78 protein-coding genes (2 of these 78 running past the window's edge) are annotated in these 55,026 nt (G+C 43.9%); 76 read left to right on the plus strand and 2 right to left on the minus strand.

Annotated elements, in window-relative coordinates; genetic code table 11:
- The 69 genes from ACESON_RS11290 to ACESON_RS11630 all read left to right on the plus strand — a co-directional run.
- Positions 1-1,003, plus strand: the 3' portion of a protein-coding gene (locus ACESON_RS11290; RefSeq protein ID WP_373109901.1) for a DUF2213 domain-containing protein. It extends 314 nt beyond the left edge of the window; 1,003 of the gene's 1,317 nt are visible here — the last part of the coding sequence; its start codon lies off the left edge, out of view; its stop codon occupies positions 1,001-1,003.
- Complete coding sequence (locus ACESON_RS11295) at positions 1,003-1,494, plus strand: hypothetical protein (RefSeq protein WP_373109903.1); 492 nt, start codon at positions 1,003-1,005, stop codon at positions 1,492-1,494. Before ACESON_RS11290 ends, ACESON_RS11295 begins: the two co-directional genes overlap by 1 nt.
- A gap of 15 nt (positions 1,495-1,509) precedes the next feature.
- A complete protein-coding gene (locus tag ACESON_RS11300; RefSeq protein WP_373109905.1) occupies positions 1,510-2,541 on the plus strand; it encodes a DUF2184 domain-containing protein in 1,032 nt (343 codons plus the stop codon).
- 18 nt (positions 2,542-2,559) lie between these two features.
- Positions 2,560-2,889: a hypothetical protein gene (locus ACESON_RS11305; protein WP_373109907.1), complete on the plus strand. Its 330-nt coding sequence runs from the start codon at positions 2,560-2,562 to the stop codon at positions 2,887-2,889.
- Positions 2,890-2,898: 9 nt separating this feature from the next.
- The gene (locus ACESON_RS11310) at positions 2,899-3,324 is read left to right on the plus strand and encodes a DUF4054 domain-containing protein (protein WP_373109909.1); all 426 of its coding nucleotides are present in this window, start codon (positions 2,899-2,901) and stop codon (positions 3,322-3,324) included.
- Complete coding sequence (locus ACESON_RS11315; protein WP_373109911.1) at positions 3,312-3,782, plus strand: hypothetical protein; 471 nt, start codon at positions 3,312-3,314, stop codon at positions 3,780-3,782. Before ACESON_RS11310 ends, ACESON_RS11315 begins: the two co-directional genes overlap by 13 nt.
- Positions 3,782-4,153 (plus strand): hypothetical protein, encoded by a 372-nt coding sequence (locus tag ACESON_RS11320; RefSeq protein WP_373109913.1) that lies wholly within the window; start codon positions 3,782-3,784, stop codon positions 4,151-4,153. The genes ACESON_RS11315 and ACESON_RS11320 overlap by 1 nt, the downstream gene beginning before the upstream one ends.
- Positions 4,150-4,794, plus strand: a complete 645-nt coding sequence (locus tag ACESON_RS11325; RefSeq protein ID WP_373109914.1) for a hypothetical protein — start codon at positions 4,150-4,152, stop codon at positions 4,792-4,794. The genes ACESON_RS11320 and ACESON_RS11325 overlap by 4 nt, the downstream gene beginning before the upstream one ends.
- Entirely contained in the window at positions 4,787-5,830 is a 1,044-nt protein-coding gene (locus ACESON_RS11330; RefSeq protein ID WP_373109915.1) for a DUF3383 family protein, read from the plus strand. The genes ACESON_RS11325 and ACESON_RS11330 overlap by 8 nt, the downstream gene beginning before the upstream one ends.
- A gap of 15 nt (positions 5,831-5,845) precedes the next feature.
- The gene (locus tag ACESON_RS11335) at positions 5,846-6,253 is read left to right on the plus strand and encodes a phage protein (protein WP_373109917.1); all 408 of its coding nucleotides are present in this window, start codon (positions 5,846-5,848) and stop codon (positions 6,251-6,253) included.
- A gap of 17 nt (positions 6,254-6,270) precedes the next feature.
- A complete protein-coding gene (locus tag ACESON_RS11340; protein ID WP_373109919.1) occupies positions 6,271-6,843 on the plus strand; it encodes a phage tail assembly chaperone in 573 nt (190 codons plus the stop codon).
- Between the two features lie 145 nt (positions 6,844-6,988).
- On the plus strand, positions 6,989-11,299 hold the full coding sequence (locus ACESON_RS11345; RefSeq protein WP_373109921.1) for a tape measure protein: 4,311 nt from the start codon (positions 6,989-6,991) through the stop codon (positions 11,297-11,299).
- Positions 11,299-11,928: a phage baseplate protein gene (locus ACESON_RS11350; protein WP_373109922.1), complete on the plus strand. Its 630-nt coding sequence runs from the start codon at positions 11,299-11,301 to the stop codon at positions 11,926-11,928. Before ACESON_RS11345 ends, ACESON_RS11350 begins: the two co-directional genes overlap by 1 nt.
- A gap of 16 nt (positions 11,929-11,944) precedes the next feature.
- Entirely contained in the window at positions 11,945-12,274 is a 330-nt protein-coding gene (locus ACESON_RS11355; protein WP_373109924.1) for a hypothetical protein, read from the plus strand.
- Positions 12,271-13,155: a hypothetical protein gene (locus ACESON_RS11360; protein ID WP_373109925.1), complete on the plus strand. Its 885-nt coding sequence runs from the start codon at positions 12,271-12,273 to the stop codon at positions 13,153-13,155. Before ACESON_RS11355 ends, ACESON_RS11360 begins: the two co-directional genes overlap by 4 nt.
- Entirely contained in the window at positions 13,152-13,664 is a 513-nt protein-coding gene (locus tag ACESON_RS11365) for a Gp138 family membrane-puncturing spike protein (RefSeq protein ID WP_373109927.1), read from the plus strand. Before ACESON_RS11360 ends, ACESON_RS11365 begins: the two co-directional genes overlap by 4 nt.
- A 14-nt stretch (positions 13,665-13,678) precedes the next feature.
- A complete protein-coding gene (locus tag ACESON_RS11370) occupies positions 13,679-14,068 on the plus strand; it encodes a hypothetical protein (RefSeq protein WP_373109929.1) in 390 nt (129 codons plus the stop codon).
- Positions 14,029-15,480 carry a hypothetical protein gene (locus ACESON_RS11375; RefSeq protein ID WP_373109930.1) on the plus strand — a complete coding sequence of 484 codons (1,452 nt, stop codon included), beginning with the start codon at positions 14,029-14,031 and terminating at the stop codon, positions 15,478-15,480. The genes ACESON_RS11370 and ACESON_RS11375 overlap by 40 nt, the downstream gene beginning before the upstream one ends.
- Positions 15,477-16,418 carry a DUF2612 domain-containing protein gene (locus tag ACESON_RS11380; protein WP_373109932.1) on the plus strand — a complete coding sequence of 314 codons (942 nt, stop codon included), beginning with the start codon at positions 15,477-15,479 and terminating at the stop codon, positions 16,416-16,418. Before ACESON_RS11375 ends, ACESON_RS11380 begins: the two co-directional genes overlap by 4 nt.
- Before the next feature lie 14 nt (positions 16,419-16,432).
- A complete protein-coding gene (locus tag ACESON_RS11385) occupies positions 16,433-16,810 on the plus strand; it encodes a hypothetical protein (protein WP_373109933.1) in 378 nt (125 codons plus the stop codon).
- Between the two features lie 13 nt (positions 16,811-16,823).
- On the plus strand, positions 16,824-17,219 hold the full coding sequence (locus ACESON_RS11390) for a hypothetical protein (RefSeq protein WP_373109935.1): 396 nt from the start codon (positions 16,824-16,826) through the stop codon (positions 17,217-17,219).
- Positions 17,209-18,462: a hypothetical protein gene (locus tag ACESON_RS11395; protein WP_373109937.1), complete on the plus strand. Its 1,254-nt coding sequence runs from the start codon at positions 17,209-17,211 to the stop codon at positions 18,460-18,462. The genes ACESON_RS11390 and ACESON_RS11395 overlap by 11 nt, the downstream gene beginning before the upstream one ends.
- An 83-nt stretch (positions 18,463-18,545) precedes the next feature.
- The gene (locus tag ACESON_RS11400) at positions 18,546-18,845 is read left to right on the plus strand and encodes a hypothetical protein (protein WP_373109938.1); all 300 of its coding nucleotides are present in this window, start codon (positions 18,546-18,548) and stop codon (positions 18,843-18,845) included.
- A 4-nt stretch (positions 18,846-18,849) separates the two neighbouring features.
- A complete protein-coding gene (locus tag ACESON_RS11405) occupies positions 18,850-19,077 on the plus strand; it encodes a hypothetical protein (RefSeq protein ID WP_373109940.1) in 228 nt (75 codons plus the stop codon).
- A 16-nt stretch (positions 19,078-19,093) separates the two neighbouring features.
- Entirely contained in the window at positions 19,094-20,986 is a 1,893-nt protein-coding gene (locus ACESON_RS11410; RefSeq protein ID WP_373109942.1) for a hypothetical protein, read from the plus strand.
- Positions 20,987-21,273: 287 nt separating this feature from the next.
- A complete protein-coding gene (locus ACESON_RS11415; protein WP_373109944.1) occupies positions 21,274-22,740 on the plus strand; it encodes an RNA-directed DNA polymerase in 1,467 nt (488 codons plus the stop codon).
- Positions 22,741-22,768: 28 nt separating this feature from the next.
- A complete protein-coding gene (locus ACESON_RS11420; protein WP_373109945.1) occupies positions 22,769-23,056 on the plus strand; it encodes a hypothetical protein in 288 nt (95 codons plus the stop codon).
- Position 23,057: 1 nt separating this feature from the next.
- Complete coding sequence (locus ACESON_RS11425; RefSeq protein WP_373109947.1) at positions 23,058-23,186, plus strand: hypothetical protein; 129 nt, start codon at positions 23,058-23,060, stop codon at positions 23,184-23,186.
- 15 nt (positions 23,187-23,201) lie between these two features.
- On the plus strand, positions 23,202-23,339 hold the full coding sequence (locus ACESON_RS11430; RefSeq protein WP_373109949.1) for a hypothetical protein: 138 nt from the start codon (positions 23,202-23,204) through the stop codon (positions 23,337-23,339).
- Positions 23,336-23,575: a hypothetical protein gene (locus ACESON_RS11435; protein WP_373109950.1), complete on the plus strand. Its 240-nt coding sequence runs from the start codon at positions 23,336-23,338 to the stop codon at positions 23,573-23,575. Before ACESON_RS11430 ends, ACESON_RS11435 begins: the two co-directional genes overlap by 4 nt.
- Positions 23,576-23,636: 61 nt before the next feature.
- Entirely contained in the window at positions 23,637-24,146 is a 510-nt protein-coding gene (locus tag ACESON_RS11440; protein ID WP_177968331.1) for a hypothetical protein, read from the plus strand.
- A 26-nt stretch (positions 24,147-24,172) separates the two neighbouring features.
- On the plus strand, positions 24,173-24,466 hold the full coding sequence (locus ACESON_RS11445) for a hypothetical protein (RefSeq protein WP_373109952.1): 294 nt from the start codon (positions 24,173-24,175) through the stop codon (positions 24,464-24,466).
- A 4-nt stretch (positions 24,467-24,470) separates the two neighbouring features.
- Positions 24,471-24,830: an aminopeptidase gene (locus ACESON_RS11450; protein WP_373109954.1), complete on the plus strand. Its 360-nt coding sequence runs from the start codon at positions 24,471-24,473 to the stop codon at positions 24,828-24,830.
- Positions 24,821-25,624, plus strand: a complete 804-nt coding sequence (locus tag ACESON_RS11455; RefSeq protein WP_373109955.1) for an SH3 domain-containing protein — start codon at positions 24,821-24,823, stop codon at positions 25,622-25,624. The genes ACESON_RS11450 and ACESON_RS11455 overlap by 10 nt, the downstream gene beginning before the upstream one ends.
- A gap of 848 nt (positions 25,625-26,472) precedes the next feature.
- Entirely contained in the window at positions 26,473-26,739 is a 267-nt protein-coding gene (locus ACESON_RS11460) for a hypothetical protein (protein ID WP_373109957.1), read from the plus strand.
- A gap of 2 nt (positions 26,740-26,741) precedes the next feature.
- Positions 26,742-26,942: a hypothetical protein gene (locus tag ACESON_RS11465; RefSeq protein ID WP_373109958.1), complete on the plus strand. Its 201-nt coding sequence runs from the start codon at positions 26,742-26,744 to the stop codon at positions 26,940-26,942.
- Positions 26,935-27,312: a hypothetical protein gene (locus tag ACESON_RS11470; protein WP_373109959.1), complete on the plus strand. Its 378-nt coding sequence runs from the start codon at positions 26,935-26,937 to the stop codon at positions 27,310-27,312. Before ACESON_RS11465 ends, ACESON_RS11470 begins: the two co-directional genes overlap by 8 nt.
- 18 nt (positions 27,313-27,330) lie before the next feature.
- Positions 27,331-27,708 (plus strand): hypothetical protein, encoded by a 378-nt coding sequence (locus tag ACESON_RS11475; RefSeq protein ID WP_373109961.1) that lies wholly within the window; start codon positions 27,331-27,333, stop codon positions 27,706-27,708.
- On the plus strand, positions 27,702-28,010 hold the full coding sequence (locus ACESON_RS11480) for a hypothetical protein (protein ID WP_373109962.1): 309 nt from the start codon (positions 27,702-27,704) through the stop codon (positions 28,008-28,010). The genes ACESON_RS11475 and ACESON_RS11480 overlap by 7 nt, the downstream gene beginning before the upstream one ends.
- A gap of 115 nt (positions 28,011-28,125) precedes the next feature.
- Positions 28,126-28,287: a hypothetical protein gene (locus ACESON_RS11485; RefSeq protein ID WP_373109964.1), complete on the plus strand. Its 162-nt coding sequence runs from the start codon at positions 28,126-28,128 to the stop codon at positions 28,285-28,287.
- Between the two features lie 73 nt (positions 28,288-28,360).
- Entirely contained in the window at positions 28,361-28,534 is a 174-nt protein-coding gene (locus ACESON_RS11490) for a hypothetical protein (RefSeq protein WP_373109965.1), read from the plus strand.
- Positions 28,503-28,724, plus strand: a complete 222-nt coding sequence (locus ACESON_RS11495) for a hypothetical protein (RefSeq protein WP_373109968.1) — start codon at positions 28,503-28,505, stop codon at positions 28,722-28,724. The genes ACESON_RS11490 and ACESON_RS11495 overlap by 32 nt, the downstream gene beginning before the upstream one ends.
- Positions 28,725-28,827: 103 nt before the next feature.
- Positions 28,828-29,541: a DUF5688 family protein gene (locus ACESON_RS11500; protein WP_373110111.1), complete on the plus strand. Its 714-nt coding sequence runs from the start codon at positions 28,828-28,830 to the stop codon at positions 29,539-29,541.
- 32 nt (positions 29,542-29,573) lie between these two features.
- A complete protein-coding gene (locus ACESON_RS11505; RefSeq protein WP_373109969.1) occupies positions 29,574-29,960 on the plus strand; it encodes a hypothetical protein in 387 nt (128 codons plus the stop codon).
- A gap of 267 nt (positions 29,961-30,227) precedes the next feature.
- On the plus strand, positions 30,228-30,761 hold the full coding sequence (locus ACESON_RS11510) for a hypothetical protein (protein ID WP_373109971.1): 534 nt from the start codon (positions 30,228-30,230) through the stop codon (positions 30,759-30,761).
- Positions 30,762-30,991: 230 nt separating this feature from the next.
- A complete protein-coding gene (locus ACESON_RS11515; protein WP_373109973.1) occupies positions 30,992-31,198 on the plus strand; it encodes a hypothetical protein in 207 nt (68 codons plus the stop codon).
- Positions 31,195-31,701 (plus strand): Bro-N domain-containing protein, encoded by a 507-nt coding sequence (locus ACESON_RS11520; protein ID WP_373109975.1) that lies wholly within the window; start codon positions 31,195-31,197, stop codon positions 31,699-31,701. Before ACESON_RS11515 ends, ACESON_RS11520 begins: the two co-directional genes overlap by 4 nt.
- Before the next feature lie 168 nt (positions 31,702-31,869).
- A complete protein-coding gene (locus ACESON_RS11525) occupies positions 31,870-32,307 on the plus strand; it encodes a hypothetical protein (protein WP_373109976.1) in 438 nt (145 codons plus the stop codon).
- Positions 32,308-32,481, plus strand: a complete 174-nt coding sequence (locus ACESON_RS11530; RefSeq protein WP_373109978.1) for a hypothetical protein — start codon at positions 32,308-32,310, stop codon at positions 32,479-32,481.
- A gap of 1 nt (position 32,482) precedes the next feature.
- Positions 32,483-33,406, plus strand: coding sequence for a hypothetical protein (locus tag ACESON_RS11535; RefSeq protein WP_373109980.1), 924 nt, complete (start codon positions 32,483-32,485; stop codon positions 33,404-33,406).
- Between the two features lies 1 nt (position 33,407).
- A complete protein-coding gene (locus tag ACESON_RS11540) occupies positions 33,408-33,794 on the plus strand; it encodes a hypothetical protein (RefSeq protein ID WP_373109981.1) in 387 nt (128 codons plus the stop codon).
- Entirely contained in the window at positions 33,794-34,198 is a 405-nt protein-coding gene (locus ACESON_RS11545) for a hypothetical protein (protein WP_373109982.1), read from the plus strand. The genes ACESON_RS11540 and ACESON_RS11545 overlap by 1 nt, the downstream gene beginning before the upstream one ends.
- Position 34,199: 1 nt before the next feature.
- A complete protein-coding gene (locus ACESON_RS11550) occupies positions 34,200-34,523 on the plus strand; it encodes a hypothetical protein (protein WP_373109983.1) in 324 nt (107 codons plus the stop codon).
- 11 nt (positions 34,524-34,534) lie between these two features.
- On the plus strand, positions 34,535-34,681 hold the full coding sequence (locus tag ACESON_RS11555; RefSeq protein WP_373109985.1) for a hypothetical protein: 147 nt from the start codon (positions 34,535-34,537) through the stop codon (positions 34,679-34,681).
- 89 nt (positions 34,682-34,770) lie between these two features.
- A complete protein-coding gene (locus tag ACESON_RS11560; protein ID WP_373109987.1) occupies positions 34,771-35,298 on the plus strand; it encodes a hypothetical protein in 528 nt (175 codons plus the stop codon).
- Positions 35,299-35,424: 126 nt separating this feature from the next.
- A complete protein-coding gene (locus tag ACESON_RS11565; protein WP_373109988.1) occupies positions 35,425-36,471 on the plus strand; it encodes a hypothetical protein in 1,047 nt (348 codons plus the stop codon).
- 47 nt (positions 36,472-36,518) lie between these two features.
- A complete protein-coding gene (locus tag ACESON_RS11570; RefSeq protein ID WP_373109989.1) occupies positions 36,519-36,863 on the plus strand; it encodes a hypothetical protein in 345 nt (114 codons plus the stop codon).
- A 16-nt stretch (positions 36,864-36,879) separates the two neighbouring features.
- Positions 36,880-37,152, plus strand: coding sequence for a glutathione peroxidase (locus tag ACESON_RS11575; RefSeq protein ID WP_373109991.1), 273 nt, complete (start codon positions 36,880-36,882; stop codon positions 37,150-37,152).
- A gap of 24 nt (positions 37,153-37,176) precedes the next feature.
- Entirely contained in the window at positions 37,177-37,533 is a 357-nt protein-coding gene (locus tag ACESON_RS11580; RefSeq protein WP_373109994.1) for a hypothetical protein, read from the plus strand.
- A 2-nt stretch (positions 37,534-37,535) separates the two neighbouring features.
- The gene (locus ACESON_RS11585) at positions 37,536-38,390 is read left to right on the plus strand and encodes a hypothetical protein (RefSeq protein WP_373109995.1); all 855 of its coding nucleotides are present in this window, start codon (positions 37,536-37,538) and stop codon (positions 38,388-38,390) included.
- 183 nt (positions 38,391-38,573) lie between these two features.
- The gene (locus ACESON_RS11590) at positions 38,574-39,068 is read left to right on the plus strand and encodes a Panacea domain-containing protein (RefSeq protein ID WP_373109998.1); all 495 of its coding nucleotides are present in this window, start codon (positions 38,574-38,576) and stop codon (positions 39,066-39,068) included.
- Positions 39,065-39,436, plus strand: coding sequence for a hypothetical protein (locus ACESON_RS11595; RefSeq protein ID WP_373110000.1), 372 nt, complete (start codon positions 39,065-39,067; stop codon positions 39,434-39,436). Before ACESON_RS11590 ends, ACESON_RS11595 begins: the two co-directional genes overlap by 4 nt.
- Before the next feature lie 171 nt (positions 39,437-39,607).
- Entirely contained in the window at positions 39,608-39,784 is a 177-nt protein-coding gene (locus ACESON_RS11600) for a hypothetical protein (protein WP_373110002.1), read from the plus strand.
- A 116-nt stretch (positions 39,785-39,900) separates the two neighbouring features.
- Entirely contained in the window at positions 39,901-40,770 is an 870-nt protein-coding gene (locus ACESON_RS11605; protein WP_373110003.1) for a hypothetical protein, read from the plus strand.
- A gap of 481 nt (positions 40,771-41,251) precedes the next feature.
- A complete protein-coding gene (locus ACESON_RS11610) occupies positions 41,252-42,007 on the plus strand; it encodes a pseudouridine synthase (RefSeq protein ID WP_373110005.1) in 756 nt (251 codons plus the stop codon).
- Positions 42,008-42,010: 3 nt separating this feature from the next.
- Positions 42,011-43,996 carry an NAD-dependent DNA ligase LigA gene (gene ligA, locus ACESON_RS11615; RefSeq protein ID WP_373110007.1) on the plus strand — a complete coding sequence of 662 codons (1,986 nt, stop codon included), beginning with the start codon at positions 42,011-42,013 and terminating at the stop codon, positions 43,994-43,996.
- Positions 43,986-44,903: a homoserine O-succinyltransferase gene (gene metA, locus ACESON_RS11620; protein ID WP_177959361.1), complete on the plus strand. Its 918-nt coding sequence runs from the start codon at positions 43,986-43,988 to the stop codon at positions 44,901-44,903. Before ligA ends, metA begins: the two co-directional genes overlap by 11 nt.
- A 14-nt stretch (positions 44,904-44,917) precedes the next feature.
- The gene (locus ACESON_RS11625) at positions 44,918-46,879 is read left to right on the plus strand and encodes a fructose-1,6-bisphosphatase (protein ID WP_373110009.1); all 1,962 of its coding nucleotides are present in this window, start codon (positions 44,918-44,920) and stop codon (positions 46,877-46,879) included.
- 23 nt (positions 46,880-46,902) lie between these two features.
- Positions 46,903-47,496: a nucleoside triphosphate pyrophosphatase gene (locus ACESON_RS11630; RefSeq protein ID WP_373110010.1), complete on the plus strand. Its 594-nt coding sequence runs from the start codon at positions 46,903-46,905 to the stop codon at positions 47,494-47,496.
- Between the two features lie 35 nt (positions 47,497-47,531).
- On the opposite strand, the gene ACESON_RS11635 is transcribed toward ACESON_RS11630, so the two are convergent.
- Positions 47,532-48,539, minus strand: coding sequence for an ABC transporter substrate-binding protein (locus ACESON_RS11635; protein WP_177959380.1), 1,008 nt, complete (start codon positions 48,537-48,539; stop codon positions 47,532-47,534).
- A 274-nt stretch (positions 48,540-48,813) separates the two neighbouring features.
- Between ACESON_RS11635 and ACESON_RS11640 the strand changes: the two genes are divergently transcribed.
- From ACESON_RS11640 to ACESON_RS11655, 4 genes are all read left to right on the plus strand, one after another.
- A complete protein-coding gene (locus ACESON_RS11640; RefSeq protein ID WP_373110013.1) occupies positions 48,814-50,520 on the plus strand; it encodes a Na/Pi cotransporter family protein in 1,707 nt (568 codons plus the stop codon).
- Between the two features lie 131 nt (positions 50,521-50,651).
- Complete coding sequence (gene fsa, locus ACESON_RS11645) at positions 50,652-51,305, plus strand: fructose-6-phosphate aldolase (RefSeq protein WP_177959365.1); 654 nt, start codon at positions 50,652-50,654, stop codon at positions 51,303-51,305.
- 18 nt (positions 51,306-51,323) lie between these two features.
- Entirely contained in the window at positions 51,324-52,133 is an 810-nt protein-coding gene (locus ACESON_RS11650) for a Cof-type HAD-IIB family hydrolase (RefSeq protein ID WP_177959366.1), read from the plus strand.
- A gap of 87 nt (positions 52,134-52,220) precedes the next feature.
- Positions 52,221-52,523: a YerC/YecD family TrpR-related protein gene (locus ACESON_RS11655; RefSeq protein WP_177959367.1), complete on the plus strand. Its 303-nt coding sequence runs from the start codon at positions 52,221-52,223 to the stop codon at positions 52,521-52,523.
- Positions 52,524-52,570: 47 nt separating this feature from the next.
- On the opposite strand, the gene ACESON_RS11660 is transcribed toward ACESON_RS11655, so the two are convergent.
- The gene (locus ACESON_RS11660) at positions 52,571-53,194 is read right to left on the minus strand and encodes a DUF1836 domain-containing protein (RefSeq protein ID WP_177959368.1); all 624 of its coding nucleotides are present in this window, start codon (positions 53,192-53,194) and stop codon (positions 52,571-52,573) included.
- Positions 53,195-53,315: 121 nt separating this feature from the next.
- Between ACESON_RS11660 and ACESON_RS11665 the strand changes: the two genes are divergently transcribed.
- From ACESON_RS11665 to pcrA, 3 genes are all read left to right on the plus strand, one after another.
- A complete protein-coding gene (locus ACESON_RS11665; protein WP_373110017.1) occupies positions 53,316-53,564 on the plus strand; it encodes a hypothetical protein in 249 nt (82 codons plus the stop codon).
- A gap of 110 nt (positions 53,565-53,674) precedes the next feature.
- Positions 53,675-54,055 (plus strand): Rid family detoxifying hydrolase, encoded by a 381-nt coding sequence (locus tag ACESON_RS11670; protein ID WP_177959370.1) that lies wholly within the window; start codon positions 53,675-53,677, stop codon positions 54,053-54,055.
- A 113-nt stretch (positions 54,056-54,168) separates the two neighbouring features.
- Positions 54,169-55,026, plus strand: partial view of a DNA helicase PcrA gene (gene pcrA, locus ACESON_RS11675; RefSeq protein ID WP_373110019.1) — the beginning only. 1,494 nt of this gene lie beyond the right edge of the window; the window shows 858 of its 2,352 coding nt (coding positions 1-858); its start codon is at positions 54,169-54,171; its stop codon lies off the right edge, out of view.

Raw genomic sequence — 55,026 nt, forward strand, 5'->3', positions numbered from 1 at the left:
TGATATTGTAATTCACGATTCAGATCAGCTCAAAAGTGGATTGCGTGAGCTTTCCCTTGGATATGAGTGTGAACTGGAAGAAAAGCCGGGAACATGGGAAGGAAAGCCCTATGATGCAATTCAGCATAACATACGCATCAATCATCTGGCTCTTGTGGAAGAAGCGAGAGCGGGGCACGAGGCCAGATTGAATTTAGATGGCAAAACAAAAAAAGGAGGAAAAAGCAACATGAAGAAGTTTAATTTTGACAGCGTGGCCGGCGCCCTGACACCTGAGCAGCTGCAGGCAGCAGTGGAAATGTACATGGCCGCTAACCCTGGAATCGCAGAGGTTCTGGATTCTGAAGGGGAAGCTCAGGAGGATCCGATTGATAAGATTCGAGCCAATGCAGATCGTAGAGATGCCGATATGTCTACTGTAGGAGCCGAGGAAATCCCGACCATGCATGAGGAAATTAAAACGCTGCTGTCCGAGATTGATAAGCTGAATGGCGCCAATGACATGACTGCTGATGGCGAGGGGGCTGAAGGAATCGAGGAAGCCAAAACGGACAGTGAGGAAACGGAGGAGACAGAAACCAAAGCGGACGAAGAGGAGGAGGCAAAAGCGGATGGCGATGAGACAACTGCTCCAGCAGAGGATACATCAGTAAAGATGGATTCTGTAGAGCGCAACTGGGCAGAAATGTACTCAATCTGCCAGATGGCTTCCAAACTTGGTCTTGGTGATGGATTCGTTCCCAAGAGCGTAGTTGATGGTAAGAAACAGATCATCCGCGCAGTAAACCCGAAAATGAAACTGGATGGAAAATCCCGTGACTATGTGAACGGTGCATACCAGATCGCCGTACAGCAGGCCATGAATCGCAAGACGGTAGCTGCCAATATCCGGAAAGTAGTTGGAGATACAAACCAATTACATGCAGATTCCGCAGTTACAAGCAGCGCAGAGGATGCAAGAAATAAAATGATGTCCCGCATGATGAGAAAGGAGAATAAATAATGGTACAGAGAGATTATGGCTACAATCAGCCGCTTGGCCTGCCCGGTGGCATCTATGATTTATCCCCGAAGAAAATTGTAACAAGGACCACAGACCCGAATGTGAGCGTCAAGCCGGGAATGGGGCTGGTAAGAGGCGCTTCTGAAGGTGAAACAGTTAAGCTGCCTGTTACCGGAACTGCAGCCGATAAGTTTGAGGGAATCCTGGTTCATGGCTCTAAGCAGCTGGAACAGACTATGAATGGAGCTGTCGCAACTGCCGGAAGTGATACTGTAGGTCTGATGCAGCGTGGACGCATTTGGGGACTTGTTGCATCTACGGCAACGATTGCCTATGGAAAAGGCGTTGCGCTTATCCTTTCTGGAGAGAACGTAGGTCGCTTTACTGATGCTTCCGATGGATCTGAATCTCAGAAGGTTGCTCTTCCGGATGTAATTTTTACAGGTAGAGCGGACAAAGACAATGAAATTGCTGTAATTGAGATGAAATAAGGAGGAGATAACAACATGAAAAATGCAAAGAGATATGATGCTGCAGATGCTCGCAGACTGCGAGAGAGTGCGGTAGTAATGGAAGTTGCAAGAAGCGAACGACCGTCCGTAAACCATTTTGATGGGGTGGATGATGCGAGTGCTTTCTTCGCAAGAGAGCTTGATTATGTAAAGACCAAGGCTTACGACAAGCAGTATCCAGAATTGTCTGCTCTGAATTACCTTCCGATCACGTCAGAGGTTGATGAAGGAGCTGAAAGCGCGACATGGTACGGCTACGAAATGACCGGTATTGCGGATATCATCAACAACTACGCTGACGACCTGCCGAGAGCTGATGTTAAAGGAGAACCGACCACAGTAAATATCAAGTCCATTGGTGTATCCTATGGCTACAACGCCCAGGAAATGAGAGCCAGTGCATTTACAGGTAAGAACCTGGATGCCAGAAAGGCTACAGCGGCCAGAAGAGCCCACGACATGAAGATCAACCAGATTGCCTTCATTGGTTCTGATAAGGACAAGATGATTGGAATTTTCTCCGACAATAATGGAATTCCGGAGTTTACTCTGTCCGAAGTGCAGACTTCTGGCGGAAATAAAACAGAGTTCCGGTACAAAACGGCAGACCAGATTCTCGCAGATCTCAACGGTATGCAGCAGTACATTGACGAGCTGACAAATTCCATTGAGAGGCCGGATACTCTGGCGCTTCCGTCTCATATCTACATGGATCTGTCCACCAGACGGATTCCGGATACCGAAACAACTGTGCTGAGTTTCCTGAAGGAGCATTCCCCGTACATTAAGAATTTCGAGAGCTGGAATGAACTGGGAGCAAATGCAAAGTTGTTCAACCCGACTGGAAAGAATGTCATGTTCCTTTACACGAAGGATACTGAGAAGTTCTCTCTTGAACTGCCAATGCCGTTCCGCCAGTATCCGGTACAGGTTAAGAATCTGGAAACCGAGATTCCCTGCGAGTCTCGCTGCGCCGGATTAATGATTTACTATCCATTTTCCATGCTACTTGCAAAGGGAGTTTAAGAAAGAAGGAGAAAAAACATGAAGGTAAAAAACGTAGGTATGAAGATTATTGGGAATCAGTCTTTTCGGCTGCTTCCCGGCGGAACAATGGAAGTGACAGGAAAAGAGTTGTGGGTAACGGATTATTTGGACGAGGGAAAGCTGAAAGTTATCGAGGACGATAAGAGGGAAGAACCGATCCCAGAAGCCAATGTAGGAGAAATATCCGAAGAACCGATTCTGGAAGCCAGTGTAGAAGAAATATCCGAAGAAAAGAAAAATGAACCGGATATGGAAAGTGATTCCCGGGATACCGAAGAACCAGAAAAAAAGACTGCCGGTAGAAGAAAAAACCAAAAGGCAGAGTAAGGAGGAATCATGCCGACGAAATTGACAGCACTGGAAATCATTCGTCTTACAATGCCTGAATTTAATGAAATCCAGGACGAAATAATTAAAAAATGGATTACTCTGTATTGTCCGCTTGTCGATGATGTAAAGTTTAAGGATATGTATGAACAGGCCGTCGCTCTGGTAGTTGCTCATAAAATGAAACTGGCCGGATATGGAGAAAAGATTGCAGGAACCAATATATCCATGAATCAGGTGGCTGGAGTAACAAGTGTTTCTGAGGGCGAAACCAGCTTGACTTTTGATTCGTCGGCAAATTCTTTGATTGCATCAAGCCCAACTGATGCAGAGTATGCAAAAACGGTATATGGGCTGCAATTCCTGTCGTTACGAAACCAGATGATCATGTCTATTGTAATAGATGGGAGCGGTGTCAGACCATGGCAAAAGTAAAGATTACAGATGAATACACTGCCGAAGGGCTTAGGTTAAAAAAGGCTCTCAAGGAACTTGATAAGCTGGAATGTTTTATCGGTTTCCAGCGCGGGGAAGCGAAAGAGAAAGATGGAACAGATATCACAGATATTGCAGCATGGAATGAGCTAGGAACAAGTAGAGGGATTCCGTCCAGACCATTTATCCGGAATACTGTCGATCTCCATGAAGATGAAATCAATGATACGTTAGATCAGATGGTTACTGAAATTATGAATGGGGCAACAGCAGAACAGGTATTAAGGGAAACTGGAGCTTACCTCAAGGGCAAGATGCAAACAGAAATTACAGATGGTTCCTATGCTCCAAATGATCCAGCCACGATAAAGAGAAAAAGATCAGACAAGCCTTTGATTGATACAGGGGATATGAGAAGAAACGTGAATTATCAAATCGGAAAAAGGGGGAGACTGTAATGGTTTTATTTGGAAAAAACTATATTGTCCGCCGCTTTGAGGTGAAAGTAGAGAGAGGTCGCGAGGTAGCGACATTTTTTGATGCTGTTTATAACCTCGATGTCCAGAATCCCATGGATACATCACAGGTATATGCGGAAGGAGCAAGACGGGAACCGATGTTAAAGGTATGGTCTGATATTAAATTTTGCGTGTCAGATCAGCTGGAACAAACACATGCAGACTGGATCTGGGTAGATGGGCAATGGTGGCAGTGTAAAAGCTGCAGATATGCCAAAAACACAATCCTGTCACATTTTATTTCGGAGTTTGTGCGGGTTCCGGAAAATGAGCCGAAGGAATATACATCAAAGCCGGAGGTGGCAGAATGAGGCTATACGATTTAAAAGAATATCTGTTCGATCTGGTGTCCAATTATTTTACTCATACCAATGTGGTATGGGCGAACGAAGTAAGTAAGAAGCCGGCACTTCCGGCAGTGATGTTGACTCTTCGGAACCCCAGAAAAGAATCCTTTCCCATGATTGTCGATGGACGCAATGATGAAATCAGAGCATATCAATGCTCGGCCACACTGGAAATTAACATATTTTCGAAGGGGGGAAAGGTTGGGGGAGGATACAGCGATGACACCATGGCTGACATGATGGATTTTTTGCTGTATCTGTCAAGCCCGGAGATTTTGGATGAGCTGTGCGCAGCGAACATCTGTATTGATGAAGGGAATGTGCAGCCTATTCCGACATTATTAGGAGAATCAAAAACAGAATTTCGAACTATGGCAGAGCTGGATGTACATTATATCCAGCTGGCATCCGGTGCATACGGAGTAAAGGTGCCGCCGGAAGAAAAAGTATATGCCGGAAATGGAATATGGAAACCGGCATCGCCTGTTGAGGATGAATCAGAATGGAAGCCTACATCTGCAGGTGGAGGTGCTTATGATTATGTATCAACCAGCACAGAAATTATTGAAGAAGCTGAAACAGAGGAGGTAAAAAACAATGGCTAATACAATTAATGGAATTGTGAATTGCGATATCAGTTTGGAAAGTCCAGCTACATCGGTGGTATCTACATCAGGATTGCTTCTGGTAGTAAAAGGAGCCGAAAGCAGTAAAGGAGAAATCAAATATTATACGGATTTGCAGACCCTTGCGACTGATGGATACACAGAAGATACAGCAGCATATAAGGCCGCACAGACAGCATTCGCGCAGTATCCGAAGCCGGAAGGGGTGTATCTTGCCCCCGTCATCAAAGAAGAGGATCCGGTAGAGGCGGTGAAAAGAGCACTTACAGTAGATGGATGGTATCATATTTTACCAGCTGGAATCTCTTTAGAGAAATACAATGCACTGGCCGTGTTTACGGAGACCCAGGAAAAAATGCTCGGTCTTACTTTGGGCGCGGAAGAGGAATCTCCTATCCTGCAGACCGGATTAATGAGAACACATGTTTGGAGACTCGCAAGCAACCAGACTGGGGATTATGATAAATTCCTGGCTATCGCGGTAGCGGCAGCAACCAGTAGCACTGCACCCGGATCTGAGACCTGGGCCTATAAGACCCTATCTATTATCAATCCAGGAGTATTTACATCAACAGAAGTAAGCACAATGGATGGCAAGTGTGAGAACTACTATGTTCAGATTGCAAAAAAAAACGTAACACAGGTCGGAAAAGTAATCGGAGACGAGTGGTGTGATATCATTCGGTTCCGTGACTGGCTGAAGAACCAGATCCAGATGAATGTGTTCAACATTCTTGTGACAAACGATAAGGTTCCGTTCACCGACGGGGGCATCACATTGGTAGAGAATGCACTGAAAGCAGCGCTGAAAGCCGGTCAGAATGCAGGCGGAATTGATACAGACAGCATTGACGAGAATGGAAACCTGATTCCGGGGTACACCACATATGCCCCTCTGGCAAGCAGCTTTACGGCAGCACAGAAAAAGTCACGTAAGCTGACTGGTCTTAAATGGAATGCACGCCTCTCTGGAGCGATCCATCTTACAGAGCTCGGCGGAAAACTTGGATATTAAAAGAGGAGGTTAAATATGGCTACGAGAACATACAACAGTAAGAAAGTAACTATGGCGGTAGGAAATCATATCGTATCTGGATATGCTGCTGATTCTTTTGTGACGATTGAGGAGACTGGAGATGGCATCACATCAGAAGCAGGAGCTGACGGGGAAGTGGTAAGAAGCATTTCCCCGGATCCTCGTCATACGGTCAAGATTTCCCTTATGCAGAATAGTCCGACAAATAAATTCCTTTTGGAGCAGTACAAGAAAGATAAGACTGACGCAACGGGCTCTTTTCCTCTCCTGATTAAGGATTTAACATCAGAAGAGGTGTTTTCTGCAGATGAAAGCTGGGTGGTAAAAAAGCCCCCATTTTCAAGAGGTAAGGCGGCTGGAACCCGCGAGTGGGAGCTGTGTGCCGTAGGAGAATTTGAATAAATAGGAGGTACGATTGAATGTATAATGCAATGTTAAAGCAGACGGAAGTGCAGATTGATGGCACTTCCTTTTTCATTTCCCCGTTTCCGGTATTTACGGCAGCCAGAATTACCGCACAGCTGTCCAAAACTCTGTCTCCGGTACTTGGCGCCCTGGTAGCTCTTGCTGGAGATGACTTTGGTGACAATGAAAATGCGGAAGAAGTATCTGATCTTTCCAATGATGATATCGTTTCCAGTATCCCGGCGTTTACAGCGGCTCTGGAAGGCATCAAGCCTATGGAGTTCGAGAAGATGCTCAGGGAGTTGCTTGTAAACTCCAGAAATATCGCTTATAAAAACGGTGATTATCCAAGTGGAGAAATCCTGACAGAAGATGCCATTAATGCTTTGTTTGCTGGAAAAAACCAGAACATGTACATTTTGGCATACCATGTGATTAAAAATAATTTCTCTGGTTTTTTCGAGAAATTCAGAGCCCGATCTGGCAATGCACTGATGAAGACTCTGAAGGAGAAGTACGGCTACGAAAGTACGGAAAGTTCGACACCAGCAGTTACACCGATCTCGAATTACGGTGCTATACGTTAATTAAATCGGGTATGTGTACGAAAACAGAATTGTCTGACGGTACATATACCCTGGATGAGTTTCTGAAATTGTATGCTCTGTATGCCATGGATCGGGATATAGAGCGGATGCAAGCAAGGGAACTCGAGAAGGAAGAGAGGTAAATATGGCTGGAGGAGGAATACTCAGACGAATTGGCATTGCTCTTGGAGTTGATGTTGAGGACAAGGAAGCAAAATCCAACATAGAATCTCTAAAAAACTTCGCCAAAAATGCGTTAGGGACGATAGCGGTCGGCGTATCCATCGTAAAGGTAAATGCGCTGGCAGAAGAGTTCGGAGCAGTCAATCAGATGATTAAGACTGCCACAAAAGAAATGCTGAATCAGACGGATGCTCAAAGCAAGATCCTTGCCGCAGCAAACGCTACCAGATCTTCTTATGCGGATACAGCTAAGGTTATGTCCGCATTGGTGCAGGAAAATAAAGATCTCTTTGGGACATTGGATGAGGCTATTAAATTCAACAATGCTGCCACTCAGTTGTTTAAAACTGCTGGAAAGACAGATGAAGAGATTGCTGAAATTATGGAAAGTATCAATGTTTCATTTGCCAGGGGAGCTGTTGATAGCGAAACAATAGGGCAGCTATTAGAAAAATCCCCGGAAGCTGCAGCATTGCTTGAAAAAAAGCTGGGCGCATCGAAGGAAGCATTTGAGCAGATGGCTTCAGATGGTCAGATTAGCCTCCAGCAGTTAAAAGAAGCGTTTACCGATTCAGCAGACGAAATCGAAAAATCCTATATGGAATCTGGAGCGAACATTACGGATGCCATAAAAAGCATCAGGAATCAGTGGGGGCTGTATGTATCTCAGGTTTGGGAAGGAGCTGGCATATCTCAGCAGGTAGCAAAACTGATGATTCGTGCATTCAGTGGCTTCATGGCTGTGCTGAATAAGGCGCAGCCGGCTATTACCAGCGCATTAAAGACTGCTATGAACTGGATGACGAGAATAGCGGATTGGATTTCGCGAGTCGGATCTGTTCTTGGCAGATTGATTGAGCATATAGGCGGAGTTGAGAATGCCATAAAATTAGTGCTCATTGTATCAAGTGCGTTGTGGCTTGCATTAAATTTTGGCAAGATCATCGCGGGAATTAACATGATTAAAAATGGGCTTAGAGGGTTGCCTGGATTATTTAATCCGAAAAACCTTAAAATAGCTGGATTTGTGGCAGCTGTAACATTGATAGTCCTTGCATTAGAGGACTTTTTTAATTTCCTGAAAGGGAATGACTCTGTTATAGGGATATTCTTTGATAAAATCGGCGTAGGCGCCGATAAAGCAAGGCAGACTATATTTTCTGTATTTAGGCGTATAAAAACGTTCCTAGAGGGAATATGGGAATTTCTTGGGCAAGCTGTTACTATATTTCTGGATACAGTAAATGGATTTGTTGATAAACATGGAGAATCTATAAGAGCTACGTTTGAACGTGCATGGGGAATTGTGAAAACATTTTTGCATGGCGTTTGGACGGTGATATCCAATATTGCCAGAGTTATATTTGGGAGTACTGAGGATTCTATCAGCAACTCTACTCAGGACACGAGAGAGGCACTTTTATCAATATGGAGAGATATTCTTAATGCATTATCTGTTATATTTGGCGCAGTGTTAAATGTAGCAATCGCAGCATTTAACCGCCTTTTGAGTGTCGCTAAATTTGTATTTGGTCTGGTTCAAAAGTTCTGGGAAGCATGGGGATCGGATATTCTTTCATGGTTTCGCGTTTTGTGGGATTCTTTGTCAGGAGCTATTTCTGGATTCCTTGATGTATTGCAAGGAGTTGCCAGCTTTATATCGTCTGTTTTCGCAGGAGATTGGAGCGGAGCATGGGAGGCAATCAAACAGATTTTTTCCGGCGTATGGGAATCAATTAAAAACATAGCATCAGGAGTTTTAAAAACCTTACAACTCATTCTTAAAATGGCGCTCAGTGCCATAAAATCCGTCATTACAGCGGTATTAACGTTTATCCTATCTTTTATCAGTGGGATTTTAAAAGGCATCCTGGGTGTAATAAAGGGGATTCTCGGACTTATAAGAACAGCGTGGTCATCTGCGTGGAGTGCAGTACAGACGGTTGTTGTAGGAATTCTCAGAAGGATAGTTGCCTCAATCACAGATGCGCTTAATTCCGTAAAACAGACTGTTTCAAATAACCTTCAGGCGACAAAAGCTATTTGGACAGCATCATGGGATGCCATTATAACATTTTTTACTTCGTTGTGGAATGGGGCTGTTTCGTTCCTGCAAGGCATATGGTCTGGCATTACGGGGATTATATCAGGCGCAATTAATAAAGTACATAGTATTATTGCAACGGTGCTTACGGCCATCTGGGACTTTTTGACAGGTATATTTGGAAACATTGTCAATGCAAGTAAGAGCACATTTGAAAATGTACTTAACAGCATCCATGCCAGCGTATCTAAGGTAGGGCACACTGTGAAGGATGGATTCCAGTCAGCGATAGATTTCATTACCTCGCTCCCATCACAGGCATTACAGTGGGGGAAAGATTTTATCGCTGGTCTGAAAGATGGAATCCTTTCGGGAATCTCCGGAATTACAGAAGCGGTGTCTGGGATAGCAGGAAAAGTTAAGTCTTTCCTGCACTTTTCACGTCCAGATGAAGGACCTCTGGCTGACTATGAATCATGGATGCCTGATTTTGTGGATGGGCTTGCTAAGACGTTACGTTCCAGCAAGGATGTATTGCGTGATGCTATTCGAGGGCTTAGTGAAACATTTGAAGAAATGGATGCTGAAAAAGCCTGGAAAAAAATCACTGATACATTTAGAACTGGAATCAGAAATGTAAAAAATATTGCCTCCAAAGTCAAAATCAAAGTAGGCAGCGAACAATTACCTACAGAGACCATAGGTGATGGCAAGTCAATTATCCAGCAGGTATCAAAGAAAGCGAAGGAAGTTGCCGATGGTATAAAATCATCTATGTCCATGGTAAAACAGGTCATTGGCGACATAAACGGTTCGTTATCAGGAACAGACATCTCTGAAAACATTGAAAAAATGTCAAAGGCGTTTTCCGATGGAATGAAAGAGGTAAAAACATCCGCGACAGGCGTTATGTCTTATGTGAGAGGCAACTGGCAACTTCTCGGCAATATCCTTGTAAATCCAGTATCCGGTGGGTTTAATCTTATATATAATCATTGCTCCATATTCCGGAATTATGTAGATGGATTTTTGAATGGCATTGAGGAAAAATGGAAGAATGGATGGAATTCTGCAAAAGAGATTTCGTTAAGCTGTTGGACTTCGATGGTAGGCGGCTCAAGGCAGGAACTCAGCTTACTAAAGGCAACGATTCGAACAGGCTTCCAGTCGGCGATAGAGTTCATTACCTCGCTGCCATCACAGGCATTACAGCATGGAAAGAATTTTGCCGTTGCTTTGAAAAAAGGCATTTTTTCAGGAATTTCCGGAATCAAAGACACAATTTCAGCCGCAATCAAAGAGCCCGAAAAGATACGCGCAAGGACATTTACCATGCTGAAAGACGTTGCTTCCGTCACCCGTAGGACAGTTGCAGAAATAAATAATTCACTGAATGTTGATGCAGAGCCAGTAGTATCCAGACTTGTCAATGCGTTTCGGGTAGGAGCAAATGGAATAAAGGATTCAGCAAGTGTTGTCATATATTATTTCCGAGATAATTGGAAGCAGATTGGAGATTTGCTTGAAAATCCGATTTCCAAAGGATTTGAATTGGTTTATAACCATTGCTCGGGATTCCGTAATTTTATAAACGGATTTATCGGAGATACGCAGATTGACTGGAGCGGCGGATGGACCATGATAAAGGAAATTGCAGATTCCGCCTGGGCAGCAATGACTGGAGGGGCAAGACAGGGGCTTATATCGCTCAAATCAGCAATCCGAAGCGGAATGATTGATGCAACGTCATTTATCAAGGACCTGCCAAACGATGCACTAAAATGGGGATCAGATATCATCGATGGAATTGCCTCAGGCATTCGCAATGCCGCAGGAAAGGTGACAAACGCTGTTAAGGGTGTGGCGGATAGGATTCGTTCCTTCCTGCACTTCTCACGTCCGGATGAAGGGCCGCTTGTAGATTACGAGACATGGATGCCTGATTTTGTGGGAGGACTTGCCCGGACCCTCAAGGAAAATAAGGGACTGCTGACATCGGCTGCACTGGATGTAAGCAGAGCACTAAATATTACGCCTACCGTAAATACTACCGCCAAAGCGGTGGGAAATGTAAGCAGAGGAAACACAATTAATCAGAAAGTGGAGATTAACAACACGGTTAAGACCACAGATGCAAAAGCCGGAAGAGAGGCTTCCAAGCAGCTTGACCGGAGCAGTAACGATGTAACCAAGAAGATTGCAGATGGACTTGCTTATGGGAGGGCATAATGAAAAGAAAAAAATTGACACGTCCGGCAACATTGGATGGAATTGAATTCGATGCCTTGATCTCGCAGGAAGAGCAGTATTCTGCATCCGCACCTGATTATCCGGTAGAAAGCGGATATAAAGTGCACGATTCGATTGCACCAAATCCGCTTGTTATCCGGACAACACTGTATCTTACCAACACGCCTGTAACGTGGGCTGAAAGAATTGGAAGAAGCAGAACGAGAGTTCAGGATGTGGAAGAACGGCTCCGGGAAATATTCTGGAGCCGGGAACCGGTCACATTTGAGACAAGCGACAATACATGGGACAATATGTGCATAACGTCTATGACGATATCCAAAACTGCTGACGATGGTTATTCTCGGCGCATTCCGATAGAACTGAAGCAGATTGATGTTACATCCACAAAGACCGGAACAGTACCGGATAGCTATGTGAGAGGAGGTGCAAGTGAAGCTAGTGCGGGAACGGCATCGACTAGGGCAGCAACATCGGAAGCAACTCCTGTAAGCTCTGGAACAGGTTCTGGAGGTGCAGGATCAAAACAAAACCAGCAAAAGGCAGTATCCCAGGAGAAAGCATCCATGCTGTATAAAGCAGGAAAGGGCCTGGGGCTTATAAAATAGAGGAGGGAGTAAAGAGGTGACTATTTATATCGACGTGCCGGCCATGAATGACAGTAAAAGCAGAATTACGCTGTCCGGAAAAGAATATATCATCCGGTTTACTTATGCTTCCCTGCATGATAATTGGTTTTTCAGTATATATTCTTCTTCAGACGAGCTGATTCTTGGGATGATCAAGATTCTTCCGCTCTTTCCACTGACAGAATATTACACAGATGTTCGGCTTCCGGATGGAAAATTTGGATGTATCACAGACCTGGCTCACGTCGGCAAGAATGCATTTCAGAACGGAGAAGCATTGTTTGCGTATATTCCAAATGCGGATTTGGAGGGATGGACACCATGAGAAACTGGAACCGAAGATACAGGCTGGTTGCCGGTGTTGCAGGACAGCCTGGAATGGAAATTGGAGAGGAAACGGATGCCGGAAGAGCGCTGCATATAAAATTTGAACTGGAAAAGACGGATGTGTCATCCAACAATACAGGGACAATCTCAATCTGGAACCTGAATGATGCTCATGTATCTATTCTGGAGCAGAAAGATTGCATGATTGCGCTATATGCAGGTTACGGAAATACGAAACCTCTGATATTTTCCGGTAACGTTATCCAGCCATCTACTACCATGGAGCAGGCAGATCGAAAGACAGACATCGATGTAGTAGACGGCAGGGTTGCGATAAGAGATACCTATGTATCGCTTTCCTATGTTGGAGATGTTCCATTGCAGATGATAATTCAAGATTGCATTACGCAGATGGGGATTACCTGTATATACGGGGCTGCTGCGGCTGCTATCATTGCGGCCGCAAGGTTACCACTGGGATATGCTTATATAGGCGCTGCAGCTGATTGCCTTACACAGCTATGCAGCGCCTATAATATTAGATGGTGCATCCAGAATGGTGTATGTCAGGTACATGCGCCGAACGAAGCTGTATCGCAAAGGGCATATATCCTGTCCGAAGAGACCGGGCTTGTTGGAGTTCCGAAGCGAATAGCAATAGGAGCCGAAAGCACAACCACAGATACGGCCAGTCAGGCAACAATCTATGGCTACGAAGTCGAATATTTTCTGAATGGTGCAATAGGTGTCAATGATCTTGTACAGCTAAGGTCAAAAAAGGCATCCGGAATATTTCGGGTGAAAAATATCAAGATATCCGGCGATAACCTGGAAGGCGATTGGCTGTGTACAGCACAAATAGTGGAGGTGGGAACATGACAAGTGAAATGGTGGAAGCCATAAGAAATGCAATAAGAGATCAGATAGGGAATCTGCATGTTGCAATGCCAGCTACTATCATGGCGTACAACAGCAGCAACGGGTTATGCGAGGTGAAACCGATTGGAAAGCTGAGGAAACCGGATGGCACAATGATGGAGTATCCGGTAATTGCAGGAGTACCAATTTGTATGCCTGCCAACATTGCTGTTCCGGTGAAACCAAATCAGACTTGCTTGCTTATAATCTGTGATGCGGATATATCTGGGTGGATATCTGGAAAAACAGCAGTGCAGTCCATGTCACACAGTCTTCAGAATACTGTGTGCATCCCGGAACTTCGGAAAACGCCTGCAAGTCTTCAGAATTATGCAAATGCAAATAACGGTATGGCTATTGAAGGAAATCTTTATATTTCCGGAAACCTAAAAGTGCAGAACAATGTGCATGTGTCTGGAGGGATTACGAGCGTAGGAGATTGCAATGCTCCCAACATACGGTACGATTAAAAGGAGGCATCTGGATGACATACAACGATGTATTGCTTGACAGCGGTGGAGACCTCTACATTAACCAGTATGGAGATGCTGTTCTCGGAAATTCTATTGTGCAGGATATTAATGTACACTTGCGCTGGTTTTTGGGTGAGTGGCCGTTTGATACCACAAAAGGGATGAATTGGTATGGAGAAGTTTTTGTGAAAAATCCGGATACAGATAGAATTGCAAGAATGGTTCGAAAGGAGATTGAAAAGATAGATGGAATCGTCCGCGTGATTGATGTACGGATAACAGTTGATGGGAGTACAAGAAGCGCTGTTATCAACTGGGAGGCGAAAACGTCCAAAGAAATTATCGAAAGCGAGGTGAGCATATGGGAGAATACGGCGTCACAAAACAGGGCTACGTCCTGAAACGGCAAGATACAATTTATAATGATATAGCGGACAGGGTGCAGCGTTATGCCGGCATCGATATTACAAAAAAGTCAGACTCAGTTTTGAATCTGGCTATTTTTATGCCAATATCAGATCTGATAGCACAGCTGCATGAAGAATGCTTGGACGTGTATAACAGCCTGCATCCCAGCACAGCGGAGGGAGTTGCCCTGGATGATGCCTGTCAATTCGGAAACGTCAGGCGAGAGGCAGCTAGAAAAACAGTGTATCAGATATCATGCAATATGACGGATGGAAACACACTGCTTGCAGGCACTATTATAGCAGCCGATACAAACCCGAGACATGATCTTCTGTGTGACGCAGATACTGTGGTGAGCAGAGATGCGTTCAATGAAGCATATATCAGACTGGTGGTGGCTGCTTCTGGTGTTACCTATGAAGTGCAAATTGACGATGAAAAATATACCTATATTTCTGACGGGACGGATGCAGAAGCAATACTGCAAGGAATATCTGATGTAATTAAGACGGATTGCATAAATAAGTCAATCCAGGATGGAATCTTGGTATTGCGGTGTAAAAAGCCAGAGGAGCTGCATTCCATGAAGCTGTCCGAAAGTCTTACAACGGAATCTGTTACCGGATTGGTTAAATTCTCAACGGCAGAATACGGCGCCATTATCCTGCCAGACAATACGATTACCAATATTATCAGCAATTCGTCTACAGGATTCAACTGGTGCGACAATCGGATTGATCCTATTGCTGGATGTCTTGCGACTCCGGATTACGAGTACCGGCAGGATTATATCGCACAGATATATAGCAATGCGAGCAACATGAAGGAATCGATACGATCTTACCTGTTGCAGCACGTAGAAAACATTATTTCGGTTAATGTATACGAGAATTATACGGATACCGTAGATTCTGAAGGACGGCTGCCACATTCCATCGAGGTTATTGCCGAAGGTGGAAAGGATGATGATATCGCATATGGTATATTAGCCCGCAGGGCCGGAGGAATCCAGACCAACGGAGATGTTTCTGTCCAGTGCGAGGGAGAGAACGGGACAATCATTGAAATCCGGTTTAATCGCCCTGTATCTGTCTATGCGTGGTTGTCGGTCACACTGTCTGGAGATAAGGCAAGCATCCCGTCAAACTATGTGCGTCTTGTTACAGACCTTGCCATAGAGCGGTACGGGAGCCTGACTGCTGGCGAATCCCTATATAACCAGACATTGATTGGTGCGATATATAGTAAGATTCCAGGGCTGTCCAGAGTAGAGGTAAAGCAGTATCATAGCTCCAATTCTGGAGCAGTTCCGCAGGATCATGAGTATACCGACGACAATATCATTGCAAAAAAAAGAGAGAAGATTGTTATAGCAGAGAACCGGATTAAGGTGGTGATCGCGTGATTGTCTACGATGAGCTGATAGCTACTACACTTAGCCAGTTTTGGGACAAGCCTGTTATCACTGGGATACTGCGGGCTATTGCGGATGAATTGCAAGAAGTTTACACGATCCAACAGCAGCTGAGGAAACTAACAGACATTGATAGCCAGGAAGGAGTGAATCTGGATAACATCGGAGATATTGTCGGGATATCAAGAGCAGATGCCCAAGGCATTATCCTGCGTGATGATGCTTATGAAATGACAGATGATCTCTATCGGAAGATGCTTAAATATAAGATTTTGCTGAATAACTCGGCGGCCACATACTACGACATCATCAATGGAATCAAATTAATTTGGAATGTTAATAATGTGACCTACATCGAGGACCGAGAAAAACCTGCAACGTATATTATAAGCCTTGGAGAGCATGATATATCAGAATACGATGCGTTGTCTGCACGGACCCTTACCATTCGAGCAGCGGGCGTGAAAGTAAGGTATATGATCGCATGGGCTATTCGTGTCCGGCATATCTGGGAGACAAAGATAGCTGATGTAATCCATACGAATACAATCCCGTTCTTTGGCAGCGTTCGCAGGATTGATGGTACATTGCAGCTTAATGGCACATACCAGCTGGATGCTGCTGTTGAGGGATCTGGTCAGATTATTTATGATATGCATCCAATTAAACATAGGTGGAATTCCAGAATTCAGGATATATACGATGTTCCAGAACGGCTGATGATAACCCCCAATGACAATACTGCGTGGGTCACAATGGAGAAACCCACTGGCGCCGGTTCGGTTCCGCCGCAGGATTTCCCTGTGGACAATGGAAATTACATTGAATCAAACAGCAACCTGTCGGCTGAATTTGAAAATGATGGGTTGATTATATCGTATATATCTGACATATCGTTTGAAATCGAGTATCAGCCAACGAAAATATAGGAGGGATAAAGACTATGGCAAAAGTAGCAGTACCTAATATTGCGAAAGAAAAAATGGCAGGAGCAAGGGCGGGAAAAAGAACTCTTCCGGCCATTGTTCAGATTGCTTTTGGAGATGGAGGGGTGGATGAAGCTGGGGTTGTACAGATGCCGCTGCCAACTATGACTGAGTTAAATCACGAACTGTTTCGGAAGAATGTTGACAGCATTGAACCTGTTGGACGGCTTGGATATAAATACGGTTATACAATCGCTGAAGGAGAGCTGCAGGGAAAGAGCATCAGCGAAGTAGCGCTGATCGATGCTGAGGGAGATCTTGCATCCATTGAGATGTTTAAGCCCCGTGCTGATGATTTGGATAGCACATACTACATTATCGATGATTTTTCATAGGGAGGGGTTGTAAATGGCAGATTATGATGTATCAAATCCAACATATGGACCCGTGCGGCGCCTGGAACCGACTGACTGGAACCATGCAGATGTATTTAACGCCACGATTGGTCAGGCGGTAGAGAATGCTGCGGCCATATATAACGCATCTAAAATTATGCGTAATATCCGAATACGGCCTGGAGACTGGAATTCTAAGCAATATCAGATTAATGATGTATCCATTACAGAGGATAGCATTGTTAATGTATATTTTAACAATGCAAGTCACACTGCCGTCCAAGAAGCGGAAATGACCGGAAAAACGGAGCAAGGAGCCCTTGTACTCACATGCGTAACGGTTCCTGTACGGGAAATATCCATCGACTGCATTGAGATAAGGAATGAGGTGAAAGTGAATGCCGGTTAGATTTAACATTGGTGGCGGAATTTCTGCCGGGAAAGACACAGCTACGGAAGATGATGTAAGATATCCGAAGACTTTTCATTCTGGGAATAGCGTAGCAGCAAAGGTTGGCCGAATTAAGGATTGCGTGATAAAAAAGATTGCTCCGGGCAAAAACAAGCAGACCATACCTGCAGGCAGCTATATTGCAGAAGACATTATTATTGATGGTGATGACAATTTGATTCCGGGCAATATCCGAAATGAAGCGGTTATTTTTGGCGTAAGGGGAGATTCCAACGTTGTAGATACGTCAGCAGGAGACATTACTTCGGACAGTGTTTTGTCTGGACACACCGGATTTTCAAAGGGAAAATCGGTTCCTGGAGGGATAGAGGTAATATCGGGGGATAAATTTTCTCCATCCGACCAAAGCGCATACAACGACAGCAAGATCGTGGCTGCAACAGAAAATGGATATGCTGGGCTGTTTACATACGCAGGCGTAAAAGGATATATAGCCGACAGAATAACAATCCCTATTGCAAACCTGTTATCCCAAAATATACGGAATGGAGCAAGAATAGGAGGCATAGGTGGATACATTGAAGGCAGATTTACCGGAGATGCTACTGCAAAGGCATCGTATATATTAGAGGGAAAGACAGCTGGAATAGCTGGAAAGATGGAGACCGGAACAATGCCAAATATTCCAGCGATCGATCCATGCAAATCAGCTGTATTGAACAATGGATATCTATATCTGCGGATATCCTATGGGGCCCATGTTATAGCAGCCACAGCCGGCTACCCAGAAGCGAGAATTGGGGAAAAAATGCTTGCCAACGTGATTGGTTTAACAGCTCAGAAACTGGCCCCTGGTGAATCGTGCCTCGGAATTACTGGAAGCGGAAGTGGCAGAGGAAGATTTGCGTTATTGTCTGCATTTTCTGTAAGAGGATACGGAATGTCATCTGTAGACTATATACCATCTGACGAGAAGGTCATGATTATGCCTGCAGACGGGATAGTGACCTACACAGGCGTTGCTGCATCCTATTTATCATCTGGCGTTGCAGTGTGCGAGATTTATAAAAACGGTTCCCTGATGGATTCCCTCAATATCAACGCGGAAAATAATTATGCATGGAGAACAACAGAGGGAAAATATTTTACCGCTAAATCTGGAGATAGGATTAAAGTGCTGGCCCAATGCTTGTCTGGCGCTGATACTATTTCTGCATTATTTGCGACAGTAATATACTAATCCGGTATAACACTGTACGTTATAATATAACATATTTGCACAAATTGAAATGAAAGATATATTATAGGGAGGTGCTGAAAAATTTGAATCCGATTAGAAAACCTACTAATGCAGGAGATACTACGAAGTTCGAATTTGAGCTGGATGTATCTAAATTCCTCGTAAAAAATATGTCAGGAGGGGATATTACTGTTACTCTTGATCCGCCGGAAGGAGCGGAAAATTCCTGGTTGATACCAGATGAAGCGTGGCAGATGATACCTGGATCTGATACGCAAGAGTATCACAAAGCTCTGTACGTTACCGCTACATCAACGTCAGCGACAAGCAGAGGTGTGGAAGTAGAAGCAATTGATTACATACTCCCAAAGAGAAGGTCGTGATTGTATGATATGCATCATTGGACAGGGATTATATGGATTAATGAGAAAAGGCGGCGATGGAAAAGTGCAAGTCACGATTCCTGGTCGCCTTATTGTGACATCGAAAGATATTGAAGTTATCGATGCTACATTGGTCTCTGCGCAGCCCATCAGTGCGATCTGGCGTGATGATGGACTGGAAATCAGCTATACAGGAGACACAACATTTGCTTTGGAGTTCGTAATTTTATGAAAATATGGAGGATAATATGCCGGAAACAAAAACCTATTATGTAAAAGTAAGACCGACAAATGGCGGCAAATGGAGCCGCAATAAGTCATATGAATTCTGGACTACTGTTTTTGATGAAAGTTCAGGAAACAGTTATATTTCGATCCGGGATGTGCCAGGTGGTACTGATATTGCCGACAGTAGCTACTGGACGCTGTATTCTGTCAACGATGCCAGATATCTTGATTTAAAAAAGAGATTGGATGAAATTATCGCAGGTTCGACCCCGGATGAGGCAGAAATCAAAGATGTGAGATTGGGCGCTGATGGTGTGACATATCCCACTGCCGGAGAAGCTGTTCGCGGCCAAATGGCTCAGAAAATAAATAAAGACGATGCTATGTCATGGTCACAGTGGTTTGACCTGCATCGGGCCGGCTGGCGGGGCGGAGTAACTTTTCCGCGATTTTCACAGAGCCAGTCCACACTCGGGACCAAGACTGGGGATAATGCAGACGTTGTTGTTGAAACATCCACAAATGAGGCTAAAGGCAGGAATGACTTCGCCGATAAACCGAATACAAATCTGATGTTTAACGGAATCGATGTGAACGGATATGTGGATGAAAATGGAGAGCCGCACATTACGGCCGTTGAAGGTTCTCCGGAGTTTGACCGATATGGAGGAAATGGAGATGTTTATAGAGCATTCCTGACTCCGTTTTATCGGAGATTCTGCACAGATACGGAGGAAGGATGGGAGTTCGCTGACAAGCCCCAGGATGATATGAAGCCGTGGGCCGCTGCAGTACGACCGGACGGAACATACCGGTCATTTTATTTTGTAGCAAAGTACATTGGTGTTCGTGATGACAATGGGGTGATATCATCCATTTCTGGTCGCATTCCTGCCCGACAAACTATATCATACAATACCCAGATAACTGAATTTAAGAAAAAAGGAACTCAGTATTGTGGTTTTACATCTACCGATATGGCATGGGTTCAGTGGATGAATGATATGAAATTTGCAAACAAAAACAGTCAGGCTACTATGACGGGATGCACGAGCTACGGCACTCAGGCGCCTGCGACTGTCGAGGAATCTGCTGCAAAAAGAATTATCATTGAAAAAAGTAAGGCAAACAGTCTGCTTGTCGGCTCCTATGTATCGATTGGACATGGAAAACTCAATGGCAGTACGGTAAGCATTGATCGTTCGGCTGCTGAGATTCATAAGTATGCTGACAGTGTAAAAATTCTCAAAATCGAAAGTTATGACGATAATAACAGCGCTGTCTATGTGGATGTTGATACCGATTTTTCGACAGAAACGGTAACACTATCTGAAACACTGGCATCTCCGGTTTACCTCAGTACGATGCATTGGCGATCTGGGTCATGTGATAATGTCCTCGGACCGGATGGCTCTCCCGGAAATCCGAAAAATAGTAAGGAGCCGTTTGTTATTTCTGGGGTGGAAATGGGTAATGGGGGATATATCATTGTTTCTGATATCATTATGGATGGTGTGTACGATGCAGAAAGTGATACATACAAGCAGACGCCATACATTGTCAATGACAGCCGCAAGATATCAACCAAAATTACTGATGATTATACTGCTCTTTCTTACGATGTGCCCGACACTGGAAATGCATGGAAGTATATATCAGATGTTGGATATGATGAGCGGTATCCATACATTGGGCTGCCAACAGGATTACTGGCTACAACAAGTACTGGCTATTCGGATGGTGTACACACAGGAAGTAGAATTACTGCGGTGCGAGAAGTCCTCTGGTTCGGCCATCTGGGCGGTGGGGCTTATGCCGGCGCGCGGTACCTGGATCTGTACGGTGGGCTGGGTAACGCCTGGTGGTACCTCCTGCCCCGCCTTTCATCCCTCCGTCGCGGCGTAGCCGCATAGGGGTGAATCCGCTTTAGCGGAGAGGGGGCTTCCCCTATAAAAGAATTTGATTTTAATGCAAAATATTGGGTTGCATGATGCGTTGGCTGGTTGTTCCTCTGCGCGCCTCTGGTTCGGCAATCTGAACAATGGGGCTAATGCCGGCGCGCGGTACCTGAATCTGAACAATGGGCTGGGTAACACCAGGTGGAACATCCTGCCCCGCCTTGTGGTCACAAAATGAATCATAGCATCATGCAGCGCATCCGAAAGGAGCCTGTAAAAGCAGCCATGGAGAAATCCTAAAATTGACCGAGACGGCACCAGAACACTTAAGTGTCGAGATAATAATCGGCATTGTGGCATCTGGGCTGCTGGTGGAGTCCAGCAGCGGGGTTAGTAGAAAACCGAAAGCCCCTGAGGTTAGAAAGGAAAATATGAAACGTTACTGTAAAAACGTAGACATAAAAGATGTGCAATTCATTGAAGGCTGCATCTTGAAATGGATTAAAGGCAAAACGAAGAGGGAGGATGTTCGTAAATTGCTCGCGAATTATTCATCCTACAGCAAACGCCAGATAGAAGCCATTGTAGAAGACACAATCAATATGTATACATGGATAAATCCGATTATCCACGACATAGCAGTAGATGTCAGTAATCGCATTCAGAATCGGAAACTGGATTTGCCACCTATTCGGTATAAAATGAAATATGATGATGGATCGCGAAAATGGAGACGAATTGGAATTCAGAAGCCAATGCACCAGATTATGGATTATATTGCTGTCGGGGCTTGCGAAGAATTATTTTTAGCGAAAATAGGCAGATATCAGATGGCATCTCTTCCAGGAAGAGGCCAGGAGAAAGGAGCTGCAACAATACAACGGTGGATTCAAACAGATGAATCCCACACCCGGTATTATGCACAGGCAGATATCAAAAAATGTTATCCATCCATAGATCATTGCAAACTGAAATCTGTGTTTGCGCGGGATATAAAAAATCCGGAATTGATATGGCTGATTAATGAATTGATAGATTGTTTTGATGATGGATTATCTATCGGATCTTATTTTTCGCAGTGGGCTTGTAATTACTATCTGTCTTCTGCTTATCATTATGCAACGGAAAATTTGTATAAGATAAAAAGCAGGAGAGGAAAAACGGAGAGAACCAGACTGGTGTATCATGTGATGTTTTACATGGATGACATCCTGTTTCTTGGAAGCTCAAAAAAGGACGTTGAAGCTGCAATGAATCTGTTCGCAATGTATATTCAGGATTCTCTTGGTCTAAGCATTAAGCCAGGATGGATTCTCAGAAATGTTGACTACATTAAAAATGGGACACGCCGTGGAAGTTATATCGATATGATGGGATACCGTATATACCGAGACCATATAACAATCCGGCGGCGAACGTACAAAAGAATACGCAGAACGATGATTAGGGTATATCAAAAGATTACATCCGGAATGGTGTTGCTGATTGAGACTGCCTATAGAGCTTTGTCTTATTGCGCGAAAGTCCAACATACGGATTGTGCGAAAATATGGAAGAAATACAGCATCGGGAAAATCAAGAGTTTTGCCTGCAAAGCTATATCAAACCATGACAAGATGGTTGCAGAAAAAAGAAGGAGGAGATTGCATGAGAACAGAAATAGTTCATTCGCCGGTGCGGCCGGACGAGATTACTTACAGCCAGCATCCCAGCAAGACAGCGGAATGCTGGATCCGAAAGAACATCAGGGAGGAAGTTGTCCCTTCTGAGAGCATTCCAGATACTACAGAGGAAGACATGGCAGACATCCCAGGAGAGTCTATTCAATATGTCTATGAGGAAGTCTATTTCCGGACAGACGTACCAGAACAGGAGATCCGAGATAATGCAGACAAATATTGGGATATTGCTGCGGAATGGGAGCCTGATGTGCCTGTGTCGATGAGCCAGGAGCAGCGCATTAATAACCTGGAAATCCAGCTAAAAGATGCAAATGCTGCACTGGTAGAGACGCAAATGAATAACGACATGGCCATAGCTGAGCTGACCATGATTATGGCCACTATGATGGGAGGAGGTGTATAAAGTGTTCAACAAAGATAGTCAGCTTGTAAAAACCTGGGTACGTCTTGTAAAAGAAGGCGTATATACGAAAGAACAGGTCCCACGATTGGGGAACCTGCAGGAAGTGGTTTGGTCAATTTTAGAAGAATAATAGGAGGAAAAGACGATGGTATTCACAAAGAATAGTGCATTGGTAAAAACATGGGTAGGACTGGTAATTTGCGGAGTTTATACAAAGGATCAGGTTCCGAAGTTGTTCAATCTGCGTGACGTGGTAAGCAGTGTCGTGGATTCTCTGGCATGAGCGGGGAAATAAAAGAAGGCCGCCTGCTGGAACTGCTGGAACTGTATATGGACTTGGTTGCACAGCAGGACACAATCATCTACCACTTAGGGAATATCATAAAAAAGCAGGAAACAGTTATCCAGAACTGTAAAAATGCAGGATGGTATATTGATGACAGCGAGCCATCATATGATGATTTGGCGACTGAAGAAGAACTGAAAAATTACGAAAGTACAAAAATTAAACTGGAGTGAGCGATAAAGAGAGACGTACAGATGTGCGCCTCTCTTTTTAAATGAGAAGAGGAGGAGAAGGTTGGAAACGGTAATTAATGCATTTGGAGATGTAACCATTGGGAGAGCGGCTTTGATTGTAGCGGCTCTTATTTTTTTGGCCGGATGCTATCGTAAGGTTTCAAAGTATTTCGGCGATAAGGCAATCAATGACTTAAAAAGAGATCAGGAAATAAAAGAAGTCATAGAACAGTCAAAAAATTATCCGAAATGGAGACAGCAGAGCATCAATATCCAGCAGAGTATGAATGGTCAGATCCATGACCTGAGTAAGAAAATGGATAAACTGTCGAAGTCAAGTGATGAGGGTATGGCTTACACATGGCGATACCGGATTCTGCGATTTGATGATGAAATCAGACATAAGATCCGGCACTCGAAAGAGCACTTTGATCAGATACTGGAAGATATTGATAAATATGAGAAGTATTGTAGGGAAAATCCTGATTTTCCGAACAACAAGGCTGTATTCGCTATCCGGAATATCCGGGAGACATACGATAAGTGCGGAGACGAGGGAACGTTCCTGTGAAGCTGTAGCAGCCGCAAGGAGGCGTTATGAATAGTAAGAACAATATAATTAGAAGCCGAAGAAAAAAGACGGCCACAGAGCGAATAAAGGCTTTCTTCGGGCGTATCGGGACACTAAACATAGTCCTGATATGTGTGTTTGGTTACATGATCTACATCAATTACACGATGATAGGAATGTTTAATGCGACCGGATCCGCTCCGGAAACAGCATGGTGTGCGCTGATAGCTGCTTTGCTTGGTGAATGCGGAATCTGCGGCTGGATTAAGACCAGCAAAGAAAAGAATAAAAGAAAATCAAACGGAGAATCGGAGGGATAAGATTATGAGTTTAGAAATGTTTTTGATTGCATTGTTGGCAGTATCAGTTATGACTGGATTGTTTACGGAAGCCATTAAAAAGACATTGGACGAGATGGGATGGAGCTATAAGTCAAATCTGTTGGCTGGATGCGTAGCTGTCATCTTGTCCTGTTTGGTAGCATCTGGATATATGATCCTGACAGAAACAATTCTCAACGAGAAAATGGCAGTATATTTGATTGCTTTGGTATTGCTGTCTTGGTTGTGCGCTATGGTTGGATATGACAAGGTAATCCAGGCAATTACCCAGATCAGGGGCGGACAAGCCAAGGATGATGAAAAATCCATTGAAAAAAAGGAGGCGAATAGAAAATGGCAGTAAGAGTAGGAAGTGCAAGAAGCAACGAAAATGGCGGAATCAACGGCGGGAAACCCGGAGACCAGAAGGGCGGAGCAGAGGTCAACACCCAGAACTGGTATCTACATAGCAAGGGCTGGATTGTAGTCAGGGCAAAGGATGATACGGTCCGGGAAAAGATTGCCTGGAATATGGACGCTGCCTGTAAGAATGACAATATCGGATATTGTCAAAGCCACAGAACGAGTGCCACGGCAACTGCGAAGCCCTACGGATACGATCTGTCCAAGGTTTCAGTTCCGGTTGAGGTGGACTGTTCAGAACTGGTTCGGATCTGCTGTCTGTATGCTGGAATCCAGGTCGGGACGTTTTCCACCAGCTCCGAGGTTGCCGTTTTGCAAGGGACTGGAAAGTTTACTGTTCTTAGAGATGCTGCACATTGCACAAGTCCAGATCAACTACTGAGAGGAGACATTCTGGTAACGCGTACAAAGGGACATACGGTCGTTGCGCTGGACAATGGATCTAAGGCCAATGCATCCGGAACAACGTCCACATCAAAGCCGGATAAAGTGGACGCAGCGAGAAGCCGCGATAATGCCATTGCCGGTACATATCGAACTACGGCAAACCTTAATCTGCGGGCAGGGGCCGGAACATCTAAAAAATCCCTTGCAGTAATGCCAAAAGGAACATCTGTTCAGTGTTATGGATATTATACGCTGCATCAGGGCGCGAGATGGTATTATGTAACTGCAACGGTATCCGGAAAAAAACATACCGGTTTTTGCAACTGCAAATATCTTGAGAAAAGATAGAAGGAGGTGATCCAATTATCTCCCAAGCCGGGCTGGGTGATGCCTGGTATCAGTTTATGAAAAAATGTATGGAATAACAGAAACGGTCGTGATATAATTTTAGTGTTGTCCTACCGAAACCCGGCAACGGGAGGAGGTGATTGTCATCGAATTATTGTTTACCTTTATCGTTTCTGTCGGATCAGGTGTGGCTTGCCACCTCATCTGTAAATGGCTAGACAGAAAGGACAAGGACGACAAATAGCCTGGTGGGTGCTTTGCCACCATAAAAGAAAAGAAGAAACCCCCAACTGTGGTGCAACACGGTTGGGGGTTTCACTCTTTTGCCATCGAAATAATGTTTACCTTTTGCCTACTGGCATTATAGCATATGCAATTCTTAAATGCAATATTCTTAAAAAATCTTTTTCGTCCTATGGACTGTCCGCGTGACAATCCGAGGACTGTCACTAGGAAAATCCACTGTAACCAGTACCAGTACCATCACCAGTATCAGTACCAGAATAATAAAGAGGATATACGCAAAACCGCCGTATGCGGTCTTGCTTTCGCACACACATCTAAAATGTACAAATTGCACAAAAAATGAAAGTGATTTTTGACGTATCAAGTCCCAGTCGATTCCAAAGAAATTTTCAATATCTCCTTCGGCAAAAAGACAAAATCAATCCAGAAGCATTTCAGAGGCTTTTAAGGCATATCTCAAAAATTAGATTCTTCCTTATATAAGGCATATAGTTTATTTCTAAAATATTTCCGTAAATATAAATTTAATGATTGACACTTACTGATTGGTAAGTTAAGATGATATCAAGATAAAAATTACCAGATGGTAAGGAGGATAAACCATGAAGAAAAAATATAAAGAAATCAGACAAATCAATGCAGATTCCCTTCGGAGACTTTGTATTTCAAAACGCTGGTATACCGGCGGAGACAATGCAGCATATAACCATTTACTGTATGATCTGGCAGATGATAAAGAAAATATTACCACAGAAGACATCGTAGAAATCGCTCAGGACATTATGGAACACAGCAATACAGATCAGGAGCTGACAAGCATCTGCTTTGATGTGGCGAGAATAGCGACTACATTTTTTGAGGAGGTGTAATTTTGAGCGCACAGAGAATATTTTATCAGGATCGGTGGAATCCGGATAAAACATGGGAGGTAGTAAAGCTAGTCGGCGGCTATTACCTCCGGCAGTACATTAAAGGAAAACAGTTTGGGCGTGGGATTCGGACCACAAAGAAATATATTCAGAGTATTGGGATATTTGATTTTGAGAAGATGGAGGTAAAACAGAATGTATAGATATTACAGTACCCAGAGACCAGTTATGCCGGGAACCTATCCGATAGAAAAGAAAGTCAGCGAGATTGTTAATTTTTCTGAAAGAAAATATGTCGTAAACATAAGCAGGGAAGCGTGGGGATGGATTGAGTTTGAAGAACTTCTGACGGAAAAAGAAGAAAAAGATTACGAACTGGTTCGTGAGTTTTCAGAGTTGGAAAGGTTAAGAACCCTCTTAGGAAATGCAGTAGATATTATTGTTGAACATGAAAGTGCTGATTCTGGAAGATTCGACAGCATGGAAAAATTTTGGCGGTATCTCTTTGATGAACTTGGAACTGATAGAGAGGAACTCCGGAAGGTCGGAATAGACTTGGAAGGTTATTTCTAAAGAGAGGAAGGGTACGATATGGAAATTGTTAGACCGGCACATACAGAATATCACGAGGAATTGAACTTAGAATACAGATTCCGGAATGATCCGGAGGCGGGGTTCGCTTTTCCGTGGAAGGATGGAAAGGTAGTTCTTAATAATCTATCCGAAAAGAATTTCATGTGGTGCTTAGAGCATCCAGAAGAAGTAGAAAGTCTTGGAGTTGTTACGAGAAAATCATCATGCAGCGTTCCGGCGCTTGCAAGATGTGAATGTGGAGAAGAGTTTTTCTTGGAAGATAGATATTATGGATGCTGTCAGTGTCCAGGATGCGGAAGATGGTATGCTATTGGTGGGTACGAGGTAAAACCGCCGGAAGAGTGGGAAGAAGACTTGGAGGAGGACGAATGGTAACGTGGACTATGAGAGATACGACAGGCTGTATCCAGAGAGGGGAAATGCCTGTATCGCAGATTCAAAAAGAATTGCTGTGGTTTGAGAGACAGGCAGTGAAAAAAATGAAAGAGACAGGAGCAGATCACGTTTTGTATGGCACGAAAATCTATGATAATAACGATCGCTTGGTTACGGTTCAGTTCTGTATGCAGCCAATGACGGACGAAGAATTTTATCGTCTGACCGGAAAGGCAAGAAATGTCATGATTTATGCACTTCATAATCATCGTAAAAGCAGATATTTCCTGCAAAAATTATGAAAACCGCAAAGTTTCCGATTGACACCAGAGGTGGGTAAGTTAAGATAAGATTATACAAAAACTTACCAGTTGGCAAGTTTGGGAAGGAGGGCGATACGTTGGGAACCGGAAGAAGTTGAAGAAGCTGAAGCGGAAGGTCAAGGAACTGGAAGCGAAGGTAGAACAGCTTGAAAAAAGGACCAATGAAAGCCGTGCATTTCAAGTAGCTAGTTGGCTGCTGGTCTTACTTGAAATTGCAGTCGCATTGCTTGCCATAATTGGCAGCTTGTGTGGCTAACATCAGTCCGGGGAGGAGGAGTTCATACCCTCCTCTCGTTTGAAAAGCATACCACAGAAGGAGATGATTGTAAATGAGAATTTTGAAGATGGTGATTAGATTGCTGGCTCTTTTGAGTCTGGCGGCATTGGCGACAACGAGAGAAATTGTATCAGCGGTATTCTTGCTGGCATTTGGTTCAATGTCTCTCGGCATCATGGTTGGAGAAAAAATGAATGGAGGAAGTAGAGAAAATGAGAAAATATAATGTATCGATGAGAAAAAATCACACAGAATGTTTTGATAATTGGATTGGTGATTACACTGAGGCAGAGACGCAGGAAGAGGCAATCGAACTGGCAAAACAATGGTTGATTGATAACGGTACAGATTTGGATGTGGAAGAAATCGAGTACGAGGTGACAGAATTTCAATCAATCATCTCAGTAGAAAGCTAAGAAGTAAAGAGGGATAATGGAATTCAGCTGTAAGCAGTGGTTGTAAGACAGCCGGGCCAGGTAATTTAGTCTACCATTTTAGGCAGACAGAATTGTAGAAAAAATAGAAAGCGGGGATATAACAATCATGCAAGTGGAGCAAAAAGCATTTAATATTTATCAGGAGTATAAGAACCCAGAGCTGGAGAGATATGCTAAGAAACTGACAGAAAAAGAGTATATCTTAGCAAATGTAGAGTATCAGCTTGTAAATGCTGAAAGAAATATTGAGAGATTACAAGATGTACCGGGAAAAAAGATCGCTGACCTTGTAGCAATCTACATAACGGTGGTTAATAATGGCGAAAAAGGATTTACAAGCTATGTATTAAGCAATAAGTGTTTAGAAGCGGTAGGAATTAGCATTGAGGAGCTTGACGCTGCGGCTTCGAGAAACACACAGAGAGTAGGCTTTGTAGTAAAGACTATGAGTGAAGTAATATTAGAACTGATAGAAATGAGCGATGAGATTGCGGCAGAGATGAATGGTGGTCCCCAGACATACGTATTAACGAACAGTAGAGGAATAAACGGTGCTAATATCCTTCTTTACAAAGAGCAGTTGGAAAAGGTAGCAGAAAGAATAATGGGCGATTTTTATATCTTGCCTTCAAGTATTCACGAGTTGATCGCAATCCCTGAAGAGGATATAGACGTCAAGTATTTAAGAGAAATGGTAAAAACAGTAAACGATAATGAAGTGCTTCCTGAAGAAATTCTTGGATATAAAATTTATAAGTATAGTAGAAAAACTGGTGAGATTGAGGTAGCTGTGTAAGCAGCTCTTTGGATCAAAAAGGAGTCAGTAAGATGGAAAATATAAGATTAAAAATAGAAATGAATTTAGATATATCACAAGAAAATATTGATGATATTGTGTGTGGAGCGTTGGAAGGCGGCATCATATACTGGTGTGACGAGGCAAAGGTCGTAGGTGACTATCTTGGAGAGTATGCACATGAGCAAATTTCCAGGGGAGGAAAATTAAAATTACATGATTGCGATGAAGATGAAGTATATACTTTAGATCTTGATAAATTGATAAACGGCATTAAGTTGTACGCACAGAAACCGACTGGATGCAACTGTCTGGAGCAGGTGAATGGGCACTTGGAAATTGATTGCTGCAATGCAGACGCAATGGTGTGTGACGCAATTATTCAGTATGCATTATTTGGAGAGGTATTGTATGGATAAGAGCAAAAGTGGAATATTGGTACTGGAGGTACGATGTTGATAATTAGACAAAGAAAAAATAGTGATCGTGGCGGAATTATTATAATGCCATTAAAAGTTAATGTGCCGGATCCGAATGATAATTCGTGGGAGGAAACAAACTGTCCAGAATGTGGAGCTGTATGTTGGAAACGCCCTCTCCCCAGAGGGTTCAGCGAAGATATGTTTGACGGAAGAATGTGTACTATGTGTGCATTGAAAAGAGGATTAAGGTAAAAGGAGAACATTATGGTTAATTTAGAGATAGGAACAGTTGATAACGGCAAAAGTATGTCAGAAATCCTAAAAGATGCCTTAGATGCAAAAGGGTATTCTCAGAGGGAGTTTGCAAAAAAGATGGGATGGACGCCGCAGAATTTTTCTCAGAGATTAAAGAAGAACTCTTTCACAGCCGAAGAGTGGAGGAACATGGCGTATAAGCTGGGATATGAAGTAAGACTTGTTGAGCTGGAGAGTGGAATTGAATTTGAAAGCAGAAGAAAAGGGCATGGTCGCCGTGCGCGACAGGTGATAAACGGCGTGCTGTATGATACTCATAAGGCAGATATGCTTTGTGGTAATTTTTACCGTGATGGAATCAATGAGTATATTGATGGAATGGCATTTGAGCTGTACGTAGATTGTTTTGGGCGATTTTTTGTAGCGAGGTACACTGACTGGGAAAATGGTTCGGATAGTATTACGACAATCGGAAAAGAAGACGCGTACAAACTGTACAGGAAATATGGAGATGGTACATTGAAAGATAGTATCTTTATTTAGTTTTGCTCTGTTCTTACCATTTGGTAAGATGGTCTTGTATTTTGGGTAACATCATGAAATATGATTGAAATTACCAGATGGTAAGTTAGAATGATGATGTAACAAAAAACAACCCTTCCTAACGGGCATCGGGAAGGGCTGCAAAACTAGCTGGAAGCTACGGTTTAAATAATAGCATTTAAAGTATATCATAGCCGCAGCTCCAGCGCAATAAGCAAAGGAGTGAAAATATGCAGAGTTTAGAGAGCTACATCATCAAAATGAGTGAAGTATCAGCGCTGATCCGTATGATTGATGATACGTTTGTGAATGGACGAATTGGATTCTCTGATGACGAAGATGGTGTCCAACTGGAACAGTCCTTGAATTTGCTGAGAGAACAGTTTGGGCGAAGCCTGGAAGGATTAAGAACAGCGTATTATGGAGGTGCGGTATGAGCAGATATGAATTTGAAGATAAGAAATGCGTAGTATACGCAGATGAACGGTTCGGAGAAATCAGGACAGTTATAGATGAAAACGGGGAGCGGCGGTATGTTGGTATTGATATTGCTGGATGCATGGGGTTCGAAGCTCCAAACAAAGCGGTTTCGAGAAGCAAGATTCCCGGAAAAATGATAAAGGTTCCGTGGGTATCCGGAAACCGGCGTGGTGAGACAAATGCAAGATGTTTCAACAAAAAAGAGGCAGAGAGGTTCATTAAAAATGGTATGTTGCCACCAAAAGGATTCAAAGATTGGTTTACAAAAGAAGTAGCTATAGAGGGACGTGAAGAAGGAATTGCGGTTCATATTCCGGACGTATCTTTTCAGGAACAAAAAATGAAGGAAGAAAATGATAATTTAACATTATCTGGTGTGTTTGCGAGATTGGATGAAATCGTATTGGAAATTATGGTTCTGAAGAAGGAACTGGCAGGTACATTAGAAAAGACTACATAGATTTGTCCGGAGGTTTTATTCCTCCGGATTTTCTATTGCGTAAATTTACAAGTTTATTTCTAAAATATTTCCGTAAATATAAATTTAATGATTGACACTTACTGATTGGTAAGTTAAGATGATATCAAGATAAAAATTACCAGATGGTAAGGAAAGAGGTAAACATATATGATGATGTCAGAATTTATTGAGCGAGTTGAATTTGAACCGACAGCAGCAGAGTATCAGGAAATCGAAAGAGAGTATATGGGATGTGATATTGACAAAGATCAGTTCTGTAAAGAATGGAAAAAGAATGGCGGTATTCAGAGACTGATGCGTTTAAGGGTGAGGAGGATTGAAGAACTGGAAGCTGAAGTTACCATGAAAGATCGTCAGTATGATGAAATGGATGCCCGGTATTGCAGAAAAATCAATCAGATTCAGGAAGATATGAAGAATAAGCTGGATGAGGCTTTCGCAGCGAGCGACAAACAGAAGGAAGAACTGATTAGAGTGAACAGACTTTATCAGGAAGCTATGATAGAAAAAGCTGAAGCCGAGAAAAAGCTGGAAACAATCCGGGCAGCTTTTGCAATCCTTATACCAGGAAAGGAGGTGGTGTAGATGGCAGACAGAAGTAATCATCGTTTAAATGAAGAGATTGAAAGCCATATCAGACAGTGGGATGGCACGATTCATGGTCAGATGGTGAAGAATATGTATGAAAATGGTACAAGCTATGAAGGAATCTGCGAGGCTATGCAGATTGATTATGACGATTACGAGGAGGAGAATTGAGATGAATACAGAAAGAAAATATTTCTCTATAAATGAAGGGAACGCAAGAACAGCACACAACATGATGTCAATGCGTGATTACGCAGAGGGTAGCACGACAGCAGGTTACCGAAGCGAGGTTGACAAGGCTTACGATATTGCTGATAAGGTGGCAGAGAAAAAGCCAGAGGAGGCAGAGAGGGCTTACCGACTGGCAGAACGGTATTCAAGGAAAATGGCAGAATATTATAACAAAGAGAGCAGCATTGGCATGATATGTCCATCGGTGCTGATCAGCGGCGCCGGGAATTTCCCAGTTAAGAAAAAAGAGCGACAGGTGGCAGCATGGGAGAGAAATCGCGAGTTTTACAATTATGTACAAGGGATTATCGGAAAGATTGAAAATATCCTTTATGGCAAGGAAATTATTAAGTCCAATGATGAAAGAGCAATCGAAAAGCTTGAGGAAAAGCTGGAAGATATGAAAAAACTGCAAGAGGATATGAAAGCAGCCAACAAAGCCTTGCAGCTGAAAGACAAAGAAGCAGGCAATGATAGGTTGAGAGAAATGGGGTACAGTGAGGAGGCAATAGAAGAGCTTCGGAAACCGGATTACCTCGGCAGGGTAGGATACCCGAATTTCCAGCTTTCCAACAACAACGCAAATGTACACAGAGTGGAAGAACGGTTAAAGCGTTTGAAAGCAGTTAAAGAAAGAGGAAGTTCAGAACAGGAATACAAGACATTTAAGGTGGTCAAGAATACGGAGGCCATGCGATATCAGATTATTTTTGATGGAAAACCAGATGCAGAGATTAGAACGCTTCTAAAAAGCAATGGATTTAAGTGGGCGCCGTCACAGGGAGCATGGCAGAGGCAGATTACAACTAATGGAAAATATGCGCTTGAGAGCGTGGTGAACAAACTTAAAGAAATGGAGAGGTAATATGATTGACTATTCAAAGATTGTTTCAGAGCTTGAAAAAGAGCTTTCCGAGGTAATGTACAGGTATTCCGGTCAGGGATTTGAACCGTTATATTACGAGAGAGAAATCGGCCAGGCGATTGCGGCAGTCAATAGATGCGCAGACAGTCTCAAGGGAATACAGCAGAGGCACAGAAAGGAACTGCACGCAGATCCTTATAAAGTGCAGCAGCTTTGCAAAATGCTTTCTCGCGAAACCGACAAGGCAGAGGAGCATTACGGCGCACGGCTTCACCATGAGGCAAGCGGCGCAAAGGTTCTTACGATAGATGCAGGAGGTTTACGGGCACTCATTACGTACTATGCAACACACAGGACAGACCTCGAAGACGGAGAGGAGGAAATGTGATGACATTGGGAAGAGCAGCCGCTGGAGTAGTCGCAACCGGCGGCGGAACATACAATATAGGATTCAACGAAGATGACGAGACGCAGTTTGATGCTTACGACCTGGCCGAACTGCTGGATCTGTGGATTGAATTTTGCGCAGAAAATAATTTCAATACATCAAGTGTTGATTATGTAGAAAAGGTGATGGGGGTAATGGAGTTACTTTCCAGAACCATAGCTAAAGAATATCAGAGAGCGGCCAGTGTGCTTGCAGATGAAGGACTTCAGGATATAGGCCAGAGAAGAACATTAAGAATTGAACTTCAGAAAAGGTGCGGGCTGACCGAATTGGAGGCAGTCAATGTCATAAACGGACATCATGTGCAGGACTATATCGCAAAATATGAGAGGAGACAGGAATAGGATGAAAGAGAATATAAAGATTAAGACTATGGAAGGATGGACAAAAGCGGCGGACGAGAGCGAGAATCCGATGAATTTCAGTTGGGATGATTATGCAAAACCTGGCGATTTGGTGGATGAAGGAGTTTACGAAAACTTCATGAATGTTCTTCCTCCGAGAAGTTTGCAATTTGGCTATCTCCAGGTGGGAGAACCATATAGCAGTAAATTAAATCAAAAAACCGGAAAATGTGAAATGACATACCTGACATTTAGTCGGGTCGAAAAGGAAATTTATCGGTATTGCGGGCATTGCTTTGCGGGACAGACAGACCACATTGAATAGGAGGATAAACGATGAATAGACAGAGAAGAAAGAGACTTACTGAGGCGTTTGAAAAGGTAGCTGAAGCAATAGGAATCCTGGAAGAAGTAAAGAGTGAAGAGGAAGAGAGCTATGATAACCTTCCGGATAACTTCAGAGACGGAGACAGGGGTGAGTAGATGCAGAACTACATTGAGATGTTAGATGAGGCATACGGGTACTTGGATGATGCCAATTCTGTAATCGAACAGATTTAAGGGAGGAAGTTGTGAAAAAAACGGCGAGAGTGATTGTAACGCTTAAATGCAATCGGAATTGTCTGGGGTACTGCAATACGAATCTTCCAGAATACCGGGAAGTACATACAGATGAAGAATTGCTGGATTACGAGGAAATTGTAATTACCGGCGGCGAGCCGATGTTGATTCCGGGCAAGGTACTGGAGTTTATCAATCGAATGTGGGACAAAGGGTACAGAGGAAAGATGTACTTGCATACCTCTTATTGGAATAGCAAGGGGATCAGTAAAGAAATCTTGAAGGAGCTGGACGGATTCACATTTACGATTCATGCGGAATGTACGGATGAGGATATTATAGCGCTAAAGAATCTGTCAAACAGCGGCGTGCTTCAGAATAAAGGATATAGTAGCCGCCTGGTTATTGACAAAAGAGTGTATGAAAGATATGACCTGTCGAATATCAATTTCTCCAGATGGAGCGTTATCCGAAAGCTGGAGTGGAAAGAGAAGTGTGATCCAGCAGATAATGAGGAACTGATAATATATGAGTTGTAAATCGGCTCAAATAAGGCTGATTTTTCTTTAGCCTATAAACTTACCGATCGGTAATACGAATTGCAACCAGAGGGCAATCAGAAAGCCCTATGGCATAAAAAACAAATACACAAGGAGGAAAATGCGATGAATGTTATTTGCAACAGAAACTGCGTGGATGCAGCTGGAGGAAAATGCGTAAGAAAGGAATTGGAAATCGGCAAAACCGGGCTTTGTCAAAATTTTGTAGAGTTCAGAGAATTTTACAGAGAGGACAATGTGGTTGTGATGGACAAGAATGGTCTGCCTTCAATCATGGTTAAGTTTACAAGAAAACCGGATGTAAAGCCTATTCATCCAATGTTTATTATCGGTGGAGAGGTTTATGATGAAATTTTCATCTCAAAGTATAAGAATTGCATCATCAATGGGCTGGCGTATAGCTTGCCAATGCAGAATCCAGCAACGAATGTAACACTGGAAGAGGCGGAAAAGGCTTGCTTTGACAAAGGAGAAGGCTGGCATCTAATGACTGCGATGGAGCATGGTTTCCTGGCTAATTATAGCTTGGAAAATGGTACGCTGCCACATGGAAATACAAATTACGGAAAGTATCATGGCAATCCGGAGGAGAGATGCGAGACTTATGACGGCTCTTATATGTTGACTGGAACGGGACCGGATACATGGACACACGATCATACAGCTTTTGGAGTAGAGGGATTGTGCGGCGACATTTACGAATGGGTTAGAGGCATGAGACTGATGGATGGGAAGTTGGAGATTGCCAACAACAATGATGCTGCTATGCCGATTGATTTGTCTGAAAATAGTTCTTTGTGGCTTCCGGTAGAAGTTGGAGAAGAAAGTGTGTATCTGGTGGCGGAAGATGGGAAAATCCGTTTTACTACCGAAGAACCGGAAGATACAGATCATGATCGCTGCCACTGGAAAGATGTTAAGTTTGATTTTAACCTTCCGGAAGTGATGAAAAATCTTGGGTTGTTTGTCGGGGAACCAGAAGCATATATCTATGCAGACATGAACGGAGAGTGTTTCCCGATTCGTGGTGGCAGCTGGTACGGCGGTGCGCTTGCTGGGGTGTTCTACTTGAGCTTGTACTACCCTCGTTCTCATTTCAGCGGCAGCCTCGGCTTCCGCTCCGCTTATTACCGTAAACGGAAAACTGAATAACTGTAAACTGGTGGGCGGCTGGTAAGCCGCCCTTTATAGGAGGTCTTATGAAGAGTATAGATTTAGATAGGCTGCACGATTATCTGTACAGAATAGGTGGATGCGACGCAGATGACAATTGGAGTAAAGGATGGGATGAAGCGGTTGATACAATAATGAAACAGGTTGAGGAATGGAGTGAAGAGCCAGCTATGATTGTAAAATTTCAGAGAGCTATTTTGGGAGGAAACAAAGTTTTGGTATATGACAAGGGAAAAAATATTTGTCAGGAGATTCCGTTGACGAAGGACATCCGGAAATTGTTTGGAAGCAGATACAAAATGTACCGTAAATGTACATTAGATAAAAGCGGTTTCCTTCATATCGGAAGGGAAGTAAAAGCATGTTTTTAGAGGAGGATAAGACAGTATGGGAAACATTGCAAAGAAAATGGCACAGGACAGTAAGAACATTCTCAGGAGAGAAGATTATAGACGAGTAAAAAAGATGGATCGCAGTCAATTTGAGGAATTTTGTAAGAATCTGTATATGGAGGGGTATAAGGACGGCAGGGATTCGGTTCCCGGAATAGACATTAAACAGGTGGAACAGGCAATCTCTGAGACGAAAGGAATAGGGGAAAACCGGCTGCGTTCCATTATGAATAGTATAGAGAAGAAGTTCGGAGAAACTGAGAAGTAAAGAACATGGAGGAGAACGGGTACAATGAAAAAAGTCGAAAGATACAAATGCGATTATTGTAATAAGACTGCAGCTCGGCCGGAAACCATTCTTAGGCACGAAGCAGTGTGTTTGAAAAACCCAGTTGGAAAAAATTGTTATATGTGTGAGATGGCGTACTTGGGAGACTATGAATTATTCCATGATTACAATGGAACATATAGCACGGTAAAGGATCAGTGCATGTGCGTTTATACTGACGATATAGTAAGCACGGTTTTGGGCGGAGGAGATGGAAATGTGGCTCAAAAGTGCTTTATGTTTCGAAGAGCGGATGAAGGATACTGGTATAGAAAACGTGAGGAAGCTGAAGAAAATTATGAAAAGTATCGAGAGGAGTAGGTATGGAAGGAACAAGAAAATTACGATATAGTATTGAAGGAGAGTTTATTACACAGCTTGCAAGAGAGTGGATGTTTTGCGAAGGGAGAGAATTTGAAACCGTCATGGATTTGCTGCTGAGCTGCATGGGCGGAACTGAAATGTCCGAAAAGGAACTGCGGCGGCGTGCAGAAGATGTTCTTATCGGAAGAGCTGAATTTTCAGGAAACACAGCAAAGGAGACTTTTTGCATGACAACCTATGATGCAAATGAACAGCCGGATATTCCGGAACAATTTAATATTTTCTGCCGATATTCAGAAGAAATCCGAAAAAGGAAAGAAGCTGAAAAAGAAAAGGAAATGTATATGGAATGGTACGAGGTTGCAATGGAGTATGTTCCGGAGAGCTTAAAGAATGAGGTTAGAAGAGAAACCGGACAGCCGATAGACAGCCGATATGGTTCAGATTTGTTGGATGGGTTTATGGGGCGTATGCTGGACGAAGAGAAACATTCGACAGAGGACTATGGATGGTTGGCTCCGGATGGAACATTCTATGAAGTAGAGTGGGGAAATCATCAGGAGTGGGCAAATAACTATTTGAAAGAGCATCTGTCAGAGGAAGAACAGAAAGCTGCACTAATAGAAATCAATGTGTCCGGCATGACGAAAAGTGGAACGGATATTATGGGGGCAGCTGACTACCTAGTGAGGAGAGGCTGGGTTCTACTGCATAACCCCTCTCAAGGCATCGCTATTCCCACAAAAAATCCATTGAAACGATACACGAAAGCTCAGAAGGAATTTCTCTACGATTATTATATGGAGCGAGGAAAAGAGAAAGAGGCGAATGCTGTATACGAAGAAGAATATTAAAAATGGTTATGGGAGAAAGGAGAATATACCTAGAGGGCTGGCGGAAATACGTCAGCCCTTTTGGAATAAAAGGAGAATTATATTTTCGGTAAGTTCAGAGTGAAAGGTTGCTAATAGGGGCAAAATGTAATATATTGTATCTGTAAAATTGTATTTAATTGTTAAGGAAAAGGAGGTGCAGTGATGGAAAGGATTATTGACGTTGCTCAATATATATACGACGAATATAAGCGTCAATCAGGAGAAGTGATTGATGAAATGAAACTGCATAAGCTGCTTTACCTTGCGCAGAGAGAATGCCTTGCGATCACGAACGAACCATTGTTTCCAGAAGTGTTTGAAGGGTGGAAGTACGGACCAGTATCAAAAGAAGTACGTGCTTTGTATACAAAAGACGGCATGTACTACGAGGAAAAGCGTCCACTTTCAGCGGAGGGAACATACATCGTTAAAAATGTAATTCTTCAATATGGGGGATTAGAATCGTGGAAGTTGAGTGAAATTTCTCACAGAGAACTTTCGTGGAGAAATGCAAGAAAGAATTTGGCAGATGAAGAGAACGGGAACAGACCGTTACTGCTCGATGATATAAGAAAAGATGCAGAAAAAGTCAGACCTTATGATGCGATGTATGATATGTATTATGATGAATTTGAAGATGCGGAGGTGGCTCAGTGATAGGAAAGGCATATTGGGCCATCTTTAAATATTTTGACAGTTCATCACATAAGATGGCTTTTAAAAAGCGGCCTGTGCTTATTATTGGGAAAGCAGATGAAAGCGATTATGTAGTGCTTCCAATATCACGGGTGACACGGAAAGAGCATATAGATCCGCACTATGATTTTGAAATGAAGGTAGGAGAGTATCCAGCGCTATCCTTAAAAGCAACATCGTACATCCGTACTCATAAGCAGTCCATAGCGAATGTAGGAGAACTTGCAGATTGTATTGCAGATTTTCGAGACGAATACCCAGATGCCTATATAGAAGTAATGGGCTTAGTGGAAGAATTTCAGAGTAATTTGATTAGAGATGCTTTTTAGCAAATAAGAGAGTCGCCTGCTTAGGTGGCTCTTTTTTGATTGACACTAGTGTACAGTGAGATAAGATGAAGATGAAATTATATTTTTGGTAAGTTTGAAGAAGGGGTATTGACGATTGCCCGTACAAGGAATATAATGATTGTACGGGCGAAGATAAAGGAGGTGTTTTTAGTGCCCATTAAGAAAGGGACAAAGCTAACTGATAATCCCAAAAATGTTCGCTTGGAAATTCGTATGACACAGGAGCAGAATAACCTGCTAATTGAGTGCGCAGAAAGATTAAAGATTTCCAAAACGGATGTTTTGATGAGAGGAGTCCAGCTTGTCAAAGATGAAATAGAAAAATAGCATCTGCGCCCCGACCAAAGTTTGCAGATGCTATCACTGAACCACTCCGCTAAGGGAATGATAAATACACTATATCATTCCTTTTGCGGAAAATCAAGAAAGGAGTTCTGATAAGTATGCAAAAGAATGATATCAAGCTGTTCAAGAATGAAGAACTGGGTCTGAAAGTAAGAGCCGTGATGAATCCAGATGGAAGTATTTCTGTAAATGCAGAAGATACAGCAATCGGGTTTGGATGGTGCAGAGAAAAAAATGGAAAAAGCTATGTCATGTGGGATAGATTTCATGGCTTCTGCAATGAATTAGGCTTTCCACACAAGTGTGGAAAGGACGATTATATACCAGAAAGCTTATATTATTTGCTTGGAATGAAAGCAAATAATGAAAGAGCGCAAAAATATCAACGTTGGCTTGCTATGGAGGTCCTGCCAAGTCTACGCAGAACCGGCACATACAGAATGACCAGTACGCCAGAGCCGCAGGATACCATCAGCGCCCGTGAACTGGCGGCGATTTTGAAGCGGAAGCAGTGCAAGGTGTGTTACCGAATAGACGCATTGCTCCAACAGCATCCGGAGTATCAAAGCGAGTTTATTCCGGGAACATTCCGAAACGTCCAGGGGCGAGAGTTCCGCACATACGACTTGACGGAGAAAGGACTGGACATTTTCGTGAAGCTGCTCAGTGCAGATGGGAACCGGAATAGCCTGAATACGGTTAAGGGGATACAGCGGATCAAAGAGCTGTATCCAGTGGCACTTCAAGGAAGTGTCGCAGCAGAAATACCAGAGGTTTCTTTATGCCCATGTTCTGGCCTAAAAGAATTGCAGAAAGCAGAGGCTGCCTTGGATCTTTTTGAGCAATGTTACCTTGGACGTGATTTTGCAGAATTTGATGAAGAGGATAGAGAAAGATTTGATGCAGCTTTGTGTTTGCTCCATGATCATGTGAAAGCGGCAATGCTGGAAGCAAAGGGGGCGAAATGAGTATGATCGAGAAATGCCTCTTGAGCAGCGAGGAACGAAAGAAGTATTGCCTGTGCGAGACGTGCTTGTTCGTAAAACAGTGTTTAGAAGATATAGATAAGCAAATGAGTGAAAATGATTCTGCGGAAAAGATTACCAAGAAATCAAAAAAACAGGGTAGATAGTATCTGTTTTTTTGGAAAATTAGACTTTAGGAAAGTGTTGTAAAGCGACAAGTTTATTTTTTCAGCACACCCGTAATCATAGGGGATGCGATGTTTATACGATGACAATAACAGATTTGCAGGAATAAGAGATATTGATTGAAAGGGGAAAATCCGTATTATATTTCGGGTATTCCCCTTTTTATCTTTTTCTGTTTTTCGGAACATCTGGTGCGGATTGACAAAATCAAAAGAATATACGAAAATAGCAGTATACCATACTGGGGAACATGAAAGCTCCCTGGATTTTCGGGAAAGAGCAGAGGAAAGGACAGAATATGGAACCAATTCGTTTGAATAAATATTTAAGTGAACAGGGGGTTTGTTCTCGCCGGGAGGCAGATCGCCTCATTGAGGCAGGAAAGGTGACCATTGACGGACGGAAGGCCGGAATGGGAGAAAAAGTAACCGGACAGGAAAAGATTGTATGTGATGGAAAACCGGTTGGGCAGGGAGCCGGGGAAAAAAAGGTGAAGCCGGTTTTGCTGGCGGTGAATAAGCCGAGAGGAGTGGTCTGTACTACTTCTGACAAGGATCGGGCCATGAATGTGGTAGAGCTGATTCATTATCCTGTCAGAGTATATCCGGTAGGACGTTTGGATAAGGATTCGGAAGGACTGCTTTTGATGACCAATCAGGGAGATCTGGCGAATGAGATTATGCATGCGGGAAATTTTCATGAGAAGGAATATATCGTAACCGTGGATCAACCCTTCAATTCTGCATTTATTAAAAAAATGCAGGAGGGAGTAGAGCTGAAGGAGCTGGAGGTAACAACAAGACCCTGTAAGGTGAAGGCACTTGGAAAGAAAACTTTTCAGATTACACTGACTCAGGGACTGAACCGGCAGATCCGCCGGATGTGTGAGGCCCTGGGCTATCATGTAGTGACCTTAAAGCGAGTGCGTATTATGAATATTCATCTGGGCAGACTGAATACGGGGGATTACCGGAGAGTGACTCCCCAGGAGCTGGAGGAGCTGCAGTGGCAGCTGGAACAGGCCAGAATGGAACGGGAAGAGGAGGAGTCATAATTTATGGAACAGAATCAGGACAGAAGGCTTTCCCGGATGAAGGAGCTGATTGGAATTTTGTCAGAAGCGGCTAAGACCTATTACCAGGAAAGCCGGGAAATTATGAGCAATTTCCAGTACGACAGGATGTATGATGAGCTGCTTGAACTGGAAAAGGAAACAGGAGTGGTGATGGCAGGAAGCCCAACACAGAAGGTAGGCTATGAGGTATTAAGCGAGCTTCCCAAGGAGGAGCATGAGGCTCCAATGCTGTCTTTGGATAAAACAAAGGATGTTGGAGCACTTCAGGAGTGGCTGGGCAGCCAGAAAGGAATTTTGTCCTGGAAGCTGGACGGTTTGACCATTGTGCTGACCTATGAGGGAGGAGAACTTGTCAAGGCCGTTACCAGAGGAAATGGGGAAATTGGGGAGGTAATTACGGGAAATGCCCGTGTGTTTGCCAATGTTCCTTTGCGGATTTCCTATCAGGGAACCTTGATCATACGGGGAGAGGCAGTAATCAAATATTCGGATTTTGCCCGGATAAATGAAGAGATCGAGGATGTGGATGCCCGGTATAAGAATCCCAGAAATCTGTGCAGTGGGTCTGTGCGCCAGCTGAATAATCAGATTACAGCACAGAGAAATGTTCATTTTGAGGCATTTATGCTGGTGCGGGCTGACGGCGTGGATTTTGGAAATTCCCGGAAGCGGCAGTTTCAGTGGCTGGAGAGTCAGGGCTTTGATGTTGTAGAGTACCAGGAGGTGGATACGGAGAGCCTTCCAGAGGCGGTTTCTGTATTTGCAGAAAAAATCCAGACCTATGACATTCCCTCAGACGGATTGGTGCTTCTGATGGATGATATTGCTTATGGGGATTCCCTTGGACGGACGGCAAAATTTCCCCGCAATTCCATTGCATTTAAATGGGCTGATGAAATCAGAGAAACCCATTTAAAGGAAATTGAGTGGAGCGCTTCCCGCACAGGTCTTATTAATCCCGTGGCGATTTTTGAACCAGTGGAGCTGGAGGGAACCACAGTCAGCAGGGCCAGTGTTCACAATATCAGTATTATGGAGGCTCTGGAGCTGGGAGAGGGAGATGTGATTACGGTTTACAAGGCCAATATGATTATCCCTCAAATTGCAGAAAACCTGACGCGCAGCGGTACCATTTCGATTCCCGGCCACTGTCCTGTCTGCGGCGGAGAAACGCAGGTTCGTCAGGTTAAGGATGTGAAGGCCCTTTACTGCACGAATCCGGACTGTCAGGCAAAAAAGGTAAAGAGCTTTGCCCTTCTGGTCAGCAGGGATGCCTTAAATATTGACGGACTTTCCGAGGCAACCTTAGAGAGGTTTATCGCGGCAGGCTTTATTCACACCTACGCGGATATTTTTCATCTGGATCGCCATCAGGAAGCCATTGTTTCCATGGAGGGCTTTGGACAGAAGTCCTATGACAACCTGACGGCAGCTGTGAAAAAGGCTTCGGACACTACTCTTCCAAGGGTGATTTACGGACTGGGAATCACCGGAATCGGTCTTGCAAATGCAAAAATGCTGTGCCGGGAATTCCATTATGATTTTGCAGCCATGCGGTCTGCAGACAGGGAGGCCCTGACGGCAGTGGACGGAATTGGCGAGGTTTTAGCCGATGCGTGGATTTCCTATTTCCAGAATGAGAAAAACAATCAGCTGGTGGACAGCCTTCTGGCGGAGCTGACCATAGAGCAGGAGTCAGGAAACCAGGGGGAAGCAGTTTTAGAAGGAAAGGTGTTTGTTATCACAGGAACGGTAGAGCATTTTGCCAATCGAAAGGCGCTACAGGAGGAGATTGAGCGCCTGGGAGGAAAGGCTACCGGAACGGTGACATCAAAAACCTCGTATCTGATTAACAATGATGTAACGTCCAATTCTTCAAAAAATAAGAAGGCAAGAGAACTGGGAATTCCCGTCATTTCAGAAGAGGATTTCCTGAATATGATTGGAGGAACAGAAAATGCCAATTAAAGTACAAAACGAACTGCCGGCCAGAGCCATTCTTGAGTCAGAAAATATTTTCGTCATGGATGAAAAAAGAGCGCTGAGTCAGGATATCCGTCCGCTTCAGCTGGTGATTCTGAATTTAATGCCCTTAAAGGAGGAAACAGAGCTGCAGATTTTAAGGGCTTTGTCCAATACGCCTCTGCAGGTGGACTGTACCTTTTTGATGCTTTCTACCTATGTATCCAAGAATACGTCAGCCAGCCATATTAATAAATTTTATGTGAATTTTGAGGATATTCGAAAGCATAAATACGACGGCATGATTATTACAGGCGCGCCGGTGGAGAACATGGAATTTGAAGACGTGGATTACTGGGAGGAGCTAAAGTCTATTATGGACTGGAGCACTACCCACGTTCATTCCACCCTTCATATCTGTTGGGGAGCTCAGGCCGGACTGTATTTCCATTATGGAATTCCCAAATATCCCAGGGAGAAGAAGCTGAATGGGGTATATAGCCATAAGGTGCTTCACCATAAGGTTCCGCTGGTGAGAGGGCTGGATGATTATGTCATGTGCCCTCACTCTCGTTATACGGAGGTACGCAGTGAGGATATCCGGAAACATGAGGATCTGAATATTCTGGCAGAATCAGAGGAGGCAGGGGTGCTTCTTGTGGTGAATGAGGACGGAAGCAGAATTTTTATTCAGGGACATCCGGAGTATGATCGAATGACACTGAACAATGAATTTCACCGGGATCAGGTGAGAGGGCTGAATCCGGAGCTGCCCTGTCACTATTATCCAGACGATAATCCGGAAAACCGGCCGGTTCTGACCTGGAGAAATCTTTCCAACACAGTTTATGCCAACTGGCTGAACTATTATGTATATCAGACAACACCTTATATTCTTACAGAAGAGGAATGAAAGGAGGATTCCTGGTGCGCGATTTAAATGTCAGATATCTGGAACGTCTTTCGGATCTGTATCCTACGATTGCGGAAGCATCGACAGAGGTGATTAACCTGGAGGCTATTTTAAATCTTCCTAAAGGAACAGAGCATTTTCTGACAGATATTCACGGAGAATACGAAGCCTTTTCTCATGTAATGAAAAATGGCTCCGGATCGGTTCGACGCAAGGTTAATGATATTTTCGGAAATACGCTGTGCATGGAGGATAAGCAGGAGCTGGCAACGCTCATTTATTATCCCAGAGAGAAAATGAATCAGATTCTGGGAAAGGTTTCTGATCGGGAGGACTGGTATCGGATTACCATGTACCGTCTAGTCGAGGTCTGTAAGCAGTCTGCCAGCAAATATACCCGGTCCAAGGTGAGAAAGGCTCTGCCTTCGGAATTTGCCTATGTAATTGAAGAACTGATTACGGAGAAGGTCAATGTGCCGGACAAGGAATCCTACTACAATGCCATTATTCAGACCATTATCCGGGTGGGGCGGGTGGAGGAATGTATCATTGCTCTCTGCCGTCTGATTCAGCGGCTGGTTGTGGATCATTTGCATATTCTGGGGGATATTTATGATCGGGGACCAGGACCGCATTTGATTATGGATGAGCTGATGGTTCATCATTCGGTGGATATTCAGTGGGGAAACCATGATATTCTGTGGATGGGGGCGGCAGCAGGGCAGAGAGGGTGCATTGCCAATGTGATCCGGATCTGTGCCCGTTATGGAAATCTTGACATTCTGGAGGACGGCTATGGAATTAACCTCCTTCCTCTGGCAACCTTTGCAGTGAATACTTACCGGGAGGATCCCTGCACCTGTTTTAAGCTGAGAGGCGGCGGGATTTACAATGCCAAGGAGATGGAGGCAGATCTGAAAATGCATAAGGCCATTTCTATCATTCAGTTTAAGGTGGAGGGACAGATTATTAAGGCGCATCCGGAAATGGGGCTGGAGGATCGCAATCTTCTTCATCGGATTGACTATGAAAAAGGAACTATTTTCCTGGATGGAAAAGAGTATACGCTTCTGGATACGAATTTTCCCACCATTGATCCGGCAGATCCCTATACTCTGACTGCGGAAGAGGCGGACATTATGGAACGGCTGGAACGAGCTTTCTTAAATTGTGAGAGGCTTCAGCGGCATATGCGGTTTCTGTTGTCCAGGGGAAGCCTGTATAAGGTATACAATGGCAATCTGCTGTATCATGGCTGTGTTCCCTTAAATGAGGACGGAACATTAAAAACAGTAACGGTCTGTGGAGGCCGATACCAGGGAAAGCAGCTTTATGAGGTGCTGGATGGGTATATTCGAAAGGGCTTTGTGGCAGTGGATCCGGCAGAACGGGAAAATGGAAGAGATCTGATGTGGTATATCTGGCTTCACCGGGATTCTCCTCTGTTTGGAAAAGATAAGATGGCTACCTTTGAGCGGTATTTTCTTGCAGAAAAGGAAACCCATCAGGAAAAGAAAAATCCTTACTATCGTTTTCTGGAGGATGAAGAGGTGGTGAACCGGATTCTGGAGAAATTCGGATTGTCGCCGGAAACAGGACATATTATCAACGGCCATGTACCTGTAAAATCAAAAAACGGTGAGAATCCTGTCAAGTGTGGCGGAAAAGTACTGGTAATTGACGGCGGATTTTCCAAAGCTTATCAGAAAGAAACAGGGATTGCCGGATATACGCTGATTTACAATTCCTATGGTCTGATTCTGGCAGCTCACGATCCCTTTGAATCTACAGAAGCAGCGATTGAAAAGGGAAGCGATATCCATTCAGAAACTATTGTGGTGAAGCGGGTGGAGAAAAGAAAGTTGGTAGGCGACACTGATGTAGGAATGATTCTCAAGGAAAACATTGCGGATCTGGAGAAGCTTTTGGAAGCCTATCGGACAGGCGCTCTGGCAGAGCGGATTCGGAAAAAATAACAAATGGAAAAGAGGACAAGATCATGGAACAGATGATTCTGGCATCTGCCTCACCGAGGAGATTGGAGCTTCTTCGGCAGGTAGGAATAGAACCGGTGGTAGAGCCCAGCCATGTGCAGGAGGTAATCACAAGCACGATACCGGGAGAGGTAGTTATGGAGCTGTCCCGGCAAAAGGCGGAGGATATTGCAGGGCTGCACAGAGGGGAGCCGGTGATCGTGCTGGGAGCAGATACGGTGGTGGCAGCTGACGGTAAAATTCTGGGGAAGCCAAAGGATCGGGAGGACGCTATCCGTATGGTAAAGCTTCTTCAGGGCCGGAGCCATCAGGTCTATACAGGAGTAACCCTGGTGTTCTGTGGAGAAAATTCTTCACAGAACACCAGCCCTGTCATTACTTTTTTTGAAGAGACAGAGGTTTGTGTATTTCCCATGACGGACAGACAGGTGGAAGCCTATGTGGATACAAAAGAACCCATGGATAAGGCAGGGGCTTATGGCATACAGGGGAAATTTGCTGCTTATGTCAAAGGCATTGTCGGGGACTACAATAATGTAGTGGGACTCCCTGTAGGGAGAGTGTGTCAGGAGCTTGGAAAGCGGGGAATCAAGTTTTAAGGATACAGAAAATGAAAGGCAAAGGAAGCCTGAGGTCAGGAGGCTTCCTTTGCTTTCTCTGCAAATTCTGTTGTTACCAGCTTTTCGTAGGGAACCCGGGTATTCAGTTCACCCGCTTCTTCAAGAATATTCTGCAGCAGTTCAAAGCTGCTTTTTTCAAATATCAAATCGTTTTTCCAGGTATCCTGGGCTTTATATCGTTCAATAATAGCAATAATGTTTTCCAGAGGCGTTTCTGGAAACTGAGGCTGAATGGTTTTTGCAATTTCTTCCGATGAATGGGTATTTACATACTGCATTCCTTTTTGAAGTGCATTGGTAAATTTCTGAATGATGTCAGGATGGGAATCCAGATAACTTTTTCTGGCACAGTAGGCAGTGTAAGGAACATAGCCGGAATCTGTGCCAAGAGAGGCAACTACATATCCCTTTCCTTCCAGCTCCAGACCGGTGGCAAAGGGCTCAAATTCAACCGTATAGTCGCTTGTATTTCCCGCAAAGGCTGCAGCAGTAAGGCCAAACTGAATACTCTGATCAATGGTGAGATCGGTTTTGGGATCAATGCCATTTTTCTTCAGAATATATTCAAAAACCATCTGGGGCATTCCTCCGGCTCTTCCGCCCAGAACCGTTGTTCCTTTCAGCTTTTGCCAGGAAAAGGAAGGATCCGGGTGTCTTGCCACAAGGAAGTTTCCGGCTCTTTGGGTCAGCTGGGCAAAATTGACAGCATAGTCCGGCGCATCCTGGGCAAAGGTATAAATACTGGCCTCTGATCCCATAAAGCCAATGTCAGCGTCGCCGGACAGAAGGGCTGTCATAACCTTGTCAGCTCCTGCTCCATTGACCAGAGTCAGGTCAAGACCTTCTTCTGTAAAATATCCCAGCTCAATGGCTGCATACTGAGGGGCATAAAAGACAGAATGGGCTACTTCATTTAAAGTAACTGGGGTCATACCGGTTTTACTTTTTCCAGAGCAGCCGGAAAGAGCGACAGCGGCGGATAAGGCGGCTGCCAGAAAAAAATAAGGGGTGATTTTTTTCATCATATTCCTCCTGAGAGAAGATTTCCTAATACAATGTATCAGAAAATTGACAGAAGGTGTCTGTCCGGTCAGAAAATTTTACAGACGCTTTTTCAGGAAAGAAAAAAACGGACACGATTTTACATAGATTTAACATAAATTTTAAATGATGAGGTAGAAAGTAAAAATACCATTATGATATGATAAAAACCGTGTTAAACAACACACGCAGAATCAAAAAGCATGAAGAAAAGAATATGAGCGGGGTAATCCCGCATACGGAGGAAAAGAGAGGATGAATGGAACCATGGAAGTGGCGTTTGGTATGGCCGGAGGACTTGCTCTGTTTTTGTATGGCATGAACAGTATGAGTGATGCTCTGCAGAAGGCGGCTGGAGAGAGAATGAAAAGCATTTTAAGCTTTTTGACCAAGAATCCAGTAATGGGAGCCCTGGCCGGAGCCCTGGTAACAGCTGTGCTGCAGTCCAGCTCTGCCACAACAGTTATGGCAATCGGCTTTGTCAGCGCCGGGCTGATGAGTTTGCCTCAGGCGATTTCAGTTATTTTCGGAGCAAACGTTGGTACGACTATGACAGCTCAGCTGCTGGCATTTCAGATCAGCGATTATATTTATCCGATTATCTTTATCGGTTTTCTGATGAATTTTGCAGGAAAATCAGAAAAATTAAAGAATGTCGGTCTTGTGATTTTTTCTTTTGGACTTTTATTTGAAGGAATTGAGATTATGGGAAGTGTGATGAAGCCTTTGGCTGGAAGTCCCTTCTTCATTAATCTGATTGGAAAGGTGTCTCAGATTCCGATTCTGGGAGTTTTGGTTGGTCTTTTCATGACACTGATTGTTCAGTCCAGCTCCGCCACGATTGCGGTGCTTCAGAATTTTGCCTCTCAGGCCGGGCCCGATGGCGTCAGCAGTGTGATTGGCCTTGCAGGAGCAATCCCGATTCTTTTGGGTGATAACATTGGTACGACCATTACAGCGCTTCTTGCATCCATTGGGCAGTCTAAGAATGCAAAGCGGACGGCAGTGGCCCACAGCGTATTTAATATTACAGGAAGCATTGTATTCTTGTTTATGATTCCTGTTCTGACGGCTTTTGTGCAGATGATTTCTCCCAAGGGGCCAGAGGTGGCTGTTATTTCCCGCCAGATTGCAAATGCCCATACAACTTTTAACGTTGTCTGTACCCTGGTATGGCTTCCTTTGATTGCGGTTATGGTAAAAATCGTAAAACTGATTATTCCGGGAGAAGATCAGAATGAAAATCAGGCATTCCAGGCTAAGTTCCTGGATGAGAAGGTGATTGGGCAGCCGGTTGCAGCTATGTATCTCGTGTCTCAGGAGTTAAATCGGGGAGCAGAGCTGGCAGAGGGAATGCTTGATTTGGCTAAGGAGTCTCTTACCGGAACCAACCGAAAGGAGGCGAGGATGGAGTTTGCAGGTTCCTGCAGTGCTCTAGAACGCCTTCAGAAGAATATTTCCCAGTATCTGACGAAAATGCTGTCCAGCGGCGCTATGACAGAAATTCAGGCGGAAAAAACAGCAGGTCTCTTATCAGTATCAAACAATCTGGAGCGTATTACGGAGCGGTGCAGCGACATTCTGCAGATTGTAGAAAAGGTGCAGAATGAAAACCGCCAGATTTCCGATGAGGCAGTGGGAGAACTGAAAAACTGTTTTGCTATTCTGAACTATCTTTTTGAACATGCAATGGAGGCGGTTCGCACAGGTGACTGGGAGGCGGCAAGGAAGGTAAGCCGCAGTAAAAATAAAATGAGAAAGGCACAGAAGCAGTTTACAAAGGCCCATATGGCCAGGGTAAAGAAGAATCTTTGTGATTCGTCCATGCTGGAGGATTTTTCTAATCTTTTGTACAATCTGGATCGAATTGCCGATAACTGTGTCAGCATCGCGGAAGAGGCTCTGGACGATGTGATTTTTGTGAATCTGGAGGAGATGCATAAAGAGGAAGGTACTGTGTAAAGCAGTATCTTCTTTTTTTGGGAAAGTTCTGAAAGAATCTGTTTGCATACAGGTATCAGCTGTGCTATGATGTTTCTACAGTAAAGTGGGAAAGTGCTATTGAATACAGAAATACGAGGGAGGAAAAAGAAATGAGGTTTTTTGTAGATACAGCAAATGTAGACGAGATCAGAAAAGCAAATGATATGGGAATTATCTGCGGAGTTACCACAAATCCTTCTCTGATTGCAAAGGAGGGACGAGATTTTCATCAGGTGATTCAGGAAATCGCCTCGATTGTGGATGGTCCGATCAGCGGGGAGGTAAAGGCAACGACAGAGGATGCAGAGGGGATGGTGAAGGAAGGACGGGAAATTGCCGCAATCCACCCCAATATGGTTGTAAAGATCCCCATGACAGCCGAAGGCTTAAAGGCTGTGAAAATTTTAAGCGCCGAGGGAGTGAAGACCAATGTGACTCTGATTTTTACAGCGGCTCAGGCACTTCTTGCTGCAAGAGCAGGCGCAAACTATGTCTCTCCCTTCCTGGGACGTCTGGATGATATTTCTACGCCGGGAATTGAGCTGATTGAAGATATTACAGAGATTTTCATGGTTCACAATCTGGGTACCCAGGTGATTGCTGCAAGCATCCGCAATCCGATCCATGTGATAGACTGTGCAAAAGCCGGTGCAGACATTGCCACAGTTCCCTATAAGGTTCTTATGCAGATGATTCACCATCCACTGACAGATGCAGGAATTGCCAAATTCCAGGCAGATTACAGAGCTGTGTTCGGTGAATAGAAAACGCGGGGGAAGGTTATGAATTACAAAATGATTGTGCTGGATCTGGATGGTACTCTGACCAACAGAGACAAGGTGATTACAGATAAGACCCGTCAAGCCTTGATGGAAGCCCAGAAAAGGGGAAAAAAGGTTGTTCTTGCATCCGGACGGCCTACCTACGGCGTAGTTCCCCTGGCTGAGGAGCTGGAACTGGGAAAATATGGTGGCTGTATTCTGTCCTTTAACGGCGGTATTATTATGGATTGCCGGACAGGAGAGGTGCTTTTTCAAAAAAAGCTTCCGGCAGAGGCGAACCGGAAAATTATTGGTCTGGCTCAGGAGGAAAGGGTAAGCAGTATTCTGACCTACCAGGACGGCCTGATTATTACAGACAACGAAGAATGTCCCTACGTGAAGATTGAAGCAGGGATTAATCACCTGAAGGTGCGTCAGGTGGGCTCTATGGCTGACTATGTGGATTTTTCTGTGCCTAAGTTTCTGATGTGTGATGACGGAGATTATCTGGCGCTGACAGAAGCCAGAGTAAAGGCGGCGCTGGGACGTGATTTCAGTGTGTACCGGTCAGAACCCTTTTTCCTGGAGATTCTTCCAAAGGGCATTGACAAGGCTCAGAGCCTTTCTCAGCTTCTGAAAGTGCTTGGTATCGAGCGGGAAGAGATGATCGCCTGCGGAGACGGGTATAACGATATTTCCATGATTCAGTATGCAGGTCTGGGCGTTGCAATGGAAAATGCGGTGCTTCCTGTGAGAAAAGCAGCAGATTATGTAACTCTTTCTAATAATGATGACGGCGTTGCCCATGTAGTTGAAAAGTTTTTGCTGTAAAACTATAGACTTTAAAATTTTACTGTGCTAAACTATGAAAGAAGACTATCAGGTCAATCATGAAAGGAAAGAAGGGAACCCCGGTCTATGAATAAGAAAATAAAAACAGAAGCAGTGGATCATCTGTTTCAGGCAATTTTGACACTGAAAAACCCGGAAGAATGCTATATCTTTTTTGAGGACGTATGTACGGTTAATGAGCTCTTATCTCTGTCACAGCGTTATGAGGTAGCCAAAATGCTTCGGGAGAAAAAAACCTACCTGGAAATAGCAGAGAAAACCGGTGCGTCTACAGCAACCATCAGCCGGGTCAATCGCTCTTTGAATTATGGCAATGACGGCTATGATATGGTATTTGCCAGACTGTCGGAAAAGGACGGGGAAGAATAAAAGAGGGCTAACTAAATTATAAGAGAGCATAAGAAAAAGCGCTGGTTTCAGCGCTTTTTTCTGGTCTCTGAAGTGTCAGCTTCTGATTCTTCACGAAGCTGATCGATCATCATTTCTACCATTTGTTTTTTTAAATAGACATCAAAGGACAGCTCACTGATAAAGGCAAACAGCTGTAAATACTCCTGATCTTCTACAGGAAAATCGGCAAAGGTTTCTTCAGAAGCCTGAAACTTGGCCTGAATATCTGCTTTTAACCGTTCCATCTGCTGATCCTCTAGGGAGAATACCTCCTCATAAATCCGGCTCAGGGAAGGCTCTGCGCTGCTGTTAAAGTACTGTTCCGTAATAGGACGAAACAGCTGTTCAATATCGTGAAAAGAAAGCAGGTTCTTGTAATAGTAGATAAACAACAGAAGAATCAGATGCTCCTTGCTGTATTTTTTCTTTACAGGGGGCGGAAGCAGGTTGTTCTTTGCATAGTTGTTGATCATAGTTTTTGTAAGAGCCTTGTCTTCCGGATTCCGCTTAGCTTTTCTCAGATGCTCTTCCATAAAGGAGGTCACCTGATCCATGTAGAGATCGATCTCCGGGATTTTTTCCAGCTTGATATAGGAGATGGTTCCCAGACGATCCAAAATGTCGTTCAGTCGTTCCTTGTTTGTTTTCATTTGCTCACCTCTGACCCTATTATATAGTATTGAAAACCAGATGACAAGAGGGTGAGGAAATACTTTGCATAAATTTTCCTGTTTCTCCATATACTGTTTTTGTAAAGGAGGAACGAATACTATGGCGAGACGAGCGAGGAAAACACCGTTGGAAAAATGTCAGGAGGAGCTTTTGACGGTGAAGGCTTCTATTGAGCAGTATGATCATTGTCTGGAAACTCTTCGGGAAAAGGAAAAGCAGCTGGAAAACCAGATTTTGATGGAAAAATTCCGGGAGATCAATGAATTGCTGGAGCTTCAGAACCTGTCTTTAGATGATTTAAAGGACATGCTCGGAGAAAAAAAGGTGGAAACGCAGGAAGCCTCCTGATTCTCAAAAAAATTTTGATAGAAAAATAAAATTGAGATATTGTTGAATTCTTCTGGAAAAACCGTTATAATGGATGCAGAATAAGAGAAAATTCACAGGAGGCTATGAACATGAAAAAAGTACTGGCAACAACTAAGGCACCGGCAGCAATTGGACCGTATTCTCAGGCTATCCGCGCAGACAAATTTGTTTTCGTTTCCGGACAGCTTCCCATTGACCCGGCAACCGGAGAATTCGCAGGAGACGATATTGCAGCTCAGACCAGACAGTCTCTGACCAATATCCAGAACATTCTGGCCAGCGAGGGACTGACCATGGCAAATGTAGTAAAAACCACTGTTCTGCTGAAAAACATTTCTGATTTTGGCGCAATGAACGAGGTTTATGCTTCATTTTTCGAGAGCGACTGCCCTGCAAGAGCAGCATTTGAGGTAGCTGCCCTGCCGAAGGCTGCCCTGGTTGAAATCGAAGCGATTGCATATGCAGAATAAGCCCTGAAAAGACAGAGAAGGAGGCCGGAGCAAACCCAAAAGGTTTGCCCCGGTTCTTTTTTTATGATATACTAGCCAGAAGAATCAGGAAGAAAGATGAGGATAAGGACTTCATGGCAGTTTACGATACATTAAATCCCATGCAGAAGGAGGCGGTGCTCTGCACAGAAGGACCGCTTCTTGTGCTGGCAGGGGCAGGCTCAGGAAAAACAAGGGTTCTGACCCACAGGATCGCCTATTTAATCGAAGAAAAAAAGGTAAATCCATGGAACATTATGGCAATTACCTTTACGAACAAGGCAGCAGGAGAAATGCGGGAGCGTGTAGACCGTTTGGTAGGGGAAAAATCCGACAGTATCTGGGTCAGCACCTTTCATTCCTCCTGTGTGAAAATTCTCAGAAGATTTATTGAAAATCTGGGATACAGCAGAAGCTTTACTATTTATGATGCGGATGATCAGAGAACTTTGATGAAGCAGATTTTAAAAAAAATGGAGCTGGATCCAAAGCAGTTTCGGGATCGGGCCATGCTGTCTGCTATTTCCAATGCGAAAAATGAACTGATTGGCCCGGAGGAATTCCGCCTGAACGCAGAGGGAGACTGGAGAGAGAAGAAAACGGCAGAGGTTTATGCCATGTACCAGGAGGAGTTGAGAAAAAACAATGCGCTTGATTTTGATGATTTGATTTTTAAAACTGTGGATCTGTTCCGAACCAATCCAGACGTACTGGAGTATTATCAGGAGCGATTCCTGTACATAATGGTGGATGAGTATCAGGATACGAATACAGCTCAGTTCCAGCTGGTTTCTCTTCTGGCAGGGAAATACAAGAATCTCTGTGTCGTAGGCGATGATGATCAGTCGATTTATAAGTTCCGCGGAGCCAATATTGGAAATATCCTGGATTTTGAGTCTACCTTTCCCGGAGCAAGGGTGATTAAGCTGGAACAGAATTACCGTTCTACAGGA

This window comes from Lachnoclostridium sp. Marseille-P6806, assembly GCF_964238185.1.
In the GTDB taxonomy this organism is placed as follows: Bacteria; Bacillota; Clostridia; order Lachnospirales; family Lachnospiraceae; genus Brotaphodocola.

What these genes read in the sequence shown, in the direction of transcription:
- ACESON_RS11610 (WP_373110005.1), top strand. Translation starts at nt 41,252, where the DNA reads ATGGAACCAATTCGTTTGAATAAATATTTAAGTGAACAGGGGGTTTGT.
- ACESON_RS11365 (WP_373109927.1), top strand. Translation starts at nt 13,152, where the DNA reads ATGACAAGTGAAATGGTGGAAGCCATAAGAAATGCAATAAGAGATCAG.
- ACESON_RS11640 (WP_373110013.1), top strand. Translation starts at nt 48,814, where the DNA reads ATGAATGGAACCATGGAAGTGGCGTTTGGTATGGCCGGAGGACTTGCT.
- ACESON_RS11530 (WP_373109978.1), top strand. Translation starts at nt 32,308, where the DNA reads ATGGCAGACAGAAGTAATCATCGTTTAAATGAAGAGATTGAAAGCCAT.
- ACESON_RS11605 (WP_373110003.1), top strand. Translation starts at nt 39,901, where the DNA reads ATGCAAAAGAATGATATCAAGCTGTTCAAGAATGAAGAACTGGGTCTG.
- ACESON_RS11505 (WP_373109969.1), top strand. Translation starts at nt 29,574, where the DNA reads ATGGAAAATATAAGATTAAAAATAGAAATGAATTTAGATATATCACAA.
- ACESON_RS11450 (WP_373109954.1), top strand. Translation starts at nt 24,471, where the DNA reads ATGAGTTTAGAAATGTTTTTGATTGCATTGTTGGCAGTATCAGTTATG.
- ACESON_RS11295 (WP_373109903.1), top strand. Translation starts at nt 1,003, where the DNA reads ATGGTACAGAGAGATTATGGCTACAATCAGCCGCTTGGCCTGCCCGGT.
- ACESON_RS11325 (WP_373109914.1), top strand. Translation starts at nt 4,150, where the DNA reads ATGAGGCTATACGATTTAAAAGAATATCTGTTCGATCTGGTGTCCAAT.
- ACESON_RS11580 (WP_373109994.1), top strand. Translation starts at nt 37,177, where the DNA reads ATGAAAAAAGTCGAAAGATACAAATGCGATTATTGTAATAAGACTGCA.
- ACESON_RS11340 (WP_373109919.1), top strand. Translation starts at nt 6,271, where the DNA reads ATGTATAATGCAATGTTAAAGCAGACGGAAGTGCAGATTGATGGCACT.
- ACESON_RS11370 (WP_373109929.1), top strand. Translation starts at nt 13,679, where the DNA reads ATGACATACAACGATGTATTGCTTGACAGCGGTGGAGACCTCTACATT.
- ACESON_RS11510 (WP_373109971.1), top strand. Translation starts at nt 30,228, where the DNA reads ATGGTTAATTTAGAGATAGGAACAGTTGATAACGGCAAAAGTATGTCA.
- ACESON_RS11460 (WP_373109957.1), top strand. Translation starts at nt 26,473, where the DNA reads ATGAAGAAAAAATATAAAGAAATCAGACAAATCAATGCAGATTCCCTT.
- ACESON_RS11660 (WP_177959368.1), bottom strand. Translation starts at nt 53,194, where the DNA reads ATGAAAACAAACAAGGAACGACTGAACGACATTTTGGATCGTCTGGGA.
- fsa (WP_177959365.1), top strand. Translation starts at nt 50,652, where the DNA reads ATGAGGTTTTTTGTAGATACAGCAAATGTAGACGAGATCAGAAAAGCA.
- ACESON_RS11540 (WP_373109981.1), top strand. Translation starts at nt 33,408, where the DNA reads ATGATTGACTATTCAAAGATTGTTTCAGAGCTTGAAAAAGAGCTTTCC.
- ACESON_RS11315 (WP_373109911.1), top strand. Translation starts at nt 3,312, where the DNA reads ATGGCAAAAGTAAAGATTACAGATGAATACACTGCCGAAGGGCTTAGG.
- ACESON_RS11575 (WP_373109991.1), top strand. Translation starts at nt 36,880, where the DNA reads ATGGGAAACATTGCAAAGAAAATGGCACAGGACAGTAAGAACATTCTC.
- ACESON_RS11545 (WP_373109982.1), top strand. Translation starts at nt 33,794, where the DNA reads ATGACATTGGGAAGAGCAGCCGCTGGAGTAGTCGCAACCGGCGGCGGA.
- ACESON_RS11490 (WP_373109965.1), top strand. Translation starts at nt 28,361, where the DNA reads ATGAGAATTTTGAAGATGGTGATTAGATTGCTGGCTCTTTTGAGTCTG.
- ACESON_RS11555 (WP_373109985.1), top strand. Translation starts at nt 34,535, where the DNA reads ATGAATAGACAGAGAAGAAAGAGACTTACTGAGGCGTTTGAAAAGGTA.
- ACESON_RS11430 (WP_373109949.1), top strand. Translation starts at nt 23,202, where the DNA reads ATGGTATTCACAAAGAATAGTGCATTGGTAAAAACATGGGTAGGACTG.
- ACESON_RS11495 (WP_373109968.1), top strand. Translation starts at nt 28,503, where the DNA reads ATGGAGGAAGTAGAGAAAATGAGAAAATATAATGTATCGATGAGAAAA.
- ACESON_RS11410 (WP_373109942.1), top strand. Translation starts at nt 19,094, where the DNA reads ATGCCGGAAACAAAAACCTATTATGTAAAAGTAAGACCGACAAATGGC.
- ACESON_RS11570 (WP_373109989.1), top strand. Translation starts at nt 36,519, where the DNA reads ATGAAGAGTATAGATTTAGATAGGCTGCACGATTATCTGTACAGAATA.
- ACESON_RS11565 (WP_373109988.1), top strand. Translation starts at nt 35,425, where the DNA reads ATGAATGTTATTTGCAACAGAAACTGCGTGGATGCAGCTGGAGGAAAA.
- ACESON_RS11445 (WP_373109952.1), top strand. Translation starts at nt 24,173, where the DNA reads ATGAATAGTAAGAACAATATAATTAGAAGCCGAAGAAAAAAGACGGCC.
- ACESON_RS11335 (WP_373109917.1), top strand. Translation starts at nt 5,846, where the DNA reads ATGGCTACGAGAACATACAACAGTAAGAAAGTAACTATGGCGGTAGGA.
- ACESON_RS11330 (WP_373109915.1), top strand. Translation starts at nt 4,787, where the DNA reads ATGGCTAATACAATTAATGGAATTGTGAATTGCGATATCAGTTTGGAA.
- ACESON_RS11655 (WP_177959367.1), top strand. Translation starts at nt 52,221, where the DNA reads ATGAATAAGAAAATAAAAACAGAAGCAGTGGATCATCTGTTTCAGGCA.
- ACESON_RS11475 (WP_373109961.1), top strand. Translation starts at nt 27,331, where the DNA reads ATGGAAATTGTTAGACCGGCACATACAGAATATCACGAGGAATTGAAC.
- metA (WP_177959361.1), top strand. Translation starts at nt 43,986, where the DNA reads ATGCCAATTAAAGTACAAAACGAACTGCCGGCCAGAGCCATTCTTGAG.
- ACESON_RS11525 (WP_373109976.1), top strand. Translation starts at nt 31,870, where the DNA reads ATGATGATGTCAGAATTTATTGAGCGAGTTGAATTTGAACCGACAGCA.
- ACESON_RS11360 (WP_373109925.1), top strand. Translation starts at nt 12,271, where the DNA reads ATGAGAAACTGGAACCGAAGATACAGGCTGGTTGCCGGTGTTGCAGGA.
- ACESON_RS11630 (WP_373110010.1), top strand. Translation starts at nt 46,903, where the DNA reads ATGGAACAGATGATTCTGGCATCTGCCTCACCGAGGAGATTGGAGCTT.
- ACESON_RS11650 (WP_177959366.1), top strand. Translation starts at nt 51,324, where the DNA reads ATGAATTACAAAATGATTGTGCTGGATCTGGATGGTACTCTGACCAAC.
- ACESON_RS11470 (WP_373109959.1), top strand. Translation starts at nt 26,935, where the DNA reads ATGTATAGATATTACAGTACCCAGAGACCAGTTATGCCGGGAACCTAT.
- ACESON_RS11665 (WP_373110017.1), top strand. Translation starts at nt 53,316, where the DNA reads ATGGCGAGACGAGCGAGGAAAACACCGTTGGAAAAATGTCAGGAGGAG.
- ACESON_RS11550 (WP_373109983.1), top strand. Translation starts at nt 34,200, where the DNA reads ATGAAAGAGAATATAAAGATTAAGACTATGGAAGGATGGACAAAAGCG.
- ACESON_RS11435 (WP_373109950.1), top strand. Translation starts at nt 23,336, where the DNA reads ATGAGCGGGGAAATAAAAGAAGGCCGCCTGCTGGAACTGCTGGAACTG.
- ACESON_RS11480 (WP_373109962.1), top strand. Translation starts at nt 27,702, where the DNA reads ATGGTAACGTGGACTATGAGAGATACGACAGGCTGTATCCAGAGAGGG.
- ACESON_RS11590 (WP_373109998.1), top strand. Translation starts at nt 38,574, where the DNA reads ATGGAAAGGATTATTGACGTTGCTCAATATATATACGACGAATATAAG.
- ACESON_RS11420 (WP_373109945.1), top strand. Translation starts at nt 22,769, where the DNA reads ATGGCAGACATCCCAGGAGAGTCTATTCAATATGTCTATGAGGAAGTC.
- ACESON_RS11405 (WP_373109940.1), top strand. Translation starts at nt 18,850, where the DNA reads ATGATATGCATCATTGGACAGGGATTATATGGATTAATGAGAAAAGGC.
- ACESON_RS11320 (WP_373109913.1), top strand. Translation starts at nt 3,782, where the DNA reads ATGGTTTTATTTGGAAAAAACTATATTGTCCGCCGCTTTGAGGTGAAA.
- ACESON_RS11670 (WP_177959370.1), top strand. Translation starts at nt 53,675, where the DNA reads ATGAAAAAAGTACTGGCAACAACTAAGGCACCGGCAGCAATTGGACCG.
- ACESON_RS11635 (WP_177959380.1), bottom strand. Translation starts at nt 48,539, where the DNA reads ATGAAAAAAATCACCCCTTATTTTTTTCTGGCAGCCGCCTTATCCGCC.
- ACESON_RS11455 (WP_373109955.1), top strand. Translation starts at nt 24,821, where the DNA reads ATGGCAGTAAGAGTAGGAAGTGCAAGAAGCAACGAAAATGGCGGAATC.
- ACESON_RS11395 (WP_373109937.1), top strand. Translation starts at nt 17,209, where the DNA reads ATGCCGGTTAGATTTAACATTGGTGGCGGAATTTCTGCCGGGAAAGAC.
- ACESON_RS11385 (WP_373109933.1), top strand. Translation starts at nt 16,433, where the DNA reads ATGGCAAAAGTAGCAGTACCTAATATTGCGAAAGAAAAAATGGCAGGA.
- ACESON_RS11585 (WP_373109995.1), top strand. Translation starts at nt 37,536, where the DNA reads ATGGAAGGAACAAGAAAATTACGATATAGTATTGAAGGAGAGTTTATT.
- ACESON_RS11390 (WP_373109935.1), top strand. Translation starts at nt 16,824, where the DNA reads ATGGCAGATTATGATGTATCAAATCCAACATATGGACCCGTGCGGCGC.
- ACESON_RS11350 (WP_373109922.1), top strand. Translation starts at nt 11,299, where the DNA reads ATGAAAAGAAAAAAATTGACACGTCCGGCAACATTGGATGGAATTGAA.
- ACESON_RS11375 (WP_373109930.1), top strand. Translation starts at nt 14,029, where the DNA reads ATGGGAGAATACGGCGTCACAAAACAGGGCTACGTCCTGAAACGGCAA.
- ACESON_RS11300 (WP_373109905.1), top strand. Translation starts at nt 1,510, where the DNA reads ATGAAAAATGCAAAGAGATATGATGCTGCAGATGCTCGCAGACTGCGA.
- ligA (WP_373110007.1), top strand. Translation starts at nt 42,011, where the DNA reads ATGGAACAGAATCAGGACAGAAGGCTTTCCCGGATGAAGGAGCTGATT.
- ACESON_RS11520 (WP_373109975.1), top strand. Translation starts at nt 31,195, where the DNA reads ATGAGCAGATATGAATTTGAAGATAAGAAATGCGTAGTATACGCAGAT.
- ACESON_RS11345 (WP_373109921.1), top strand. Translation starts at nt 6,989, where the DNA reads ATGGCTGGAGGAGGAATACTCAGACGAATTGGCATTGCTCTTGGAGTT.
- ACESON_RS11310 (WP_373109909.1), top strand. Translation starts at nt 2,899, where the DNA reads ATGCCGACGAAATTGACAGCACTGGAAATCATTCGTCTTACAATGCCT.
- ACESON_RS11305 (WP_373109907.1), top strand. Translation starts at nt 2,560, where the DNA reads ATGAAGGTAAAAAACGTAGGTATGAAGATTATTGGGAATCAGTCTTTT.
- ACESON_RS11515 (WP_373109973.1), top strand. Translation starts at nt 30,992, where the DNA reads ATGCAGAGTTTAGAGAGCTACATCATCAAAATGAGTGAAGTATCAGCG.
- ACESON_RS11535 (WP_373109980.1), top strand. Translation starts at nt 32,483, where the DNA reads ATGAATACAGAAAGAAAATATTTCTCTATAAATGAAGGGAACGCAAGA.